Below are 57,671 nucleotides of genomic sequence, written 5' to 3' on the forward strand. Positions count from 1 at the left end.
CCCACTCCCGCCGGGTGCGGGGACGACGAAGGGCCCGCGACGGTCGTCGCGGGCCCTTCGTCGTGCGTACGTCGCCGGGATCAGCTGGCGGTGGCGGTGCCACCCTCCGTGCCGGCGTTGCCGCTGCCGGCCGTCGCCTCGAACGGCGTGTCCGGCAGCTCGGCCTTCGGCTCGCCCTTGAAGGTGAAGGTCGCGGTCGGACCCTCGCCCTCGACGTCGACCAGGACGATCTGACCCGGACGGACCTCACCGAAGAGGAGCTTCTCGGCGAGCGTGTCCTCGATCTCGCGCTGGACCGTACGACGCAGCGGTCGAGCACCGAGGACCGGGTCGAAACCACGCCTCGCGAGCAGCTCCTTGGCGGCAGGCGTGAGCTCGAGCGCCATGTCCTTGTCCTTGAGCCGCTTCTCGACGGAGTCGAGCATCATGTCGACCATGTCGATGATCTCGTTCTGGGTCAGCGGCGGGAAGACGACGATCTCGTCGACACGGTTGAGGAACTCGGGACGGAAGTGCTGCTTGAGCTCCTCCGACACCTTGGCCTTCATCTTGTCGTACGAGCCCTGGACGTCGCTGGCCTGGCTGAAGCCGAGGTTGACGCCCTTCGCGATGTCACGCGTGCCCAGGTTGGTCGTCATGATGATGACGGTGTTCTTGAAGTCGATCATCCGGCCCTGCGAGTCGGTCAGGCGACCTTCCTCGAGGATCTGCAGCAGCGAGTTGAAGATGTCCGGGTGGGCCTTCTCGACCTCGTCGAAGAGCACCACCGAGAACGGCTTGCGCCGCACCTTCTCGGTGAGCTGGCCACCCTCCTCGTAGCCGACGTAGCCCGGAGGCGAGCCGAACAGCCGCGAGACGGTGTGCTTCTCCGAGAACTCGCTCATGTCGAGCTGGATGAGCGCGTCGTCGTCGCCGAAGAGGAAGTTGGCGAGCGCCTTGGACAACCACGTCTTGCCGACACCCGAGGGTCCGGCGAAGATGAACGACCCACCGGGACGGCGCGGGTCCTTGAGGCCCGCACGCGTGCGCCGGATCGCCCGGGAGAGCGCCTTGATGGCCTCTTCCTGACCGATGACCCGCTTGTGGAGCTCGTCCTCCATGTTGAGCAGTCGGGTCGACTCCTCCTCGGAGAGCTTCACGATCGGGATGCCCGTCGCCAGGGCGAGCACCTCGGCGATGAGCTCCTCGTCGACCTCGGCGACCTCGTCCATGTCACCGGCACGCCACTGCTTCTCGCGCTCGGTCTTGGCCGTCAGGAGCTCCCGCTCCTCGTTGCGCAGCGACGCGGCGGACTCGAAGTCCTGGACGTCGATGGCGTTCTCCTTGCGACGGCGGACGTCGACGATCTTCTCGTCGAAGTCGCGCAGGTCCGGCGGAGCAGTCATCCGACGGATCCGCAGCCGGGAGCCGGCCTCGTCGACCAGGTCGATGGCCTTGTCGGGGAGGAACCGGTCGGAGACGTAGCGGTCGGCGAGCGTCGCCGCCGAGACGAGAGCCTCGTCGGTGATCGTCACGCGGTGGTGGGCCTCGTAGCGGTCACGCAGGCCCTTGAGCATCTCGATCGTGTGCGCGATCGACGGCTCCGCGACCTGGATCGGCTGGAAGCGCCGCTCGAGGGCGGCGTCCTTCTCGAAGTGCTTGCGGTACTCGTCGAGCGTCGTGGCACCGACCGTCTGCAGCTCGCCACGGGCCAGCATCGGCTTGAGGATGCTCGCCGCGTCGATCGCGCCCTCGGCCGCGCCTGCGCCGACGAGGGTGTGGATCTCGTCGATGAACAGGATGATGTCGCCGCGGGTGCGGATCTCCTTGAGAACCTTCTTGAGGCGCTCCTCGAAGTCACCGCGGTAGCGGGAGCCGGCGACGAGCGCGCCCAGGTCGAGCGTGTAGATCTGCTTGTCGCGCAGCGTCTCGGGGACGTCGCCGCGGACGATGTCCTGCGCCAGACCCTCGACGACGGTGGTCTTGCCGACGCCGGGCTCGCCGATGAGCACCGGATTGTTCTTGGTGCGGCGCGAGAGGACCTGCATCACGCGCTCGATCTCCTTCTCACGCCCGATGACCGGGTCGAGCTTGCCCTCGCGGGCAGCCTGCGTAAGGTTGCGGCCGAACTGGTCGAGGACCAGCGAGCTGCTCGGGGCAGACTCCCCCGCCGGTGCGCCGGACGCCGCCGTCTCCTTGCCCTGGTAGCCGCTCAGCAGCTGGATGACCTGCTGACGCACGCGGTTGAGGTCGGCGCCGAGCTTGACCAGGACCTGCGCGGCGACACCCTCGCCCTCGCGGATCAGGCCGAGCAGGATGTGCTCGGTGCCGATGTAGCTGTGCCCGAGCTGGAGCGCCTCGCGGAGGCTGAGCTCGAGGACCTTCTTGGCGCGCGGGGTGAAGGGGATGTGTCCGCTCGGGGCCTGCTGGCCCTGACCGATGATCTCCTCGACCTGCTCGCGCACGGCCTCGAGCGAGATGCCGAGGTTCTCGAGCGCCTTGGCGGCGACTCCCTCACCCTCGTGGATGAGACCAAGAAGGATGTGCTCGGTGCCGATGTAGTTGTGGCTGAGCATGCGCGCCTCTTCCTGGGCGAGCACGACAACACGACGGGCGCGGTCGGTGAACCTCTCGAACATGCAACTCCCCTTGATCCGAGACCTTGTGCAAAGTCGGGTCTCTGTCCACTCCATGCTAGTGGGAGAGGACAACGGCAGTGGACCGCCTGAAAGCGGCGGTGACGCCTGAATACAAGGGATTCGGGGCGTTCGGGCTTCCCGTGTTCACGCAGGGCGAACACCGGGACGGGCGAATGTTCACCCACAGCGAACGGGCGCGCGACGGCTCAGTGGGCGCGAAACACGAAACGGCGGTAGAGCACCCAGCGGGCGCCGGTCCCGAGCACGAGCCCGACCACGTTCGCGGCGACGTTGTCGGCGAGCAGCGACGACAGCCCGAGTGCGTACCTGCTGACTCCGAGACACACCGCGGGAATCGCGAGGGCAACGGCATTGGCGACGACGAAGGCCGTGAGGTGCCGCCACATCCAGGCACGTGCGGGCGTGACGCATCCCGGAGGGTGCTGAAGGGAAGGTCGTGACAGGTCGACCCGACCCGACTCACACCCACTCCGGGGCAGCGGGCATCCGGACGACCACCACGTCCTTCCAGCGGACCACCGTCCGCTGCCCGTGCGATCCTTCGCAGTGCGTGCTTCATTGGGGCGCGGCGGCACGGTGAGGCAGCGATGAAACCGACCGAAGGCCGCGGTTCTGCGGTCTCGGCGTCGGCGACGCGGAGGCGAATCCGTGAAGACAGCGCCGAGACTCGGACCGGCCGGCCGTGGCGCTCCTGCGCTGCCGGACGCCGTGAACGCCCGATCTACGCGAGCCTCCGCGCACCTGCAGTCGATCTCTCCTCCGAGGGCAGGAAGCAAGTAAGCCGAGCGAGTAGTCGAAGCCTCGACCTGCCGTTCACGGGCAGCTGCCGTCAGCGGCGAGGGGTATGGAAGGGTCTGCCTCCGCACCCACACCGACCCTCGATCAGTGCGCGGCGTCGTACGCCGACCGGACCTCCTCGCTCACGCGGCCCCGCTCGGACACCTCGTAGCCGTTCTCACGCGCCCAGGTACGGATCTCGGATGCACTTCCCGCTCCACCGCTGCGACGGCGGCCCGAGCCGCTCGCCGCCGACCTGCGGCGACCGGCTCGTGCCTTGCGCGCCTCGGCCACGTAGGGCGCGAATGCGTCGCGGAGCTTCTGTGCATTCTTTGCGGAGAGGTCGATCTCGTACATCACGCCGTCGAGACCGAACGAAACGGTCTCGTCCGCGTCACCACCGTCAATGTCGTCCACCAGGATTACTTGAATTTTCTGAGCCATGCCTGGCAATATACGCGCTCGCGAAAATTGCCGATAATCCGCGATCGCCGCACCCGAAAGGGCAAATCAGGACTCGCGCGAGGCCGGGAACAGAATTGCCTCCCGAATTCCGACGCCCATCAAGAGCATCACGAGCCGGTCGACACCGAGCCCCATTCCGCCCGCCGGCGGCATCCCGAACTCGAGCGCGCGCAAGAAGTCCTCGTCGACGTCCATCGCCTCCGGGTCCCCAGCGGCTGCCAACGCCGCCTGCTCGGTGAGCAGCTCGCGTTGCAGCACCGGGTCGTTCAGCTCCGAGTAGGCGGGCGCGAGCTCGACACCGTTGATGATGAGGTCGAAGGCCTCGGCCAGACCGGGCTTGCTCCGGTGGGGCTTGGCGAGCGGCCGTACGGACTGCGGGTAGTCGGCGACGAACGTCGGCTGGACGAGGGTGTGCTCCACGAGCTTCTCGAACAGCTCCAGGACGATCTCGCCGGCCCCCCAGCCGTCCCGGAGCGCCACGTCGTGCTCCGCAGCGAGCTTGCGCAAGGTGTCGGCGTCGGTCTCGAGCGTGACGTCGGTCCCGACGGCCTCCGCGACGAGCTCATGGATGCTGGCCCACCGCCACTCCGCCTCGAGATCGATCTCGGTCCCGTCCCGGCCGGCGACGACCGTGCGACCGAGCGCGCGGGCGGCATCGCGGACGAGGTCACGAAGGAGATCGGCCATGGTGTGGTAATCGCCGTAGGCCTGATAGGCCTCCAGCATCGCGAACTCGACGTTGTGGGTGTTGTCGACGCCTTCGTTGCGGAAAGTCTTGGCGATCTCGTAAACGCGGTCGACGCCACCGACCAGTGCTCGCTTGAGGTGAAGCTCCAGAGCGATTCGGAGAAGCATCTCCTGGTCGAACGCATTCATGTGGGTCTTGAAAGGACGTGCGGCAGCACCACCGTTGGTGAACTGCAGGACCGGCGTGTCAACCTCGATGAAGCCACGTGTGTCGAGGGTGCGGCGCAGCGACTGGAGGACCGTCGCCTTTGCGCGCACCACCTCGCGGGCCTGCGGACGGACGACGAGATCGACGTAGCGCTGGGTCGCCCGGAGCTCCTCCGACAAGGGGTTGTGCTCGTTGGGCAGCGGGCGGAGCGTCTTGGCGGCGATCTGCCACGACCTGACCTGGATCGAGAGCTCACCGCGCCGGCTGGTGATGACCTCGCCCTCGACGGCGAGATGGTCGCCGATGTCGACGAGCGACTTGAACTCGGCCAACGACTCCTCGCCGACCTCGGCAAGGGAGAGCATGCCCTGGATCTCGCTGCCGTCCCCCTCGCGGAGCCGGACGAAGCACAGCTTTCCGGTGTTGCGGAGAAAGATCACGCGACCGGCGGTCGCGACGTCGTCACCGGTGCGCGCGTCCGGACCGAGCGCCTCGGCGTCGTACGCAGCCACGATGTCGTGGATCGTCCGCGTGTAGGGGACGGTGAGCGGGTACGGCGAGATCCCCGCGTCGAGCATCCGCTGACGCTTCTCGCGCCGGACGCGCATCTGCTCCGGGAGGTCGTCGGCGGGCACGGTGGGGACGGGCTCGGTCATGCGACCCAGGGTAGTCGCGATGGTCGACGGCTCAGGCGTTGCGTCCGGCGACGATGCGCAGCCCGATGAGCGTGAGGTCCGGCTCGTGCGCGGTCACCCTCGCGCACTCGCCGAGGACGACGTCGGCGTGGGTGCCCGTCGCCACCACGGCCACGTCGTCAGTCCCCAGCGCGCGCACCATCCGCGTCACGATCCCGTCGACGAGACCGGCGAAGCCGAAGACCATGCCCGACTGGATGGCCTCGACGGTGTTCTTGGCGACGACACCGCGCGGGCGGACGAGCTCGACCGAGCGCAGCTGCGCTCCGCGCCGGGCGAGCGCCTCGAGAGAGATGCCGATGCCGGCGGAGATCGCGCCCCCGACGTAGCGACCCTGGGCGTCCACCACGTCGAACGTCGTCGCGGTGCCGAGGTCGACGACGATGCTGGGCCGGTCGGGATAGAGAACGCCTGCCGCGGCGGCGTTGACGATGCGGTCCGCTCCCACCTCGCGGGGGTTGTCCATGAGGATGGCGACTCCCGTGCGGGTGCCGGGCTCGATGATGGAGACGGCACAGTCGGCGTAGTCGCGCTCCAGGAGAAGGCGCAGCTCGTGCAGGACGGCGGGCACGGTGCAGGCCAGAGCAACAGCGTCCACCCGCCCGAGATCACGCTGGGCGAGCATGCCCCGCAGGAGCAGCTGCCACTCGTCGGCCGTCCGCGTGTCCAGCGTCGCCACGCGCCAGCGCGCCGTCAACCGGTCCCCATCGAAGACTCCGATGACCGTCTGGCTGTTGCGCACGTCGAGACACAGCAGGCTCACGGCACCATCATGGCGCAGCCGTCCCTCAGCCCGTGGGTGCGACGAGGTCGCCGCGGACCGTGTCCGACCCCGGGACCGGCTCGGCGGGATCCGACCCCGTGCCGAGGACCCGGTTGTCGGTGTCGACGAACACGACGCGAGGAGCCAGCTCACGCGCCTCGGCATCGGTGACCTGCGCGTACGCGATGAGGATGACGAGGTCGCCGGGGTGGACGAGGCGGGCGGCCGCTCCGTTGATGCCGATCACGCCCGAGCCGCGCTCCCCCGCGATCGTGTACGTCTCCAGGCGCGCACCGTTGTCGATGTCGACGATGTGGACCAGCTCGCCGGGCAGGATGTCTGACGCCTCGAGAAGGTCGGCGTCGACGGTCACCGACCCGACGTAGTGCAGGTCGGCCTGGGTCACCGTCGCGCGGTGGATCTTGGACTTCATCATCGTCCGCAGCATCAGGAGTCCTCCTCCGCGCCGAGCGAGACGGCGACGTTGTCGATCAGACGGGTGGACCCGACTCGGGCGGCGACAAGCAGCCGCGCCTCCTGGCCGGGAACGGGTTCGCCCAGGTCGGGCGAGCGCAGGGTGAGGTAGTCGACATCCACGCCGTCGACCTCGCCCAAGGTCTTGCGCGCGGACTCGAGCACGGCGACCGCGCCGGACGGCCCTGCGTCCACTCCGGCCTGGAGCGCGCGCGAGAGCATGACCGCGCGCTCTCGCTGGACGGCGTCGAGGTAGCGATTGCGTGACGAGAGGGCGAGCCCGTCGTCCTCTCGGACGGTCGGGCAGCCCACCACCCGGACCGGGAGGCACAGCGTACGTGCGGCCTGGCGGATCAGGACGAGCTGCTGGAAGTCCTTCTCGCCGAACAGCGCGACGTCTGGGCGGGTGAGGCCGAAGAGCTTGGTGACCACGGTGAGGACACCACGGAAGTGGGTCGGGCGTACGGCGCCCTCCAGCTCGCTGCCGAGGGGCCCCGGGTCGACCGTGACACCGTCGGAGTCGGGGCCGGCGGGATACATCTCGGCGACGGCAGGGTGAAAGACGACGTCGACGCCGACGTCCGACAGCCGCGCGAGGTCGGCCTCCCAGGTGCGGGGGTAACGGTCGAGGTCCTCCCCCGCGCCGAACTGGGTCGGGTTCACGAAGACCGAGACCACCACGACGTCGGCAAGCTCGCGTGCGCGGGAGACGAGCGCCAGGTGACCGTCGTGGAGGGCGCCCATCGTCGGGACGAGGGCCACGGAGCGGCCCTCCGAGCGGGCGGGCGCGAGCGCGGCGTCGAGGGCGCCACGCGTCGTGGCGACCAGAGGTGTGCTCATGCGTCGGTCCGCGAGCCCTCGTCGGTGACGAGCGTGGCGAGGACGTCCCACTCGGACTCGCGCAGGACCTGGCGGATGGCGAGAGCGCCACGCCGGTCGAGGCGCCCGTCGGCGACGGCGTGCACCGATGTCGCACGCGCCATCGCGACGTACGTGTCGAGGACCGGGATGGGCTGGTCGTGGAGCGCCGCCACGTGGGAGCGCACGGTCTCGACGTCGCCCCGCACGACGGGCCCGGTGAGCGCCGCGTCCTCGTAGAGGAGTGCGTTCTCGAGGGCGGCGGTCAGGAGCGGCCGCAGCACGCTCGCCGGGTCGTCGACCCCGGTCCGACGGAGGATCTGCATGGCTTGCGAGACGATCGTGACCAGGTGGTTGGACCCGTGGGCCAGTGCCGCGTGGTAGGTCGTACGGTCCTCGTCCCGGATCCAGATCGCCCGGCCGCCGAGATCGGCGACGAGGGCCTCGGCGACCTCCCGCTCGCCCGGACCGGCGGTGAGCCCGAAGACGGAGCCGTCCAGCCGCTCGAGGTCGATGTCGGTGCCGGTGAAGGTCATCGCCGGGTGCATGGCGACGGGGCGCGCGCCGACGTGCGCGGCAGCCGCCAGCACTCCGAGACCGTGACGACCGCTGGTGTGCACGACGACCTGTCCTGGACGGAGGTGTCCGTCCAGCGCGAGCTCGGCGACCAGCGCGGAGAGCGAGTCGTCGGGGACCGCGAGCAGGAGGACGTCAACGCGCGCGGCCACCTCCGCGGGCGTCAGCACGTCCACACCAGGAAGGAGGGTGTCGATGCGGGTGCGGGAAGCGGCGGACCGTCCGCTGACTGCGACGATCTCGTGGCCGGCCTCGCGCAGCCGGGCGGCAAGAACCGCTCCGACGCGACCTGCACCGACCACGCCTACGGCGTGGAGCGACGTCATCGACGTGCCTTTCGTTCCAGTCCCCTCGGGGTACCAGACAAACGGACTCGTTCAGTCTACGTGCGCGAAACCTCGCCGTAACCCGCTTGTGGCGCGCCTCACACCCGCGTCCGTCAGCGGCGTCGGTCGAGAAGACCCGCCTTCACCAACGCCTTCCGGTAGTACGGCGCCATGGTGCGGGCGTAGGTCATCGTGATGTGGTTGCTGTCCCGGTAGACGTTCGCGCCCCCGATCACGACGGGACAGGTGTCCTCGTCGCAGAACCAACGGGTCATGTCGAGGTGCACCGCACGCTTCTTCTTGCCGATCTTCTTCACGGCCTCCCCGTACGGGTCGAAGTTGTCGGTGACCGCCTCCTTGCGGGAGAGCGCGCACGACTCCGCTCCTGCGGCGCCGACCTCGCCCAGGCAGATGTTCGGGTTGTCCTCGGGCAGCCGACCGCCCTCGGGGTTGTCGCGCACCGCGACGATCGGCACCCGTGCGGCCCGCGCCGGTCGCCACACGTCGAGGAGGCCCTGGACCCGCTCCTCCTGCGAGGCGCGCTGGCTGGAGGCCCGGTTCGTGGTGACGATGAAGTCGAAGCGGTCGGCGTCCTTCGCGAGAAGGTCGGCGAGGTTCGCCTTGAGAGCGGCGCAGGCTTTCTTGCGCCCCTGCGTGTTGCCCGCGGCCGGCGGGACGGTCGACCAGGCGCAGCCGGGCGAGGAGAACATCTCCGCGGTGAGCACGCCCTGCTCGATGAGGATCTCGAACATCGGCATCATCGCCCGGGCGTGGGAGTCGCCGATGACCGCGATGTGCGGCACCCCTCGGCGGGGGGTCCCGAACGGACATCCCTCGAACGTCGCGCCGCGCAGGTGCTTGGCGCAGCGCTCGTAGGTCGCGTGCTCGGTCTTCACCTCGGAGGGGTCCGGGATGATGGCGTCCTCGAGAGAGGGGTCGGGGCACACCTCGGACTTCGCAGGATCGCGCGACGCGGCCCCGAAGCACCCGCCGTGCTGGGTGAGCAGCGCGTCGGCTGCGGCGGCACGAGCCTCGTTGTCGCGCTCCACCACCGACCAGCCGGCGAAGCAACCGACCACCAACGCCCCCGCCGTCGCCGCGGTCAGACCGAACGTCACCGAGGACCGGCGCAGGCCGAACTTCCGACCGGTGCGCACCGGGTCCTCGACCCAGACCTTCGTCGCCCAGGCGAGCAGGAGGGTCGCCAGGGCGATCGCCAGCTTGTCGAGCATGCCGAGGTCGGAGCCGGTGGCGTACGGAAGGATGACGATCAGCGGCCAGTGCCACAGGTAGATGGAGTACGACACGTCGCCGACGAACTGGGCCGGGCGCCACGCGAGGGCGCGCGTGGGCGACCAGCCGACCTCCGGATGGCCAGCCCACAGCAAGGCGCAGGTGCCGAGGACGACCCAGACCGCGGCCGTACCCGGCATCGGAGTCTCCTCCGTCATCCGTAGGGCGCACACCACCAGGAGGAGCAGACCCGCCCATGAGATCGCGGCACGGATGTGACGGCGTCCGGCCAGGACGGGGACGAACGCGAGCATCGCTCCCGCGCCGAACTCCCAGGCACGCGTGGTCGTGACGAAGTAGGAGCGGGCCGGGTCCGCGGCGGTGAGGTAGAGCGAGTAGGCGAAGGACGCGAGCGTGACGGCGCCGAGGACGCCTCCTACGGCGAGCCTCTGTCGCCGTACGCCCAGGCTCGGCGCCAGCACCGGCGCCAGCCAGAGGCCGGCAAGGACGAGCAGCGGCCAGACGAGGTAGAACTGCTCCTCCGCCGACAGCGTCCAGTAGTGCTGCGCCGGCGAGGCGACGTTGTCGGCGGCGAGGTAGTCGACGGCGTCGTGGGCGAGCGCCCAGTTCTCGACGTAGAGCGCGGCGGCACCGATCTCCCGGGCGAACTGCTGCCACAGCATCCGCGGCACCCAGACGACGACGGCGACGAGGGATGCCGCGAGGACGAGGTAGGCCGCGGGGAGCAGCCTCCGCGCACGGCGGGCCCAGAAAGCTCCCAGCGCGATGGTGCCGGTCCGGTCGGACTCACGCAGGATGTGCGCCGTGATCAGGTATCCCGAGATCACGAAGAAGACGTCGACGCCCAGGTAGCCACCCGGGAGCCGGTTGGGCCACAGGTGGAACACGACCACCAGACCGACCGCGATCGCGCGGAGACCTTGGATCTCGGGCCTGACCGGGGTGGCCTGGGGCACAGATGCCCCGACCGCGGGGCGAGCACGGCGGCTCTCGACGGTCGACGACATCGCCGACGATGCTAGCCGTTTCGGTGCGGCCTCGGACAACCGCCGTCGGAGAGCTCCGCCCTCGCGTCGGCGAACACGGCTTACGGTCGCCGCGCGCGAAACGCGCGGGTACGACGGAGACGGGACGCTGCACGCCGCCAGGGGGTGCGCTCGAGCCGGGCCACACGTGAACGCAGCTGAGCGACCTCCTCCTTGCGGGACATGAGGCGTTCCTTGAGCGCGGCGCGCTCCTCCTCGCAGGCGGCAAGCCGGAGGGTGGGGGTCTCCCCCGCCGCCAGCTCGATGTCGGCGACCATCTGAGGAGTCGGGGTGGCGCCGTCACCGATCACGATCTTGTGCAGCTCGGCGAGGAACCGGTGGTAGTAGTCCATGCGGTAGTGGACGTAGAACGGCCCCCACGGGTGGTCGTCGAAGGTCGGGAAGTCTTCGCCCGTCAGGTCGATCGCCGCCGCCCCGAAGGCCTCGACCGCATAGGCGTCCATCCGTCGCCACTGATCGTTGGCCGCCTCCACGTCGATCCGGGCGATGCTGCGGTGCTTCTGCAGTCTCCCCGGTCGAGGACGGTCCGGAAGCATCAACAGGTTGGTGTGATGCCCGCAGTGCACCACCACCCGGGTCTCGGGCAGGGTCAGGCGCACGTGCTCGGCGAAACGGTCCACCGCCTCGGACCACAGCGCAAAGTAGGCGTCAGGGTCACTGGTCGGATGAAGGCGGGTCAGCCGGCCTTCGTCGCGCAGCCGCTGATAGAAGTCGGTCGCATGCACCTTCCAGCGGTTGTCGGTGATGATCCTGCCGTCGTCGAGCTGCAGCACACCGAAGTGCGCGTCCCCGAAGAAGTCCAGCAGCAGGTAGTCAGGCCTCGGACTCGACCCGGCAAGCTCGCCGAGAAAGGCCTTGTCGAACTCCGTGCGAATGTTCCACACGTCGTAGTCCGACATCGCCTTGGTCGGCTCCCAGCGCTCCGTGATGGGCTCCGACATGAGACTCAGGACCGACATCTGGTTCTGGGCGACGTCACACCGGTACGTCGCCTTGTAGTGAGGATTGAAGCGTGAGTTGAAGTTGTCGCGTGTCATGCAGCTGCCGAACAGCGCGATCGATCGCACCTCACTCATGCCGGTTGAACGGCTGTCTGCACGGGTTCGGCCGCCTCTGCGACGGTGAGCCTCCGGGTTGAGGCCTCGATCGCCGCCGTCACGCGCTCGCGGCACCGCCCGTCACGCGCGGGAAAGGTGGCCGCGTTGCGCGCGGCGTACTCGGGACGAGGATCGCGTCCGTGCGTCAGCGACGTGATCGTCTCCTTGACAGCCGCCTCGGCGTCATACGTGACGGGCCCGAAGCCGTCGCGCTCGTAGGTGAAGTAGCCCTTGCGCCCGACGTGTCCGCCGTTGAGCACCCGCTCCTGGTCGAACTGGAAGTAGACGACCGGGCGGTCGATATAGGCCGCGTTGAAGGCGATCGACGAATAGTCGGTCACGAGGACCGCTGCTCGGGCGAAGATCTCCTGAACGTCCTGGCCGTGGTACGAGAGCGGCACCACGTGGGGCGACAGCTGCATCTGCTCGAGAGCGGGCTGGAGGTTCGGGTGGGGCAGGAACCCGATCTTGAGACCTTGCGCGGCGCACGCCTGCGCGAGCTCCTCCGACTCGAGGACCGCCCGCCAGCTCGTCATGAACTCCGACGCGAAGAGCTCCGGGTGCACCGAACGACGCTGCGAGCCCTCCTCGAGCGGCGGCTGGAGCCAGTTGCGCCACGTCGGGACGACGAGGACCAGGTCGCGGTCGTCGGGCGCGACCCGCTGACCGATCTCGCGCAACCGGTCGAAGCGCGGAAGACCGGTGAGCACGGCCTCCTTGGTGGTGAACCTGTACGGGGTGTGGTCACCGGCGATCGAGGCGTGCTCGCCCGGCGTGCTGGTCACGAAGACGTCGATCGACTTCGGGTTCAGCCACCCGGACAGGTCGTCCTTGATGACGCCGTGCTGCAGGAACGTGAACCGCCACCGCTGACCGGTCAGGCGCATGATCGCCGACGGGCGCACGACCGGGTGGTCGGCGTGCGAGGAGATCAGGTGACGGCAGTTGAGCATGAGCAGCTTCCAGTCGCGTGACCCGTGCGCCACCAACCGGTCGCCGTAGCCGTCGGAGTCGAGCCGCTTCCAATCCGCGGTCCCCTTCTCCAGGACGAACCACGCGTTGATGTCGGGCCGCTCGTCGCGCAGGTATCGGAACAGGTGCTCGGCTGAGTCGTCTGCATCGTGGATCCGGTCCATGAGGACCCATGCCTTGGCGTACTTGCGGAACAGCCGCGACCGGGCGATCCGGACCAGCGCCCGGTCGCCCGCCGACACACCGCTGGCCTTCGAGGGGACGTCCATCGGGTGGGTGGTCTCACGGGCCGCGACCTCAGACCGGACACGACCGGGCTTGAGCCAGGTGATGGCCGACGACGGCTGGTCGAAACGGAACGGGAGCCGGCGACCGTCGAGGACGATCCGCACGTTCGCCCGCGAAGTCACCCACAGCACACGCTCACGCATGACGACCCGCCCGTGGTAAGCGATGTCACGCACCTTCGCGTGGCGCGGCGACATCTCGACCCCGTTCACGAGGACGCGCTCGGCAGGTGCGTCACCCGTGTAGTGGTAGACGAGCCGCGTCAAGCCCTGGTCGGCGTCCGTCCGGTCCACCCGGACGTAGGGCGTGCACCACGGCGCGTCCGCGTACGAGTGCAGGAGGATGTCCTTCCAGATCCGCTTCATGGGCCGCACGGTGAAGGCCTCGATCACGTCGTCCTCGAGGAGGCGCCGGATATGTCCGAGGAGCCGGTGATACTCGTCGGCCACCCCGGCAGTCTCGGCACTGCCGCGTGACGACGCGCCGTCCTGGCTGCTGAAGAACCATGAGAGCTCGTACAGGATGTGGTTCTGCAGCCACTCCGGAGGGACGCCTCGCTCGTCGACCGCCTCCTGCAAGACGGCCAGGTAGCCGTCGCGGAGGACATCGGTGTAGCGGCCCGGGTGGGCGAGGCTGGTCTGAAGGGTCGACGTGGCGTCGTTGCGCCGTCGGTAGTGGTAGTGCGCCGACCCGACGAAGCCGACCCGTGGCCGGCCCGGCGACCCGAGAAGATAGCGCACGCACAACGCCCCGTCCTCGAAGTTCGGACGGAGCTCGGCGTCGAAGCGAAGCCCGAGGTCGTCGAGGCGCTGTCGACGGAAGAAGGCGACCGGCGCGCTCCCGTAGAAGTGCTGCGGGTTCTCCTCGAGGTCGCGGAGGCGGTCACCGCCGGCGAAGTGGTGCCGCAGCGGGTGGGTGTCGGTCAGGCGGCCGCTGGCGTCGTCGAGGACCCACCGTGCGCAGCCGACGAGGTCCACATCGGGCTCGGCCGCGATGAACCGGGCTACCCGCTCGAGGTAGTCCGGCGCAAGCACATCGTCGGGGTCCGGGAACGACACCCATCGTCCCCGCGCCTGCTCGATCCCGAGATTGCGGGCGGAGGCCTGACCGCCGTTCTCCTTCGTCAGCACCGTCACCAGGTCGGGACGACGCACCTCCCAAGCCTTCAGCATCTGGGAGGTCTCGTCCGTCGAGCCGTCGTCGACCATGATCACCTCGACAGCCGAGAGATCGAAGGTCTGTGCCTCGACGGAGGTGATGAAGTCGTCGAGGTACCTCGCGACGTTGTAGACCGCTGAGACGAGCGAGAACTCGATCCGTCGTGGTCCGGCGTTCACGTCAAGCATGGTGGAGGGAGTTCCTGACCTCGTGGCTGGTGGAGGGGGCGAACGGCGTTCACGTCCCCGGGCGATGGTACAAGGGGCCGATACCACCGGCGCCGAGAAGGCGTGCCACACCGCCGACTACTCTGGGACGCCGGACCTGAACGGAAGGACGCCATGGGCTCGCACGTGCCGTCGCTGCACGCCATCATTCCCGCCGGGGGCGCGGGCACCCGCCTCTGGCCGGTCTCGCGCGCCGGACGACCGAAGTTCCTGCTCGACCTCACCGGCAGCGGGCGCAGCCTCCTGCAGCAGACCTACGACCGTCTCCTCCCGCTCGTCGGTGCGGACGGCGTGAACGTCATCACGGGCGTCCGCCATCGCGACGCGGTCGTCGCCCAGCTCCCCGAGCTCGCCGCCGACCACGTCGTCGCCGAGCCGTCCCCCCGGGACTCGATGCCGGCGATCGGCCTCATGGCGGCCCTCATCCTGCAGCGCGACCCTGAGGCGCTGGTCGCTTCGTTCGCCGCCGACCACCTGATCCGCGACGTAGACGCCTTCCACGAGGCGGTTCGGCAAGCCGCCGCCGTCGCACGCGAGGGGTTCGTGACGACGATCGGGCTTCGTCCTACCTCGCCCTCCACGGCGTACGGCTACGTCGAGACCGGTGACTCGCTGGAGGTCCACGACGCTCCCGACGCCGTCTCGGTGCTGCGGTTCGTGGAGAAGCCGGAGCTCGAGGTCGCGCGAGAGTACGTACAGGCCGGCACGTTCCGGTGGAACGCCGGGATGTTCGTCGCCCGAGCCGACGTCCTGCTGGACCACCTGCGCCGCGAGCAGCCTCGCCTCCACGCCGGGATCGACGAGATCGTGGCCGCGTGGGACAGCGAAGAGCGGGACACAGTCATGCAGCGAACCTGGCCGACCTTGACCAAGATCGCGATCGACCACGCTCTCGCCGAGCCCGTGGCCGCCACAGGCGGCGTCGCGATGGTGCGCGCCGACTTCGGCTGGAGCGACATCGGCGACTTCGCCGCGGTGTCCGAGGCGATCCTCGCCGGAGACGGCGACCTGGGGGTCGTCGGTGAGCCGGAGCTCGTCACCGCCGTCGACAGCAGCGGGGTCGTCGTGACGTCGGGACGGACGGTCTCGGTCCTCGGGATCGACGACGTCGTCGTCGTTGACACCCCCGACGCCGTCCTCGTCACGACCCGGGCCCGCGCTCAGCAGGTCAAGACCCTCGTCGAGATGTGGCGTGAGGCCGGTCGCGAGGACCTGCTCTGAGCACCTTGACCTCCCGCGCCGAGACCTCCGCGCGCCGCGCTTTTGGCGCGGCTCGGCGGCGGTGGGACCAGTCTTCCCTCCGGAGGCCGCTGCTGAGCGTGGTCGTGCCGGTCTACAACGTCGCGCCGTACCTCGAGGAGTGCCTGGAGAGCGTCCTCTCGCAAGCGCTGCAGCGGATCGAGGTGATCGCGGTCGACGACGGCTCGACCGATGGTTCTGGTGACATCCTGGCGCGCTTCGCTCAGCGTGACCGACGTGTGACCGTCGTCCGTCAGACCAACGCGGGCCAGGGCGCCGCGCGCAACCTGGGCGTCTCCCGCGCGAGAGGCACGTTCCTCACATTTCTCGACGCCGACGACACGCTGCCCCCGACTGCCTACCAGCAGATGGTGGAGACCCTGCGACGCACCGGGTCGGACTTCGTCGTCGGCGAGGTGCAGCGTGTCCGCAATGACGTGCGGTCGGCGCCGCCGTGGGCGCACACCGTCCACGAGCGCGACCGTCTCGGCATCACGATCGACGACTTCCCAGACGCGCTGCAGGACGTCATCGCCTGCAACCGCGTCTTCCGTCGTCAGTTCTGGGTCTCCGAGGTCGGAGGCTTCGAGAACGGCCGCGGCGCGTACGAGGACCACGTGCCGATGGTGAAGGCGTACGTCCGAGCCCGGCGGTTCGACGTGCTGAAGCGGGTCACCTACTACTGGCGGATCCGGGAGAACCGGACCTCGACGGGTCAGCAGAAGCACCGGCTGGACAACCTGCGGGACAGGGTCGCAGTCAAGGCCGAGGCGCAGGAGCTCCTCGAGCGCGAAGCCTCGACGACGGTCTTCTCCACGTGGCTCGGCAGGGTGCTCGACCTCGACCTACCCCCGTACGTCAAGCATGCGCTGGCCGCCGACGACGACTACCGCGCCGTGCTGGCCGACGCCTACCGCCGCCACATCGCGATGGCGACGCCCCAGGCGTGGCGAACCGTCCGGGTGCTGCACAAGCTCCGTGGGTGGCACGCAGCGATGGGGAGGTGGGACGTCGTCGAGGCCGTCCAGCAGCACGTGCGCGACTACGGGCAGCCGCCCCGGACTCTCGTGCGGGACGGCCGGGTGTGGGTCGACCCGACCTTCGTCGGGCTGATCGACCCCGACACGCCCCACGAGCTCTTCGAGCTCGCGGACAGCGAGACCGCCCTGGACGCGCGGTTGCTGCGTGCGCGCTGGGACGACCGTGGGCGACTCCACCTGCACGGGTGGGCCGTGGTGCGCGCCGTCGAACCCGGGACCGAAGACCACCGGCTCACGCTCTCGCTGTGCCACGACGAGTCCGGTGCCCGGGTCGTCCTCGGGCCGGTCCTCGCGCAAGAGCCACGAGCGGACGCGATCATCGGTGATCCCGAGACCAGCTATGCCGGCGGCGGCTTCGACGTCGTGGTCGACCCCCGGCGACTGCTCGCGGAGTCCGACGCCGCCGGACGTTGGCGGCTGGAGGCGGAGGTCTCGACCCGCGGGGTCACCCGGCTCGGTGGCTTCTCCGGAGCTGTGGGTGGCGGCTCTGCCGCCGCCCAGTCGCTGACCTCCGTCGACGTCAACGGTCACCGCGCGACGCCGGCGTGGGACAGTCGTGCGGGCTTCGTGCTCGATGTGGTGCGGTCGACGGCGGTCGAGCCCGCCGACTCCGCGTCGAGCCCGTCGGGGCCTGTCGTCGTCACTGCCGTGGTGGACGACACAGTCGCCGATGGCCCCGCCCTGGTCGTCACCGTGTCGGGCATGCCGGCAGAGCCGCTCGCCGAGGGTCTCCGGCTCGTCGGCGACAGACTCACCGTCGACACACGACCTCCCACCGAGATCGAGGACGGGCACCAGGTCGTGGTCCCGCTCGTCGCCTCCTCGTTCGGTGGACCGCGACGCCCGCTCCCGGGTGGGTCCTACCGCCTCGCCCTCCCCGACGGGACGACGTTGGGCGCCGGCGAGCACTTCCGCACGTTGCTGCCGTTGGAGCAGACGAGCGGCGACCTGAATGTGCGTTGGACCTACGCCCGCAACGGGCAGGCCCGGCTCACGGTGATGTCTGGTCTGGCCCCGGTCGAGCGCAGCCGCTGGGCACGACGCCGCGTTGTCGACGGGTACGCCGGCAGCGACGCACCGGCCGTCGACCAGATCTTCTTCCATAGCCGAGAGGGTCAGGCCGCGTGCGGCGCGCCCGCGGCGATCTCCCGCGAGGTGGCCGCGCTGCGGCCGGAGATGCCTGTCGTGTGGTCCACGGTCGACCGTTCAGTCGTCGTGCCCGAGGGTGCCCGTCAGGTGGTGGTCGGCAGCGCGGAGTGGGCGCACGAGCTCCACCGATCGCGGTTCGTCGTCGCCGACGGTCCTGTCGAGGGCCTGCTCTCTCCGCCGGGACGGCGGTGGACGTACGTTCCGTCCGGGCACCAGCTCTCGTCGACCGGGCACGACCGGTGGGTCGCCGCCGGATGGTCGCAGGAGCAGATCCGTGAGGAGATGAAGCGTTTCGGCCGGTGGGACCTTGTCGTCGCAGCAGGACCACAGAGCGCCTCCGCGATCGCCACCGACCTCCGGTACGACGGGGAGGTGGCCATCGTCGGGGACCCCGCCACCGATCTCGTCGTGTCCGGCGACGACACCGTCCGCAAGCAGGTGCTCGATCGGCTCTCCATCAACCCCAGCTCCTTGGTCGTCCTCTACGCTCCCGCCGACCGTCTGGCGGAGGCGACCAGCGCTCGTACCGGGCGGCTGAGCAGGCTCCTGGACCTCCGCCGGCTCCAGGCGTCGCTCGGGCCGGCGGTGACGGTCCTGGTCCGCGGAGGTCCTGCCGTCGCGCGTGGGAGCGACCGTGTCCACGGCCTGCCCGGCGTGATCGACGTCACCGACTACCCGGAGGAGTCCGAGCTTGTGCTGGCAGCCGACGCGGCGGTGCTCGACTACACGGCACTGAGGTTCACGTGGGCCCTGACAGGCAAGCCCGTGGTCTTCCACCAGCCCGACCTCGAGGTGTACGCCGCTGCGCACCCCGCCCTCCTCCCGTGGGACGAGAGCACTATCGGGCCCGTCGTCACGACCACCGGCGAAGTGGCCGACGCCCTCAAGGATCCCTCGAGGCTCGTGGCCGACCATGCCGCAGCCGTAGAGCGGGTCAACGCGACCTTCAACGCGCTCGCCGACGGGCGTGCGGCCGCGCGGGCTGCAGCCGCCCTGCTCCGCGAGCACTAGACCGCGGCGCCCGCCGCGGCGCCAGGTCTACGCCGGAAGCGGAACCGAGGTCTGGGCGATCGTCGGGGACACGACCGGGGTCACCACCGTCTGAGCGCCCTCGACAGCGGGCGTTCGAGCGCAGGTGCGAGGGTCCGCGCGTAGGTCGCGGTAAGGTGCGACCCGTCGAAGTAGACGACCACGCCCCCGACCACGGCGTCGCACACGTCCGGACGACAGATCAGGTCGTTCAGGTCGGCCAGGACGATACCGCGGTCGTCGAGACTGCGGACGGCATCGACGACCGGCTCGTCGGGCTCCCACCTGCTGCGAGGTCCCGAGCACCGGGTGAGGTCCGCCTCGTTGTCGGCCACGCAGTCAGGGACGATCGTGCCGGGGGCCGGGGTGTCTCGGATGACCGCGACCGGGACCCGCGCTTCACGGATGGTCGAGAGCACACTCTCGTAGCCGCGTCGGTAGTCGCCGTGGCTTCCGGCGACGTCCTTGCCGACCGCCGGCACCGAGATGCGGTTGGTGTAGACGACGAGATCGAAGTCGCCGGAGACCAGCTCTCGCGTCACTCGACGCCCCCACGCCGCACAGCGGTCGGTCTTGTCGGCCGCGTCGAACTCCTGGTCCGCCGTCGCGAGCGCGCAGCGGGAGGCCAGGTAGGTCGTGATTCGCCAGCCGCGGGTCTCCGCGATCTCCTCGAGCGCCGGGAGCCACTGGCCGGCGTGCGAGTTGCCGGCGAGCGCGACCGACGTCTCGCTGTCCGGATCACCGAACTCGCACACGGTCACCGGGAACCGCGGCGCGTTCGACCAGCAGTCCTTGCCCCCGGAGACGTCTGCGTAGGCGTCGGACTTGTCGTTCAGCGCCTGCGCCGGGGCGGGCACGACCGGCCCCGAGGTGGTCCGAGCACAGCCGGCCCCGGGGACCAGCGCTGCAGCCCCGAAGCACGGGTCGTCAGCGGCGATCGCAGCGGCGAGGTCATCGCGTGCACCCGCCTCCAGCCGGTCGACCTCCGCCAGCTGCGCCGCAGCGAGGGCCACCACGACGGCCATGCCCGCCAGACCGAGTAGGTACGGCTTCCTGAGCGGGCGGCCCCACTCGGGCGCCCGGAAGCGGTCCTCGACGTACCGCTTTGTCAGCGCTGCGAGCAGGAGGGACGCCGCGAGGACAGCGAGCTTGTCGAGCAGGCCGAGGCTCGAGCCGGTCGCGTACGGCAGCAGGACGATCAGGGGCCAGTGCCAGAGGTACACGGAGTAGGAGACGTCACCGAGCCACTGGACCGGCCGCGCTGCCATGAGCTGAGCGGGCGATGCGGGTGCCGTAGGAGCGTTCGCCGCGATCACCGCCGCTGTGCCGAGCACCGGCACCGCAGCCTGCCAGCCCGGGAACGGTGTGGCGCCGTCGTAGACGAGGCCGGTCCACACGATCGCGCCCAGCCCGACCCACGCCAGGGCGACGCGCGCCATGGGCGGCCACGCGACCGCTTCGACGTCACGGCCGCGGCCGAAGCCGTGCTTGCCCACGAGCACCGCGAGGAGGGCGCCGACCCCGAGCTCCCACACGCGGGTCGGCGTCACGAAGTAGGCCCGCGCGGGCTCGGTGACGGTCTCGTGGACCGAGTAGGCGAACGATGCGGCCACCACCGCGCCCAGGCCGACCCCGACCACGACGGCGGGGGACCGACGGAGGCTCGTCGCGACCGCGACCAGGACGAGGATGAGCAGCGGCCACACGAGGTAGAACTGCTCTTCGACCGACAGCGACCAGAAGTGCTGCACGGGTGACGGCAAGTTCTCTGCCGCGAGATAGTCCACGGCGTCGGCGGCCAGCAGCCAGTTGACGACGTAGAGAGCGGCGGCTCCGCTCTGCTTGGCCGTGGCCTCCCACTGCGTCTCCGGCGCGAACAGGCGCGAGCCGACCAGGGTGACGGCGAGGACGAGGAGGGACGCGGGCAGCAGCCGCCGGATCCGCCGCGACCAGAACTGCGCGAGGTCGCGCCCGCCCCTCGGCGGCTTGCCGAGCAGGTGGGAGGTGATGAGGAAGCCGGAGATGACGAAGAAGACGTCCACGCCGGTGAAGCCGCCGGTCAGACGGTTCGGCCAGAGGTGGTAGACGAGGACGAGGGTCACCGCGACGGCGCGCAGCGCCTGGATGTCGGTCCGCGTCCCCGGCACGGCACGCTCGTCGTGCGATCGACTCGAGGACTCGACCAGCGACCGGCTGCTCACGTCGTTCGTTCCTCGGAGTCTCGTCGGGGGGCTCGGCGGGCTCGCCCATGATAGGGGGAGGTCATCCTCCGCCGTACAAGGCGTCGACGACACGGGCGGCCGCGTGCCCGTCGTCGAGAGGATTGTACGTGGCGACCCAGTCCGCGTAGCGACGCGCGTAGCGGTCACGGTGACCATCGAGCTCTCGGAGGGCGTCGACGACCGCGGCCGTCTCACGGAGGACCGGTCCGGGCGCGGTCTCCTCGAGGTCGAAGTAGAGACCACGCCGCCGGCCCCGGTAGTCGTCGAGGTCGGGGACGAAGAACACGAGCGGCTTCCGCGTGACCGAGTAGTCGAACATGATCGACGAGTAGTCGGTGATCGCCACGTCGGCCACGCGATAGAGGTCGTTGATCTCCGGGTAGGTCGTCACGTCCCGGACGGCGGGGCCGGCGACGGCCGACTCCCACCCCCTGATGTTCATGTGCCCGCGCACGAGGAGGGTGAAGCCGTCTCCCATCCCCCGGACGACCGCCTCCAGGTCGAGGAGCCGCGGCATGACCCGGTCCCCGTCGCGCCACGTCGGCGCGTAGAGGGCGACCATGTGGTCGTCGGGGATACGCAGGCGACGTCGGACGTCCGTGGCCCGATCGTCGTCGACGCCGGCGAGCGCATCGTTGCGCGGGTAGCCGAGCTGGACGATGTCGCCCTTGTAGCCCCACGCCCGCGGGAAGATCTCCGCGCTGTACGGGTTGGGAGCCAGCAGGGCGTCCCAGCGCCCCACTGATCGGCGCGTCCAGTCGTCCCAGCCCGGCGCGCCCTCACGGACCGCCGCTCTGTCGGCCCCGAGCAGCTTCAACGGCGTGCCGTGCCACGTCTGCACGATCACCTGGCCAGGGCGGCGGACGACCGCGGGAGGAAGCCCGGCGTTGAAAGTCAGGTACGACGCCCGGGCGAGGACGTCCCACCACTCCCGCGACCCCATGACGACCCCGCGCCCACCCGGAGCGACCGGGACGGACCGGTCTGCCACTCCCCAGACGAGGTCGAGGTCGCTCTCTCGCCGGACCAGCTCGTCGAAGATTGCGCGACCGCTGTCGGTGGTGCTCGCGCCGTAGTAGCACTCGAAGTAGGCAGCGCGGCGCGGCGATGCCGACGAGGCCAGGTAGTGCTGCGTGAGGAGCCGCTGCCGGAAAGGGCCGCGCTCGTCCGTGCGGAGGTCCGGCTCGCTCTCCACCACGATCCGGCCCGAGGCCGAGACCGTCGCACGGAGGCGGGCCCCCGGCGCGACCACGCACAACGGGAGCATGCGTTCGCCCTCGGGGGCCAGTCGGACGAGGACCGAGCGACCACGTGGGCGCTCCGTCACCCGCACGTCGAAACGGTCCGCGGGCCACGGTCTCGGACCGGACCACTCGGCGGTCTCGTACGGCAGCAGAGCCTCGAACCGTCCGCCCTTGACCGTCACCTCGCCCGGGAGCGTCCTGGTCGCGCTGCCCAGCTCCAGCCCAAGCTCGGGGCCGACACTGACCGCGTCTCCCTCGAGCAGGATGCCTCGATCACCGGCCACGACGCTGTCGACCACGAGAGCCGGCGCCGTCGAGATCGCGACGCGGCCGGATGGTCGGACTATCAGCTCCGGCGGCAGCGGCCCGGCGCCCAGTGCGGCGCTCCACGCGACCGCGAGGCGACGACCACCGCGACCCGCGGCGACCAGGTCTCCGTCGCCCACCGGACCACCGCGCTCGACCTCGGCGACGAGCACGTGCCGCGAGACCCGCTCGGCAGCGAGCAGACGGTCGGCGCCGCCGTTGCGCTCGACGAGAGCGAGCCCGGTGAGACCTTTCCCGTGCACCGACAGCCGGACCCCGGCGCTCATCCCTGTCGCCTCTTCGAGGCGCGCCTCAGCACGCTCGACCTTCAGCCGCAACCCTCGCTCGTCGGACCAGACCGCTCGAACGAGGCTGTCTCCGAGCGCTCCCGATGCACGTGGTCGCCGTGCCCACGACCGGGCGCGGCGACCGGTCCAGCGGAAGGGGCGCTCGGCGTCGTCCACGACGACGCAGACATCGGCCCGGAATCCCTCGGGGTGATCCAGGAGACCGCTCACGTCGACCTCGGCCGTAAACCCGGTGTCAGCACGGGTCCCGGCCTCGTCACCCGGGCTGACGTCCGCATCGGGGTCGGCCAGCGGCAGAGCCGACCCTCGTGCCAGGCGCCGACCTCGCGGGTCGAGCACCTCGACGGCGCTCACCGTGAGGGAGTCGCCTCCGGGCATGTAGGCCCACCCTGCGAGGCGGACGGTCGCAGGCCGCACCCACCGGAGGTCGGACAGGATCACCACCGCGTCCTGGTCGGTCGGAGCAGCAAACCCGCTCGGACGCCCCAGGACCCGCACCCCCCAGGCGAGCACGCGCCCGACGGCGCTCAGGGAGTGTCCCCGTGCAGCCACGCGAGGTCCCGCAGGTGCGGGACGTCGGCCTCGAAGTCGGACCCGATGGTCGGCGACGTCTCGACGCCCCTGCCTTGGAGACCTCGGTAGCGACCGCCCTTCAGGCCGACGAGGTCGTAGAGATAGTCGTGGTTCATCGTCTCGGTGGCCAGGGAGAGTGCCGAGTCCGACGGAGGACGAGGGGTCGATCTCACGCGCTGATAGTAGGCGACGACCACCCGGGAGAAGGGATCAGGACTCCAGCAGTCCCAGCAGGTAGGCGCCGTAGCCGCTCTTGACCAGCGGCTCGGCCCGCTCTCGCAGCTCATCGCCGTCGAGGAACCCCATCCGCCAGGCGACCTCCTCGGGGCAGCCGACCTTGAGGCCCTGGCGGCTCTCGATCGTGCGGACGTAGTTGCTGGCGTCGTTGAGCGAGTCGAAGGTGCCCGTGTCGAGCCAGGCGGTGCCGCGCGGCAGGACCTCCACCTGCAGACGTCCCTGCTCGAGGTAGATGCGGTTGAGGTCGGTGATCTCCAGCTCCCCCCGGTCGGAGGGTCGCAGACTCGCGGCGTACTCGACCACGTCGTTGTCGTAGAAGTAGAGCCCGGGGACGGCGTAGTTGCTCTTGGGCGTCGCCGGCTTCTCCTCCAGCGAGACCGCGCGTCCGTCCGCGTCGAACTCGACCACGCCGTAGGCACTCGGGTCGCTCACCTGGTAACCGAAGACGGCAGCACCGTCGAGGTCGTGGAACCGTCCCAGCTGGGTCCCGAGACCGGCGCCGTAGAAAATGTTGTCACCGAGCACGAGGCCGACCCGATCGTCACCGACGTGGTCGGCCCCCAAGACGAACGCCTGCGCGAGCCCTTCCGGCCGCGGCTGCACCGCGTACGACAGCGCCACACCGAAGCGTGAGCCGTCGCCCAGCAAGCGGTGGAACTGCGGCGCCTCGTCCGGTGTCGTGATCACGAGGATGTCCCGGATCCCCGCGAGGATGAGGGTCGACAGCGGATAGAAGATCATCGGCTTGTCGTAGACGGGGACGAGCTGCTTGCTCGTGCCCAGGGTGATCGGATGGAGTCGCGATCCGGTTCCCCCGGCCAGGATGATGCCTCGCATGCGGACATCGTAGGGCGCGTCGTCGCTCAAGCACCCCGTCATCGCCGACATTTTCGGGCACGATGACCCCATGACCGGCGACGCGCTCGACGAGATCGGCCGGCGGCGGGGGGCGCGCCAGTCGTCGGACGGCCACGACTACCTGACCGCGTACGAGGCGGCGCTCACTCGGGCGGGGACTCCCTCGGTGATCGTGCTCGTGCTCGCTGACGGCGCCCTCACCACCGCCTGCACGTTCGGCGAGCGTTGGCCGGAGGCGGAGGTGCACGTGCTCCACCCACGCAGCGCAGGCGAGGTCGTCGGCGTCGCGACAGGTCAGGATCGGCCGGCGAACGTCCACGTCCATGCGTTCACCGGCCCCCGCGAACGGCGCGACCTTCAGGCTGTGCTCCCGCGACCCGACCTGCTCGTCGAGGCGTTCGTCTCGGAGACCGCTTCCAAGATCGCCGCACTGCGTCAGATGCACGGCTACGTGCGGGCCGGTGGCATCTACGCGGTGGAGGGTATCGACCGGGCCCCCGGGGACCGGTCCGAGTCCGACGCGGGCCCGTCGGTCCGTGCGGTGATCGAGGACGTGGTCGCACGCGTCGAGCGACGGCTGCCCAAACGTGGGTGGGCGACCTGGCAAGACACCGTCGCGCGGACGCTCGCCGCGGTCACGTACCACCGGGACCTGGCGTTGCTGACCAAGAGCGAGCCCTTGCTCCGGATGCTCCGGACGGCCGAGACCGAGCCGCTGCTGACGGCGCGCTACGGCGACGACAGTCCGGTGGAGACCCTCCTCACCCACGACCGGTACACGTTCACCTCGCGGGCGAGCATCACCTCCGTGGGCGAGGGGCCTGCGGTGCTCGAGGGCGAGCTGACGGTCCCCACGCGTCAGCTGCGCGCGTACGCCGACGTCGTGACCTACCCTCGTCAGCTCGTCTCGTACGGGGACTTCTGGCTGCCCGACACCTTCCGGCACCAGCAGGCGGCCCACCTCGGTCACCACGGGCTGATCCGGTCCGGAGACCGTCTGACGTACATGCGCCCGCGCTGGCGACCCGCCCTGCGGCGACGCTGGGACGGCGGACCGCTGTTCTACCTCGACAGCGAGTTCGCGGGGCACTTCGGCCACGTGACCACCGAGGTGGTCTCCCGGTTGTGGGCCTGGGACGAGGCCCGCGCCAGGCACCCCGAGCTCCGTCCGCTGATGAGCCTGCGGCCCGGCCAGACCGACGTCCCGGCGTTCGCCCGCGAGATCCTGGCGGGGTTCGGGATCGACCCCGACTCCCTCGTCGTCCAGTCCGGCGACGAGGCCCTCGAGGTGCCTCTGCTGCTCGCCGCCGATCCGCAGTTCGAGAACCCGCGCTACGCCGACCTCGCCCTCGGGGACACCTGGCGGCGCATCGCCGACGGTCTCGGGGAGGTCGTCTCCCCGGTCGCGGCGGAGAAGGTGTTCATCTCCCGAGGCGGCCGGCGCGCGTGCCTGCAGGGCCCGCGGGTCGAACGGTTCTTCCGGCGGCGCGGCTTCGCGGTCGTCCGCCCGGAGCACTACTCGTACGGGGAGCAGGTGCGGCTGTTCCAACAGGCGCGGATCATCGCCGGGTACGGCGGAAGTGGACTCTTCACGATGATGCACGCGCCGCAGGCGCGTGTCGTGATCATCTCCGGGGACGGCTACGTCGCTCAGAACGAGGCCCTGATCGCCGCCGTGAACGGCAACGACCTGCACTACTTCTGGGGTCGGACCGAGAGGAGACCCCCGGACCCGCGCAAGCGCAAGACGGTGTTCGCCGACGACTTCTCCTTCGACCTGCGCCGTCATGCCCGGGCCCTCCGGCAGCTGGCGCACTGAGCGTCCGCAGCGCGTCGTCAGCCGCGGAGAGCCCCCGGTAGCCTGACCCTCGTGCGCGCCAACCCCCTGAGCCTGCCCGACGGCACGTACGTCTCCGTCGCGAGCGCCGTCCGCCCCGACAAGGGCGGACGCACCGCCGTCCTGCTCATGCGTGCCAGTGCGCTGGCCGACGCCGGTGCCCGCAGCGTCATCGCCACCATCGCCGACGTCCCGGAGCAGGACGACTTCCGGGACCAGCTCGTCGCCCGCGGTTCGCTCTCGCCGGCGGTCGAGGTCGTCAACATCTTCACCGACCTCCGTGACCGCGACCCGGCGACGTTCGGGTCCGGCAGCGGCAGCCCGACGGCACCGCCGAAGGGCCTGGTGATGACCGAGGAGACCCGTGCCGACGGCACGCCGTACCAGCAGGTCTGGCGCCGGCCGGACGACCCGGCGACCGCTGAGCCGGCTGTGGTGGACCACCTTCGCTCCGACGGTTCGCTCTTCCTTCGCTGGTCCTCCTACGCCGGCACCACGATCGAGCTCGTGGACCACGACGGTCGTGCCGTCCGCCGCTTCTCCTACCGGGGTCCGTTCGTGCGGTGGTGGCTGAGGAGACTCGTCGGCGACGGGGACGGCTTCGTCATCACCGACTCACGGCGCCTGCTCCCCATGCTTTTCGGTCTTCCCTCGCCACGGATGCACCTGGTCGCGGCGTTCCACAACCCGCACGTCGAGCGGGAGGGCCGCTGGGACGGATCGCTGAAGGGCCCGTACGCCCCGGCGCTGGAGCGCCTGGCCGACCTGGACGGCCTCGTCCTCCTCACCGAGCGGCAACGAGACGAGATCGCCTTGCGCTGCGGGCGCACCGACAACCTCTTCGTCGTCCCCAACCCGGTCGCTCCCCCGACGCTGCCCGACCCGCTGCCCCCGAGAGACCCCAAGCGCCTCGTCGTCGTCGGTCGTCTGGAGGCGCAGAAGCGCGTGGGGCACGCTCTCAAGGCCGTCTCGCTCGCGCTGCGGACCGATCCCGACCTGAGGCTCGACGTCTACGGCGACGGCGCCGGCCGTCACCGGCTGGAGAAGCAGGCCCATGACCTCGGCATCGCCCACGCCGTCACCTTCCACGGGTACGACCCGGGCGCGCGTGACCGCACGCTGACGGCCGGGGCGTTCTTGGTGACCAGCCGGCACGAGGGTTATCCCCTCGCCACCCTCGAGGCGATGAGCCGGGGGTGTCCGGTGATCAGCTACGACATCAAGTTCGGACCCCGTGAGCAGATCGACGACGGGGTGGACGGCTTCCTCGTCGCCGACAGTGACGTCGCGGCGTTCGCCGACCGGATCCTCGCGCTCACGTCCGACCGCGACCGCTCCTCGGCGATGAGCCGAGCGGCGTTCGCCAAGGCCGCCGAGCACACACCGCAGAGGTTCGCCGAGGACTGGGCCGGGGTCTTCCGGACGGTCAAGGCGCAGGACGCACGTCGCGTGCACCTGACGGCGGCGGCTCTGCACCGTACGGGGCTGCGCGACGGCTCCTTCTCCGGCCACCTGCTGCTGCGGGCGGGCCGGCGCAGGCTCGATCCGCACGAGCTCACGGTCTCGCTCGACGTGATCGGCGAGGAGACCGGCGACGTGATCTCGTTCCCCGTCTCCGTGCGACCGGTGGCGCTCGGGTCCTGGCGCGGACGCGCACGACTGGCGGCCCGCGTGGACGACGCCCGCGTCGCGTCCACGCTCGGGGACCAGCCGGTGCGTTCGCGGGTGATGGTCGTCTGGCGCAACGCGGCCTGGCAGTCGCCGATCGAGGTCGTCAGCCCTGTCCGGGACGGACGACTTCGACTCGGTCGCAGCGACGACCGGCCTGACTAGACTGCTCGGGTGTCCACGATCCTCGTCACCGGCGGCGCCGGGTTCATCGGGTCCAACTTCGTCCACCACCTGGTAGAAAACACCGACCACTCGGTGACCGTCCTCGACGCACTGACGTACGCCGCGAGCCGCGAGTCGATCGACATGCTGCCTGCGGACCGGGTCTCACTCGTGGTCGGTGACATCGCGGACGCCGACACGGTCGACCCGCTCGTCGCCGGCCACGACGCGGTCGTCCACTTCGCTGCCGAGTCCCACAACGACAACTCGCTGGACGACCCGAGCCCGTTCGTGCGCACGAACCTCGTCGGCACCTTCACGCTCCTCGAGGCGGTCCGTCGCCACAGCACGCGGTTCCACCACGTCTCCACCGACGAGGTCTACGGCGACCTCGAGCTCGACGATCCGGCCCGCTTCACGGAGACGACGCCGTACAACCCGTCGAGCCCCTACTCGTCGACCAAGGCCGGCTCCGACCTCCTGGTGCGCGCCTGGGTCCGCTCGTTCGGCGTCGAGGCGACGATCAGCAACTGCTCCAACAACTACGGACCGTTCCAGCACATCGAGAAGTTCATCCCGCGCCAGATCACGAACGTCCTCGACGGCCGGCGGCCTCGGCTCTACGGTCAGGGCGCCAACGTCCGCGACTGGATCCACGCCGCCGACCACTCGAGCGCGGTCCGGACGATCCTCGAGCGCGGCCGGATCGGCGAGACCTACCTGATCGGCGCCGACGGCGAGAAGAACAACCGCGAGGTCGTCGAGACCATCCTGGACATCATGGGGCTCCCGACCGACGCGTACGACCTCGTCACGGACCGTCCGGGTCACGACATGCGCTATGCGATCGACTCGACCAAGCTGCGCACCGAGCTGGGGTGGGCGCCGCAGTTCACCGACTTTCGGTCAGGGCTGGCGGCGACGATCGACTGGTACCGCGACAACGAGACCTGGTGGCGTCCCAAGAAGGAGGCCGTCGAGGCACAGTACGCGGAGGCGGGTCAGTGACGACCGACCTCACGGTCCGAGCAACCGCCATCGACGGTCTCCTCGTCCTCGACCTTCCTCTGCACGGCGACAGCCGCGGGTGGTTCAAGGAGAGCTGGCAGCGCGAAAGGATGCTCGCCATCGGGCTGCCTGACTTCGGCCCCGTACAGCAGAACGTCTCGTTCAACGCCCATGCCGGTGCCACGCGTGGCATCCACGCCGAACCATGGGACAAGCTGGTCTCGTTGGCGACCGGGCGCGCGTTCGGCGCGTGGGTGGACCTGCGTCCCGGGCCCGGCTTCGGGACCAGCATCACCCTCGACCTCGACCCGACCCTCGCGATCTACGTTCCCCGTGGCGTCGGCAACTCATACCAAGCGCTCGAGGATGGCACGTCGTACGCCTACCTCGTCAACGAGCACTGGCGACCTGACGTCGTTTACACAGCAGTGGCCCTCGACGACCCCGCACTGGACATCGACTGGCCCATCCCGATCATCGACGCGGAGGTCTCCGAAAAGGACCGTGCCAACCCGCTCTTGGACGACGTCACGCCGATGGAGCCGCGTCGCGCGCTGATCCTCGGCGGGTACGGCCAGCTGGGTCGCGCGCTGCGAGCGGCGCTTCCCGACGCGGACGCCGTCGACCTTGACACGTTCGACACGACCGATCCCGCCGCGTACACGGCAGTCGACTGGGCGCGGTACGACACGGTCGTCAACGCCGCGGCCTACACCGCGGTCGACGCCGCCGAGAGCGGCGATGGTCGCAGGGCCGCATGGGCCGCCAACGTGACCGCGTTGACCCACCTCGCGCGAGTTGCGCGGCGCCACCGGCTCACGGTGGTCCACATCTCCAGCGACTACGTCTTCGACGGCACCCAGGAGAGCCACGACGAGGAGGAGCCCTTCTCCCCGCTGGGCGTCTACGGACAGACCAAGGCGGCGGGCGACGCGGTGGTCGCCACCGTCGACCGCCACTATGTCGTCCGTACCAGCTGGGTGATCGGCGACGGCGGCAACTTCGTCCGTACGATGGCGCGCCTGGCCAAGGACGGAGTCAGCCCGTCCGTCGTCGACGACCAGGTCGGCCGACTCACCTTCACCGACGACCTCGCCCGCGGCATCGTCCACCTGCTGCGCACGCGCCCGACGTATGGGACCTACAACCTGAGCGGCAGCGGCGCTCCGATGTCCTGGTACGACGTCGCCCGCGAGGTCTTCGCGCGTTGCGGACGCGACCCCGGCGACGTCACGCCGACCTCCACGGGAGCGTACGGCGCGGACAAGGACCTCGCTCCCCGTCCGAAGCACTCGGTGCTCGACCTCGCCAAGATCGAGGGCGCGGGGTTCGTGCCCATGCCGGTGACGGCCTCACTCGACTCCTACGTCGTATGACCGCGACGTCGCCGATCTCGGCCCCTTCAGTCCCGACCGGGTCCGTGCGGCGACGTCGCACCCTCCGCGCGGCTGCCAAGGCCGGTACGGTCGTGGTCGCCTGGCTCGTCCCTCTCTCGTACGCCGTGCTCGTCCTCGTGGACGGCGGCACCAGGCTCAGCGACGTCCTCGCGTACGGCGCGACGTGGGTCGCCACCACTGCCTTCCCGGGCGCGCTCGCATGGCGCATCTTGGTCCCCCGAAGCTCGCTCGGCGAATCAGTCGGCTTCGGGGGGATCCTCGGCATCGCCCTTCTGCTGCCGTGGTGGGCGCTGGGCGTCGTGACCGGAGTGTCGTGGATTTGGGCGTGGCCGATGCTCCTTCTCGCCGTGGTCACTCTGCTGCCTGCCGCCCGTGCACGCCTGCGCGCCCGGGCTCTGCGGCTTCCGAGAACACGACTCGCGTGGAACGTCGCGATGGCCGCCGTCGCCACCCTTGGCGTCGCCGCCATCAACCAGACGGTCCTCCGCGCGACGCCTCTCCCACCGCGCGCCGACGCTACCTACGTCGACCTTTGGTACCACCTCGCCCTCGTCGGCGCGGTTGAGCGAGGGCTCCCTCCGGAGGACCCCTTCGCGGTGGGTGAGCCACTGCGCTACCACTGGTTCACCCACGCCGACATCGCCGCGACCGCCAGCGCCAGCGGGGTCTCCCCGGTCGACGTCCTCTTCCACCTTTGGCTGGTCGCGACCCTGTTCGCGTTCCTGCTGGCGCTCGGCGCGACCGCCAACACGCTCGCGCGAGTCGGTCACCGACCCGCGCCTTGGTGGCTCGGGCCTCTCGTCGCGCTCGTGGGCGGCGTGCTGGCGCTGACTGGTCTCGGCGGGTTGGGGCTGGGCCGCACCGGTGGCGGCACCGGGAACGGGTTCGTCGCGATCAGCCCGACCACCGCGCTCTCGATCATCGTGGTCATGGCGATCATCGGGGCGCTCGACAGGCTGCTCCGCGGCGAGTCGACGCCCGGGGTCTGGCTGGTCGTCACGGCGCTCCTTGCCCTCGGCTCGGGAACCAAGCCGACCGTCCTGCCCGTCGTCGCGTGCGGCGCCCTGCTCGTCACGGCGGTTTGGATGCTCGCGCGCCGACGGCTCCATCGTCTAGCGCTCGGCGTCGCTGTGCTCTGTGCCGCGATCTTTGTCTTGAGTGCCACGCAGGTCGTCGGCAGCACGGGCGGCAGCCGACTGCAGCCCCTGACGACAGCCGTGTGGTCGCCGGCGTTCGCGGGTCTCGCCCAGGGAGTCAGCGACGGGACCGGCGTTCTGTCCGCCCGCGTCACCGAGAGCAGCGGCACCCTCTGGCTCGCCGCCGTGCTGGTGGCCGCCTCCCTCGTCACGGCGTCGGCCAAGGTGGTCGGTGTGCTCGCAGTCCTCACCCGTGCCCTGCGCCGCGACCCGCTCTGGTGGTGCGCCGCGGGGATCGTGGTTGCTGGATGGTGCGCCTCTTGGACGCTCTCCCACCCCAGCCTCGCCCAGGGCTACTTCTTCCTCGCCGTCGCCCCGCTCGGGTTCGCTCTCACCTTCGCCGCCGCAACTCGACTCCTCACCGACGTTCCCACCCGGGCACGAGCCGTTCTCTTCGCGGTTTCGACTGTCGTCGGTGTCGCCACCGGTCTGGTCGTCCACGCCCTCACTCCATCCTCGTACTCCGGCGGTGCACTAGACCGTGCCCTCAAGGCGAGCGAGATGTCCCTCGTTCTCGTGACAGCCCTGCTGGTGAGCCTGCTGGTACTGCGCCTGGTCGTGGGCCTCCGCGGCGGAACGCTGGTCGGCGCCGCCGTGGTCCTCGTCGTCTGCGCCAGCGTCACGGCGAACGCACACCCGATCGCGGACGGACTCGCCTCGCCGTCTACGACGCGCGTGGTTCACCCCTCGCTCAGCGTCCTCCCGCCCGAGCAGCGAGCCGCGCTCTGGGTCCGAGACCACACGCCGGAGTCGGCGCTGCTCGTCACCAACGTCTTCTGCCTCAGCGCGTCCTACCGTGAAGGATGTCGCGCCCAAGGATTCTGGGTCGGTGGCCTTACCGGCCGGCAGCTGTTACTGGGCGCCTGGGCCTACACCTCCGAGAACATGGCCGCAGACGACCCGACGTCCTACCAGCTCCGGCAGCCACCGTGGCCGGACCGTCTGCACGTGAGCCTGGCCGTCGTCGAGCGCCCGACCGCCAGGGTGGTCACGACTCTGCGAGATCTCGGCGTCACCCACGTGTTCGCCGACCGCCGCGCCACGCCCGTCTCGCCAGACCTGGCAACGCTCGCACGGCTGGTCCATCGCGACGGCCCGGTGTCGATTTACGCGCTGAGTGACACCTCGATCCACTAGCCTGAACCCGTTCACCGGCCTCCTGATCGCGCCTTGGTGCGAGACCGACCTCCTATCGCGGCATCGCGGCCGCCCGGCGGGGGCGGATGAGCCCCCGCACCCCGACCCACCCTCAGGAGCCGACAGTAGGATTGCCGGGTCCGACCGACTTGATCCCCGAGGTGCCGTGCATCACCACAACCACTACTACGGGCAGACGCACGTCCTCGCGCGTTACTGCGGGCTCAACGACACGCAGCCACCGCGACTTCGTGGCTACCTGCAGCACGGATGGAACATCTCCTGCGGCTGGAATCCGGTGCACGAGTTCTTCGACGGCGCTTGGCGCTACGTGTGGTCGGACGCACCACGGCGCCGTGGCCACTCGCTCGGACGCCGCAACTACCACGTCATCGGCGCCCCCTGGCTCTACCTGCTCGAGAACGAGCCGGAGCCCGTCCCGCCGCCCGCCCGCGAAGGGACGCTCTGGTTCTTGTTCCATGGCTGGGAGGGCGGCAAGATCACCGGTGACCACCAGCGTCTGATCGACGAGATCCGGGAGACCGAGCCCGGTCCCGTGACGTTCAGCCTGTACTACACCGAGTACGAACGACCCGAGGTCCGCAGGACGTACGAGGACGCCGGCTTCGACGTGGTCTCCTTCGGGAAGCGCGGCTGGAACTACCAGGGGACCGATCGTCGATTCCTGCACAAGCAGCTTCATGCACTGCGCCGTCACGAGCGGGTCGCCTCGAACCGCTTGTCCACGGCGATCTTCTACGGCATCTCCGCGGGATGCCAGCCGGCAGTCTACGGCGACCCCATGGAGCTGGCCGGTGAGAACCCGCTCTTCGGCGGAACCGCGCGCATCGCACGCCTGTGGGGCGACCTCCTCGGTAAAGACGTCGACATGACGACCGCACGCGAGATCACCGACCTCGAGCTCGGCAGGCCCTGGCTGATGCCACCCGAAGAGCTCCGACTGATTCTGGACTGGGAGAACCATGACTGACCCGCACGTGGTCATCAATGTCGTCCGCGGTGAGATGCAGCCGTGGTCCGACCTTGAGAGTGCCTCGGCGCCTGCTCACGGCCCGCTGCTCATCGATCTCGTCGTCCGCGCCTCCTCCGGCCGCACGCGTGCGCTGGTCGTCGGCCCGCACGGTGATGACGTGCTGAGCGCAGTCGCTGAGTCCGTCGAGCACGCCACCGTGCTGCTTAGGTCGGTCACCGACGCTGAGCACGTCGCCTCGCTTGCCCTCCCCGGGACGCGCGTCGTCGCAGGTGCGCTCGATGGCCTGGACGAGGACGGCTTCGACCTGGTGGTCGCGGCCGACGGGCTCGAACGGGTTCTCGGCGCTGACTCGCCCGCCCTGTCGTGGCCCGAACGTCTCGCCCTCCTCACGCGCACCGCGACATCCGATGCAGCGCTGCTGGTGAGCGTACGCAATGAGTTCGGCCTGCCCTCTCTTTTCCACACCGCCGTCCCGCGCGATCGCGACGGCGACGACGAGTGGGTCCCGCTCTACTCCGACTCGGACCGTCCCCGCTCGACCACGGAAGTCCGAGCCGCCCTGGCGCCGCGCCAGGCGAATGTCTTCTCGATCGTCTCCTCCGGCGGGGCGATGGTTGCCTCGGTCGAATCGGGACTCGCGAGCTCGCGGCACGGGCTCGGGACCCGCGTCCTCGTCGATGCGGTCCGTTCGGCGGCGGTCGGTCACGCGGTCCTCGCCCCGCTGGGAGAGATCGCTGAACGCGCGCGCGACGCCGGGACTCTCGAGATCGTCGTCCCCGCCTGGCTCGCCGTCGTCGGTGTTCCCCTCCCGGCTTGCGCTTGGATGGCAGGCGACAACCTCCTCGTCGCTGCAGCAGACGAGGGCGGCTGGATCGCCGAGGCGAGCAATGGGCATCGCACCTCCCCACTCCCCGAGGCGCCGACAGCAGAGGCGCTCCTCTTCGGCCATGCCGAATCCGAGGATGTGCCCGGGTTCCGCGCGGTCGCCGCCCGGCTCGGCGAGCTCGTGCGGGACGAAGGAGCGCTCGTCTCTCCGGTGATCTGGGATGCAGTCCTGGTCGGCGGCGTGCCGGTGCGCGCTGAGCCCTCGGTCGGAGGCGACCTGCCAGCCGACGTCGCCCTGGCGGCCGCCTGGTTCCGCTTCCTTGACCGGCTGCTGTCTCAGGACCGCCGTCACCCATGGCCTCCGTGGACGCTCGGCGACGGCCTGGTCCGCATCTGGCTCTCCATGTCCGGCGTCGCGGACGCGCGGGACGACGTCCTCGTACGAGGCCGCGAGACTGCGGACGCCCTGCGCACTGCGCGGGGTGAGCCGGATCCGGCGGTGGTGACCGACCTGCGGACCGCCGCTGCGCGCGTGGCCGATCTCGAGCGCGAGCTGACGGAGATGCACGGTCACGTCCTCGGCCTCGAACGGACGCTCACGATGCGCGACGGTCAGCTGCGCGCCGAGACTGCCCGAGCGCGGAAGCTGAAGGCGAAGCTGGCTACCGAGCAGACGCGCCGTCGACGCGCGGAGTCCTCTCGCGCCTACCGCCTCGCCCGGCGTCTCAAGAACCTCCGCCCACGACGGACGGCCCCCGCCGCGAGCCGGCGCGGCGACACCCTTCCACCGAACGACTCGCGGTAACCCGCGCGCCGCAGGTGTGAGCCTGAGCCGACCCACCAGGTCACGTCGGCCTCGTGACCACCTGAGGCCACGGGATGGACGAGCACGGGCTCGGGAGTCTGCGGGATCAATACCCGCAGCCCCCGCTTCTGGCGAACGACCTCGACGTCCACCACATCCCCGTCGAGAGTGCACGCCTCGACCGTGGCGGCGGCGAGCAGGGCGGCTGCGCGCGCTCGTTGGATGGGGCCGTGGGCAAGTGGCGCCCGGCCGAAGCCCACCGTGAGGATCACCTCCTCCTTGCGCGGCGCGACCGGGTGCGGATTGACCACCGCGAAGCCCGCCCTCAGCTCGCTCCACCCGTCTTCCCGGAGATCGGTCCCTCCGGAGAACGTCATCCGCGGACGGCTCGGTAAGGGTCTGAGCTCGAGACGTCGAACCTGGACGCCGACGAGCGGCGTCTCGAGCAGCCTGTCGTGCACCCACGCCGGGAGGTCCGGGCTCGGCGGGTCCAGTGTCACCATCAGCGGCGCAGCGGCGTCGTACCAAGAGGGTCCGACTACCATGCCGACGCGCATCCGTGGCGGGCGTTTCGCCTCAACGTCATTGGGGCGTACCGCCAGGAGCACCGCCGTCCGCCGTCCTTCGCAGGACACGATCACGAGGCGGTGCCTGTCGAGGTCGATCCGCGCATGGTCCTCGTCGTCCGCGTCCGTGACGTCGTTCCACTTCGCCCACTTCGTGTAGGTCGTCCGATCGGCGCGCAGCACGGCCTCGAGCGCAAAGGGAGTCGGCCCGAGCTCGGTTCTGATCCCGATCGTCCCCGCGTCACGCGCCAGGCGCAGCGGCACCGTCCCGCCGAGGGAGTCCAGGAGCAGCGCACGCGCGTCCACCGAGGTCACCGGATCGCTCAGCTGCCCGACACGGACGATCGGGAGGTCGAACGCACTGGACAGGGCGAAGCCGTCCACCGGCGGGGTGTTGCGCGGAGCGGTCGACGCCTGATCGACGACGGCATCCCCCTGGCTCCAGTCGCCGCGGGTGATCATCGGCTCTCTCCGCTTCCACATCCGCTGCACGGCGATCTCTGCGGGATCGCCGTCAGGCTCGACGTCCTCCAGCATCCGCGTAGCGATCATCTGCATCCACGTGCCCTCGCCGAACGCGAAATGCGGCGTGAAGTAGCTCGGCACGTCGGTGGCCGACCGATAGAACCACGTCCACAGACGCGCTCGGCGGATCTCCTCGTCGGTGATCATCCGATCGCCCGCGGACAGTCCCGCAACGTGCTCGTCGAGAAGCGTGAAGTAGTCGTCGACCGTGTCAGCACGACGGGTCATGCCACAGTGGCTGTACTCGGACCACCCGCACTGGATCACGGGGACGCCCATCATCGGGAGCTCGGTGCCGATGCTTCCTCGTACCGTGAGGCCGAGGTCGACGACACTCGCAAGGGCGGCTCGACTGAGATCCAGACTGCGAACGAACGACATGTGCGGCAGGTGCGCGTACTCTTCCGCAAGCCCTTCGAAGAAGCCAGTGCCGTCGTACAGGCCCTGCTGCGGGTGCTCCAGCATCAGCCACTGCACCTCAGGGGTGTCGGCGGCATAGGCGACGGTGCGCTCGAACCACTCGGCGAGGGTGGAGAACGCCTCTCGGTTCGTCGACATCGCGTCCGAGACCGCGTGGTTGTAGACGCCGACCACCGGTCGTCCGGGCGACAGACCGAGGCGATGAGCCGTGACCCGGCGCAGCGCGCGGCGCTCGTTCTCGTCCGCGATGCCGATCGTCGCGACGGCGCCGACGGCACGCCACCACGACGGTCTGCTCAATGCACCTTTGTAACGGGCGTAGGCCCGCTCGGCCACGCCCTGCAGGGCCTCGTGCCGCGACCACACGTGCTTGTCGAAGTACTCCGCGACCTCAAGCGTCAGCCCAGACCGCAGGGTCCCGTCACCGAGCTGCCGGCCCGGATACAGGCCGTACGCCTTCATTCCGCCGGTCGACTGGGTAAAAACCACGGGAACATCGTGGTCGAGTGCCCGTTCCACGGCGAGGCCGAAGCTGCTGTAGTCCACATGGCTGGAGACCAGCGCCACCACGTCGAGAGAGCTCAAGAGGAGGTCGAACAGACTGAGGAACCCTGTGCTGCGGCGGCGGACGACGTCCAGGAACGCGCGGTCCTCGTCACTCGTCCCGAGTCCGGGAACACGCTTCATCCGGCACGCAGTGGCGTAGACGATGTTCTCGAAGACCTCCCCTTTCAGGTGCTCGACCGGGTGCGCGGCGCTCACGTCCACCCCTGCGACAGTCCTTCCGACAGCCTCACCGCGCTCGCGCGCGTCGACCATGTCGTGGACGTCGAAAACTTCCGAGGCACCGTAGCCCCTCGCTACCTCGCTGATCCGCTCCATGTCGAACCAGGTCCAGACTGCGGCCTTCCACAGGTCGTCCGAGCCCGAGTAGACGATCATCCGCGCGGGCTCCAGCTTGCGTATCGCGTTGGCCGCGAGCACGTTGCGCATCGTGACGCGCAGGTCCTGGCTCATCGCTTCGACGAGGATCACCCGGCTGCCGGACGCAGGGACGGTCAGCCGGACCATCGAGGACGCCGCCTCGGTCAGCCGTCGCCGGACCCCTTCGTTCTCGAGCTCCACGTCTCGCTCCTCCCCCGTCGGCCGCCTGGCACGGCCCACGCGAGAACCATGCTGCCACGGGAGGTCGACAAACGACGGTGGTGAACGAGCACGCTCTCGACGCGTCCGTCCAGGCCATGCCGCAAGAGCCAGCGCCCCACGGGGACGTCGGCGAGCTTCGCCGCGCACTCCATGGCCGTCCAGCGTTCCCAGAAGCGCTCATGGCCGTAGCGCGCCGCCAGGGCGGAAGGAACGGGACGGTCCACCAGCTCTGCGTCGATCACCACGTCACCGTCGCCGTACCACCCCACGCACGACCCGTCGGACAGGTACGTCCGAGTGCGCGCACCAGCCATCTCGTCGGGTGTGCCGACGAGAAGGCCCTCAGATAGAGCCTGCACCGTCGATGACGAGGCTCTGGCCGTTGATGTTCGTGGTCTCAAGGAGGAGCATGCGAACCACCGGGAACACCTCCTCGGCCGTGGTCAGACGACCGGACGGAGTCCGGCGGAGGATCTGATCGAGCTCGGTCTGCCCGAGGACGGCAGACATCTCGGAGGCAAAGAAACCCGGTGCGACCGCGTTCGCGAGCACCCGACCACTGAACTCCCGCGCCAGCGAGCGAGTCGCGGCGTCCATCCCGCCCTTCGTCGCCGAGTACGCGACCAAGCCGGGATACCCCCGCCGCCCGCAGATCGAGGTGACGTTGACGAGGCGTCCGCGCTTTCCCTTGGCCAGCAACCGCCGCAGCACAAGCCGCGTCAGGATGAGGGGGGCGGTGAGGTTCGTCTCGATGATCTGCTCGATGCGCTCCGGGGAGGTGTGAACGTGAAGCGAGTCCTGACCGATCGCGGCATTGTTCACCAGTCCGTCGATCACGCCGAGGTGGGCCTCCACCGCCTTGACGAACGCCTTGCACGCGACCTGGTCGGTGATGTCGACCGAATCGACGTGGACGACGTCAGGGTGCTTCTCCGCGAGAGCCTCCAGCTCTGGGGTGACCGTGCGAGCGAAGGCGGCGACCTTCACGCCCTCGGCCAGCAGTCCCTCGACCATGGCGAGGCCGAGCCCTCGGGAGGCGCCGGAGACGAGGACCACCGAGCTCGGCGGGAAGACGGGGGGAGTTCCTGGGTCAGGCATCGCTTTTCAGAGTCTCCTTGGTCGGGATGGTGTCGAGGACCTTGAGGCGCCGCGGCACCGCATACTCGGGCAGACGCTCCGATGCCCACCCGGTCAGCTCGGCGGTCGGGGTGTCGTCGCGGAGGACGACGTCGGCGACCACGACCGAGCCCACCAACGGCGCTCGCCGCCCGCGCACCGAGGCCCACACGACCGACGGATGGCTCTGCAGGGTGTCGCGGACGTGTCCGGCCGAAACCTTGGAGCCGCCGACGTTGATCTCGTCTCGGTCGAGCCGGCCCGTGATGTAGACGCGGCCGTCCTCGACGCGCACACGATCGCCCGTACGCACGGGACCGTCGAGACCACGTCCGTGGTGCGGCGAGGTGATCACGAGCTCGTCACCGTCAACCTCGATCAGCGGTCGGTCGACACTCGCGCGTCCGAGCCATGCCTGAGGGAACCCCGCAAGACCATCGTGGACGACGATCGACGCCCCGACCTCCGACGACGCGTAGATCCACGAGATCCGGGCCTCGGGAAACAGCTCCCGAAGCTGGTCGATGACGGCCTGGTCGACGGGTTCACCGCCCAGCGAGATTTGCTGGAGCGGCACCCGTGCGAGCGTTTCGGGGTCCCGCAGGACGCTCTGGCGCCAGAACGTGGGAGTGCCCGATGCCGCGGTCACCTCGTGATCGAGGGCGAGCGGCACCCAGTGCTCGAGATCGGAAGGGTCGACGACCACGAGGTCGTGCCCGGGTTGGGTCAAACCGAGCGTCACCACCTGCCACCACGCGTAGGTACCGGGCGAGTACGGGCAGAGCCAGCGCCGCGGGGTCGCCTGCGCACCCTTGACCGTCGTCAACGAGGCCAGGGTGTGGGCGACCCGCTTCGGTCGACCCGTCGAACCGGACGTGAGAAGCCAGATCCGACCGTCCTCGGCCGCGCGCGTTCCCGAGTCCGGCGCCCCGTCCAGGGCGCCGACGAGCCTGAAGCCGTCAGACAGCAGTTCCGTCCGCAGCGCGTCGTCCACCCGACGTTCGGCGACGACCAGCAGCTCGCCACCCGACCGCGCGACAGCAGCCACGTAAGGGAGGGCATCAACGCTGCTGGCCACAGCGGCCACAGTCGGGCGCTCCAGAGTGACGGCGGGCAGCGTCTCCCACGCGGTGGTCGAGCCGTCGCGCACGTCGATGACGTGGTTCGACCACGGCTGGGAGTCTGCGAGCACGGCTCAGGCGTCCTGAAGCTCGAGCATCAGATCCAGGACGTGTGCCACGGTCTCGATCCGGCGAAGCTCGGCCGCCTCAAAATTGAGCTCCTCGTCGATCGCGTCCTCCACGCGCAGGGCGAGCTCCGAGAAGTCGAGCGAGCGGAACCCGATGTCGCGCAGAGGGACAGCCTCGTTCGCAGGGAGTTCCTTGCCCTGCTCCGTCAGGACGTCTGCCATGAGGGAACGCACCGCGGACCGGTCGAGTCGAGTCATGTCGGCAAGCATAACGAGCCCAGCGCCCCCGGTCGCTGACGCTGAGCCCCCGTAGGCTGAGTCTGACCACCCACCCCTTCCCTGCGGAGGATCCGCCATGCTGCGTGCCCCGACCGCCGCCGACCGGGACACCGTCCGCGCCTGGCGCAACCAGGCGATCAACCGGGAGGTAAGCGTCACCGACCACATGATCTCGGAGGCGGAGCACCGACGCTGGTGGGATGCGGTGGCCGAGGATCCCTCCCGCCGCATGCTCGTCTTCGTGCACGACGACCTCCCCTGTGGGGCGGTCAACTTCTTCGACATCGACCTCGACGCGCGGACGGGGTCGTGGGGATTCTTCCTCGACAACGAGACGCTCTCGGCCGAAGGCACGCTGCTTTCCGCGTGGATGGCTATCATGCGTCAGGCTACGGACTACGCTTTCGACACCCTCGGGCTCGACAGGCTCCACGGCGAGGTGCTGGAGGACAATGCCCCCGTGCGCCAGATGAACCGACGATTCGGACTGGTCGAGCGAACGGACGACGTGCGCGAGATAGACGGCCGCCGGTTCGTCCCGATCACGCTGACGAGGGAAGAGCGGGGCCGCCGCACACGACGCAGGAAGAAGGACGCATGAGCGACCTGCCCACGATCATGTTCGGCTCGCGTCCTGTCGGCCCCAACCATCCTCCGTTCGTCATCGCCGAGATGTCGGGCAATCACGGCGGCGATCTGGGCCGCGCCCTCGACATCGTCCGCGCGGCGGCGGACGCGGGCGCCAGCGCGCTGAAGATTCAAACGTTCACCGCCGACACGATCACGATCGACGTCGACAGCCCTCGCTTTCGCCTGAGCGAGGACCACCCGTTGTGGCCCGGCCGCCGGCTGTACGAGCTCTACCAAGAGGCCTCCACCCCTTGGGAGTGGCACGAGCCGATCTTTTCCCTCGCCCGCGAGCTCGGGATGGTGCCGTTCTCGGCTGCCTTCGATCCCACCGCCGTTGACTTCCTGGTCGGCCTCGGCGTCCCCGTCCTCAAGTCGGCCTCCAGCGAGATCACCGACCTGCCGCTGATCCGGCGGATCGCCGAGACCGGTCTCCCGATGATCATCTCGACCGGGACCGCGACGCTGGGCGAGATCGACGCCGCCGTCCGCGCAGCACGCGAGACCGGCAACGAACAGATCGTCGTCCTCTCGTGCACAGTGTCGTACCCAGCACCTCCTGAGGCGTCCAACTTGCGGGGCATCCCCGTGCTGCGCGACGCACTGAACTGTCAGGTGGGCCTGTCAGACCACACGCTCGGCCTCGGTGCGTCCGTCGCCGCGATCGCACTCGGCGCGACCGTCATCGAGAAGCACCTGACATTGGGGCGCGACGACGGCACGGTCGACTCCGACTTCTCGCTCACCCCGGGCGAGATGCGAGCGCTGGTCACCGAGACCACGGTCGCCTGGCAGGCGCTCGGCGAGCCCACGATCGGACCACGCGCCATCGAGGCAGAGGGCCTGCGGTTCCGTCGCTCGCTCTTCGTTGTCGAGGACGTGAACGCAGGCGACCCGGTGACCTCGCAGAACGTCCGTTCGATCCGGCCTGCCGACGGGCTCGCACCCGACGAGTTCTCGCGCATCGAGGACCGCACGTTCCGCGTCGACGCGAAGAAGGGCACGCCCATGAGCTGGGAGCTCCTCTGATGCACGCCAGCAACCACTACTACGGGCAAGCGCACGTGTTCGCCCGCTTCTGTGGTCTGGACCGTGAGGCGCCGCCGAAGATCGACGGTCTGCTCCAGCATGGCTGGAACCCGCTTCACGGTCAGGGGTTCCAGAAGCAGCCGATCCCGCTCGGCTACCCGCAGCTCGTGTGGTCCGACGCGGCACGTCGGCGCGGTCAGGCGTATGGCTGGCGCAACTACTACGTGGTCGGTGCGGCGTGGTCGTACCTCGTCGCCATGGAGCCGGCCGACCCAGCGGTCGAGCGAGAGGGCACGATCTTCTACCCGTTCCACGGCTGGGAATCCGGAAGGGTCGACGGGAGCCACCAGGCGCTCGCCGACGAGATCCGTGCGACCGAGGACGGCCATGTGACGGTCTGCCTTTACTGGCTCGAGTTCGATGAGCCGGCGATCCGCGACGTGTACGAGCGTGCTGGCTTTCACGTCATCTCTCACGGTCGACGGGGACGTGACCGCGAAGGCACAGACCCGGAGTTCATGTACCGACAGCTTGTCGAGCTGCGCCGCCACCGCCGGGTCGCCAGCAACCGGGTGAGTACGGCAATCATGTACGGCGCCAGCGTCGATTGTGAGGTCGGCATCTACGGCGACCCGATGTCGTTCAACGCGGGCATGTCGGTCGCCGAGCGCAAGGATCACGTGCTGCGTCTGCTGCCCGAGATGCACGGTCTGGCTGTCGCCCCCGCGGTGTCGCGTGCGGTGAGCCGTTACGAGCTGTCGATGGACCGTCTGGCAAGCCCCGCGGAGCTCCGCGAGCTTTTCGGCTGGCGCGGCGCGTACGAGCGTCGGCAGGAGGCATCGTGAGTGGCCCTTGGGTGTCCTGGCGCGTCGAGGAGGCGCTGGCCGACGACGCTGCGCTTCCGGACAACCTGTCCCTCATCGGTGGGGAGATGGAGCTGTGGGCTGACGGCGTCCCCGAGGCCGACCCGGTGCGCGCCGCAGTGGTCGCGACCACCGTGCCCGCCGGCGCCGAGGTGCTCGTGGCCGGCCCGCACGCACTCGACGTGCTCGGCGCGGTGCAGTCGCTCGCGTCACGCACAACCATCGTCGTCAGAGGGCAGCGAGACGCCCTCACGATCGCCCGCGCGATGCCTGAGGTCACGGTCTGGTGCGGCGACCTGGAACGCATCGACCTCGAGCGTCTCCGCGGAGGCAAGCCGTTCTCCGCGGTCGTTGCACTCGGTGACGTCTCCGTTCTGGGGTCGTACGACCTCGAGCCTCGCTCGTGGCAGACGTACGCCGACCTCCTCCACCGCCTCGCTCCGGCGGGGACGCTCGCGGTCGGGGTCACGAATGCCCTGGCGGCGACGGAAGCCGCCTCGCTTACGCCGCGCGCGCTCGATGACAGCGACGCGGCGTGGTCACCCGCAGAGGCTCAGGACGCGTCCCGTCCTCGATCGCCTCGCCAGGCGCGCGAAGCGTTCTCCGCCGGTGACACGCCCGTCACGTTGTGGAGCGTCTTTCCGACGGCCGACCACCCGACGATTGCCTTCGCATCGACCGACGACACCGCGCCGACGTCGGGAACCCTCGCTTCGTCTCTGCTGTACCGGGAAACCGCCGAGGCACCCGGGCGCTATGCCAGCGACCCTGCGTGGCTGGTGCGCACCGCCGTCGCTGCACGGACCGTGACCATGAGCGCGGCAGCGTGGCTCGTCGTTCGAGCCCCCGCCGACCCGGCCACCGAGATGACGCTCGTCGTCGGCAACAACGGGGTCGCTGAACAGATTCCGCCCGCGACCGCGCGCGAGCCGGCTGCGACGCTCGAAGAGCTGATGTTGGAAGCATGCCTAGCTCAGGACGTCCCCGCGTTGCGGACGCTCGTCAGCCGTTACGCCGAGGAGGTCGCCGGCGGCGGGGACGATCAGCGTCCGTCGAACATCGCCGTGACGACGTCCGGATCGTTCCGGCCACTCACATACAGGCCCCGCCGTGAGACCGAGGGCGATCCGTTCCTCGACGGCCTGTACGACGTGGCGCGGCGGCTGTTCGTCCTCGGGTGGCGAAACCCGTTTCCCCTGGCCAACGGTCCAGCGGAGAATGCCGCGCTGATGGCCGGTTACGCCGGACGCGACCTTTCGACGGCGGAGGTCGACGTGCTTGCGGCACGCGCGCGAACAGAGCTGGAGCAGGCTGAGCCCACTCCTGCACTCGTGTCGCGCCTGCTCGCGCGTACAGAGGCGCTCGTCTCTCGCGACCACTGGCTGGAGTCCGCGGTCGGCGCGCGTGACCGGCAGCTTCTGCGCTACCGGCAGCAGCAGATGCGCCCCGACCCAGCGGCCGAGCGCCGCGCGGCCAAACGTGAGGCTCGCCTCCAGCAGCGCATCGCGTCGCTCGAGGCCGCGCTCGCCGCGCGTCCCACAGGCCGTCCGTTGCGCCGGTTGGTGAAGAGAGTCGGCCGCAGACTCAGGCGGTAACGCCTAGCGCTTCGACCGTGTCGCGCTCCCCGACGGGCGGCGCGACGACCGCGGTCGGCAGGAACGTGAGGGCGAGCGTGTCACCTCGTCCGATCGTGAGCACGGCCTCAAGACCTCCCAGCGGTCGGGGACCGGGCAGACCTGCGGTCTGCTCACGCACGACGTGGAGCTTTGACACGTCGTCGCCGCTGCGCAGGAGGACGTGCCACGAGGTTGCGACCGCCTGGTGGCTCGTCTCGCCCAGCCCGACACCAACCCGGCGGTCGACCTCGGCCAGGTGTGCCATGGGGATCCTTGTCGTGAACCGCCCCTCGGCGACCACAACAGGCACGTCGACTCTCTCGACCGCCTCGACTCCGCGGACCCGCCGCAGCTCGACCGAGACCTTGCCGGGACGGTCCAGGGTGTCCTGAAGGTCGCCGGCGAGCAGGAGGTCGTCGCCTTCCCACTCGGCTGCGTCGACGGCAACTGCGGCAGGTCCTTGCTGGAGCGTGAAATTGCCCTTCGGGCTGCGCGTAGCACGAAGCTGGGTCGACCCGATGGTTCGAGCCGCCCCGACGAACTGCGGGGACGTCGGCAGCGTCCGGCGGCGGCTCCCCGCACGGATGCGCACGACCCAGGCGACCGGTTCCTCCATGGGGTCGAACGTCACCTCACCGAGCCCGAGGGCGCCCACGTCAACCCGGAAGAGCGCTTCGCGGGTGCCGTCGGCACCCGCGGGCTGGTCGCGGTACTCGCCGACGAGCTCGTGGGTCACTCGAGAGTGCCGGGTGAGCTCGAGGATCGGCGCTCCGTCCCCCAGGTCGGCCACGTCGACCTTGATGCGCAGGAGGATCCCCTCGGGGACAGCGGTGGCGTGCGTGACGAAATGACGGACAGATCGCAGGGCGACTCCAACCTCGCCCGCCTCGATCTGCGGCTGGGCCCACACCCGGTCACCCAGCGGCTCCGGCGGCAGGTATGCCGCACGGGTCCGCAACCCTGAGGCGAGCGGACTCGTGACGTCGAGGTCTCCCTGGCGTATACGTACGCGCGCCGCCCAGGTCTTCAGTCTCCTCTGGGCCGCCTTGACAAGGAACGGGTTGAACCTGGCCACGAAGTGGATCGGCTGGACGCCGTCCGGGGTCGGGCCGTCAGAGCGCACCACTGTCGCGGCGACCCTGTTGCCCTGCGGGGACTCGAGCCATACCTCCAGGCTCGAACGCTCGTCGAGGATGACCTCCGGAACGCGTGCCACCCCTTCGATGACGAGGGCGCCCTCCGACCATTTCATGTCGTGGATGGCCGTCGCGACCACGGCGGCCGGAGCGCCGACGAGGTAGGCAGAGGCGGGCACACCAGCGGCGCGGTCCCCACGGAACGGCAGATCCTGGTAGGTGCGCTTGCGCAGGAGCCCACGAGTGACGACCGGGGCGTTGGTCCCGTGCTGGTCCTCGTACGTGAGGAGGCGCCGCAGGCGGGGAAGGTCCCCCGCCTCGAGCAGCCGCGCCTGGACGCGGTCGAACGGCGGGAGGTCCTCGTAGGGGAAAGGCTGGACGACGCCGAGCATCCGCCGGGAGAGGGCGAAGACGGTGTCGAGGTCCTCCTCGGGCGCGGAGTGCAGCGCTGCCACGACGGTCCGCAGGTCGACGACGGCAAAGTGGGCACGCACGCGCTCGAGCAGCTCTGGCGCCGCGGAGCGCAGGTACTCCACGACCATCTCGGCGGAGCGGACCCGGTCGGCGAGGTTCTCAAGTCGCCACAGGCTCTGGGTGATGGAAGGCTCACCGCCCTCACGCTCGCGCCAGTAGTAGACCGGGTCCTTCAGGACATCGACCTTGTGCGCCTCGACCTGGGCTCGGATCGTCACCGGGTAGTCCTCGTACAGCATCGCCGGGAACGACAGACCGACTTGTTCCCACAGCGAGCGGCGGTAGACCTTGTTCCACGCCATCCGATCGAGCGCCAGCTCCGGACGCTCCCGGACGTGAGTGGCCGTCGCCCCCTCCGCGAACGGGACCCGGTGGGTGTAGGAGTCACGGACCCAAAGTGACGTGAACCGGCGCGCGTCGCCGGCGGCCAGGTCAGAACCTGAGGCGAGCAGACTGTCCATCATCAACTCGTAAGCATGCACCGGCACGATGTCGTCGCTGTCGACAACCGCCAGGAAGTCTCCGGTCGCATGGGCAACACCGGTGTTCCGGGCGGGACCAAGGCCCTGGTTCTCCTGCGTGACCAGGGTGAATCGAGAGTCCTCTGCACACACCCCCTCGACGATCCCCCGACTGCCGTCCAGCGAACCATCGTCGACGACGATGATCTCCAGGTTGGCGTACGTCTGGGCGGACAGGGATGCGAGACAGCGGCGTACGTAGCGCTCGACGTTGTAGAACGGGACGATGACGCTGAGGAGCGGCTGCATGCGTGAGGCATCCTTGGCAGGCTGTGACGACGAGGGCTCCGAGTCTCGCACACGGACGAGCAGCACCCGTCTGACAAGTGTGGCCCCTGGTAGTGTCCACTCGGCGACGTCAGCGCAGGAGGGGGCTAACGTGTCGGTCTTGACCGGATCGGACATCCTTGTCACCGGTGGTACCGGGAGTTTCGGCAAGGCGTTCATCAGGTATGCGCTCGACAACCTCGATCCGAACCGTGTGATCATCTTCAGCCGAGACGAGCTGAAGCAGTGGGAGGTCCGCCAGCTTTTCGGTGACGATCCTCGCCTTCGCTGGTTCCTCGGGGACATCCGAGACCGTGACCGCCTCCACCGCGCGATGCACAACGTCGACTACGTGGTCCACGCCGCAGCACTCAAGCAGGTCGACACCGCTGAGTACAACCCGTGGGAGTTCGTCCGCACCAACGTCATCGGCTCCCAGAACGTCATCGAGGCCTCGATCGACGCCGGTGTCAAAAAGGTCGTCGCGCTGTCGACGGACAAGGCTTCCAGCCCGATCAACCTCTACGGCGCGACCAAGCTGACCGCAGACAAGCTCTTCATCACGGGCAACCACTATGCCGCCGCGTACCCGACTCGGTTCTCAGTCGTCCGCTACGGCAACGTCATGGGCAGCCGCGGGTCGATCATTCCGAAGTTCCGCGCGCTGCACGCCGAGGGCAAGTCTCTGCCGATCACCGATCTGCGGTGCACCCGGTTTCTCATCACGCTGCCCGAGGCGGTCCAGTTCGTCATCGACTCATTCGAGCAGATGCAGGGCGGCGAGCTCTACGTGCCCCGGATCCCGTCGATGAAGGTCACCGACCTCGCACAGGCGATCGCGCCGGGCGCCGCCCTGCATGACATCGGCCTGCGGCCAGGCGAGAAGCTCCACGAGGAGATGATCAGCCCCGAGGAGGGTCGACGAGCGCTGCGCGTCGGTGACCGCTACGCTCTCCAGCCCGATCTCGCGACATGGGGTTACGTCGCACCCGAGCATGGTGAATCCGTGGTTGACGGGTTCCACTACCGGTCCGACAACAACGACGAGTGGTACTCGATCGATCAGATCCGCAAGATCCTCGAGTCGGATGTCTGACCGGTGCTTCCGTACGGCCGCCAGAGCATCCACCCTGCCGACGTCGACGCGGTCTCCGCAGTCCTCCGTGGTGACTGGCTGACGACCGGTCCGACCGTGACGGCCTTCGAGGCAGCGGTGGGCGCCGTCGCGGGCGGTCATCCCGCGATCTCCTGCACATCGGGCACTGCGGCGCTCCACGTGGCCTACGTAGCCTTGGGCGTCGGTCCAGGCGACGAGGTCGTCACGACGCCGATGACCTTCGTCGCCACGGCGTCCAGCGCGGCCCTGCTCGGTGCCACGATCGTCTTCGCCGACGTGACGGAGGACACCGCGCTGCTCGACCCCACAGCCGTGGACGCCGTGGTGACCGACCGGACGAAGGTCATCGCTGCCGTCGACTACGCGGGCCACCCCTGTGACTTCGACGCGCTTCAGACGATCGCCGACCGTGTCGGCGCCCGCACCCTCGACGACGCCGCCCACTCGATCGGCGGTACCCGAGGCGGTCGGCCGGTCGGCGACCTCGCCGACGTGACGACCTTCTCGTTCTTCCCCACCAAGAACCTCACGACGGGCGAGGGCGGCGCCGTCGTGGCCAAAGAGACCGCCGTGGCAACGGCCGCGCGCGAGTTCCACAACATCGGGCTCATACGCGACCCCGAGCGGCTGCGCTATCCCGATGAGGGCCCGTGGCACCAGGAGGTGCACTCCTTCGGCCTGAATTACCGGCTCACCGACGTCGGCGCCGCGCTCGGGCTGTCGCAGCTCGAGCGCCTCGACGGTTTCGTCAAGCGCCGCGCCGAGATCACCGCCCGCTACAACAATGCGTTCGCTGGTGTCGATGGGCTTCGGACTCCGACTCAGTCGGCGGACGTCGCCCCTGCCTGGCACCTCTATCCCATCCGGATCCTCGACGGTCGGCGCCGCGAGGCGTTCGAGCGGATGCGCGAGGCGGGCATCGGCGTCCAGGTAAACTACATCCCGGCCTACTGGCATCCGGTGTTCGCCGACATGGGCTACCGCCGCGGCACGTGCCCGCGAGCCGAGGCGTTCTACGCCGAAGAGCTCTCACTCCCCCTGTACCCGTCGCTCACCGACGGCGACGTCGACCGTGTCATCGAGACACTCGTCGGGATCATCGCGTCGTGAAGCGCGTCGTGAAGCGCGTCGCCGTGCTCCAGGCACGCATCTCCTCCACGCGCTTGCCAGCAAAAGTCGCCCTCCCGGTCGCCGGGCTGCCTCTCGTCGTCCTCGCCGCACGGCGGGCGGCGCGCGCCGGGATGGACGTCGTCGTGGCGACCTCGACGGACCCAAGCGACGACCTGCTCGCCGACCTGCTCACCACGCACGGCGTCCGGCATCACCGCGGCAGCCTGTCCGACACCCTTGAGCGCTTCGTCGAGGCCGTCGCCACGTACGACGATCACGACGTCCTCGTGCGTCTGACCGCCGACAACGCCCTCCCCGACGGCGACCTCCTCGAGGAAGTCGTCGACGACTTCCTCGACCGAGAGCTGGGTTACCTCAGCTGTAACGGCACGCCCTCGGGCCTGCCCTACGGGCTGAGCGCCGAGGTCGTCCGCGTCGGTTCCCTCCGCAAAGCCCACGCGGACCCCGCGACGACCGACGCCGACCGCGAGCACGTCACCCCCGCGATCGTCAGACGTCATGGGTTCGCCTCGTTCACCCGCTATGCCGACAGTGGGCTCGGTGCCCTCCGCGCCACCGTCGACCAGCTCGACGACTACGTCCGGATCAGTCGCCTCTTCGACGGTATCGACGACCCGGTCGCTGCGTCGGCCCTCGACCTCGCCACGCGGCTGCGCAGTCTTCCCGGGGCGCCGGTCGTCGATCGGCCCGTCGACGACCTCGTTGTCGGGACCGCACAACTCGGCATGGACTACGGCATCGCCAACACGAGCGGTAGACCGACGACGGCGATGGCGACCGTCCTTGTCCGTACAGCACTGACCAACGGCGTGACGATCCTCGAGACCGCACGGGCGTACGGTGCGAGCGAGGAGACGATCGGGGTGGCTCTCGCCGAAGGATGGCAGTCGCGCGCCCAGGTCTTCACGAAGCTGTCGACGCTGGAAGACTGCCCCTCCGGAGCCCTTCCCGCCACCGTGCACGCGTTCGTCGACCAGTCGGTCCTCGCCTCGTGCCATGCACTGCGGCGCTCTCGACTCGACGTCCTCTCGCTGCATCGCGCCGCACACCTCGAGGCCTGGGACGGTGAGGCGCTCGCGCGCCTTCGCTGGTGGGTCGCCGAAGGCACGATCGGCACCCTTGGCGTTTCCGTGCAGACACCGGACGAGCTGCGGCGCGCCCTGGCCCTCGACGAGGTGACCGTCGTCCAGCTGCCCTTCAACCTCCTCGACCACCGGTGGGACGACGTCCTCGACGACCTCGCCCAGGTACGTGCGGCCCGCCCTCTGACCGTGCACGCTCGAAGTGCGCTGCTCCAGGGCCTGCTCATCGCCGACGCGGACGACGCCTGGCGCCGTGCCGGAGTCACCGAGGCCGTCACGGTGAGGTCGTGGCTCAGGGAGACCACCCACGAGCTCGGCCGCGCGGACGTCGTCGACCTCGCGCTGGCCTTCGTCCGTGCTCAGAACTGGATCGACGCCGTCGTCCTGGGGATGGAGTCTCTCGACCAGCTTTCCGTCAACCTGTCACTGTTCCAACGCCCACCGCTGACCCCCGCCGAGGTCTCGGAGGTTCTCCGCACGCGGCCATGGCTACCCGAGTCGACGCTGGACCCAGCCAGCTGGGAGGCACTATGAGCTCCGAAACTCCCCTGTCCCGCCACGTCCTGATCACCGGCGCGACCGGTTACCTCGGCCGTGCGATGGCGCACGGGTTCGCAGACGCGGGGTGGACTGTCCACGCTAATGCGCGTTCGCAGGGTCCGGTCGATGATCTTGTCGCGTCGTTGCGTGCGACCGACGGACGTGCGGAGGCCGCGGTCTTCGACGTCGCCGACGCCGCAGCCGTCGCCGCATACTTCTCTGGCTTCGAGGGTCCCCTCCACGCCCTGGTCAATAATGCCTACACCGGTGGAGCCGGCACTATCCAGACCGCCGAAACCGCCGAGTACAACGACGCTTTCGCCGTCGGTGTCACCGCCCCGCACACCCTTCTTCGCCACGCTCTCCCGGCAATGCGACAGGCCCGCGCCGCAGGTCAGGACGCGAGCGTCGTCAACCTGGCCTCGATGTACGGTCTCGTCGCTCCCGACCTCCGCGTGTACGCGTCCCCCGCCGTCGCCAACCCACCGTTCTACGGCGCGGCGAAGGCGGCGCTGGTGCAGTGGACACGCTACGCTGCGGTCGAGCTCGGGCCCGAGGGCATCCGCGTCAATGCCCTTACCCCCGGCCCGTTTCCCCAGGAACCGGTGCGTGCCACCAACCCCGAGCTAGTCTCTCGCCTCATCGATCGCGTCCCGCTCGGTCGGGTCGGCGAGGCGGCCGAGATCACGGCGCCGGTGCTCTTCCTGACCTCGCCCGGGGCAACCTTTGTGACCGGGACCAACCTGGTGGTCGACGGAGGCTGGACGGCGTGGTGACCCCGTCATGACCCATGTCGTGGTGGTGTGCGACATCGGGCCGACCCTGGGCTCGGGGCACGCGATGCGCTGCTTCGCTCTCGCCCAGGAGCTGCTCGGTCGAGGGTGGACGGTGGACTTCGCCGCCGACGTCGCCAGCATCGGCTGGGTCGAGCGGCGCCTGAAATCAGCGGGCATTGGGGTCGTCGCGCCGGTGCCGCACGACCGGGCGCGCAGCGAGCTCGGTGCCGATGCCATCGTCGTGGACTCCTACGTCATGAGCGCGGCCGACCACGCAGCGCTCCGGACGAACGGCGTCCCCGTGCTGGCGCTGGTTGACCACGATCTCGCGGGTGCACTCGCCGACGTCTACGTCGACCAGAATCTCGGAGCCGAGCTCGAGGAGATCGCGGTCCCGCCGGGCTCTCGCCGACTGGCCGGGGTGCGTTACGCCTTGATGCGAGACGACATCCTCGCGCAGCGGCCACGCGATCCGAGCCTGCCGGCCGCGGACGGCCCGCCGCGGGTCCTCGGCGTCTTCGGCGGCACCGACCCGGTGGGGGCGACCGTGGCCGCCGCGGAAGCGCTCGTCCGCACGGGGTCTCCCTTCGTCGCGACGATGGTCGCCGCGCGACCTGCCCTCGCTGACGCGCTCGCGCGTATAGAGACGCGTCCCGACCAGGAGATTGTCGTGGTTTCGCCGCTCAACGACCTGGCGCACGTTGCCCGTCAGCAGGACATTGTCCTCAGCGCCGCCGGATCATCGAGCTGGGAGCTCCTCTGCCTCGGAGTTCCGACCGCCCTCCTCGCCGTGGCGGACAACCAGCTCGAAGGCATGCGGCGTGCCGTTGCCGCGTCGGTCGTGGCAGGGCTTGGCGACGCACGACACGGTCTCGGTCCGACGGCGGTCGAGACGCTGGTGCACCTTCTACAGGACCACGCCTTCCGTGCGCGGCTCGCGCGTGCGGGCTGGGAGGCCGTCGACGGTGAGGGGAGGCGTCGGGTGGCCGACGCCTTTGCCGGGCTGGGTGAGATGCCGGGCTGACGCCTACCGAGGACTGCTCATCTTCAAGGCGAGCATGGCCGCGGGGACGCGGAGGGCGTCGGTGATGACATGGCTCTCGACCGAGCCGAAGTAGTCGTCGGCGAGGGCCTCGAACGCGACCTTCTTTCGGACGTGTTCGCCCCTGTCGCTCGCCGAGATCCACCTCGACTCTTCCCTGGCCGGACACGAAGCACGGGTCGATGCTCACGACCCGCCCACCGGGCGTCAGGTGCTTCGCGCACAGCGCCAGCAGCGCGTGGGCCTGCTTGTCGGAGAGATGGTGGAGCAGTCCCAGCAGCAGGACGACATCCAGCACCGGCAACGCCTCGGCCTGCTTCTCATCGAAGACCGCATGGTGAAAAGTGCCCCGGTCCCCGTACTTCTTTGTCGACCACCGGACGTACCGCTCGTCAGTGTCGTACCCGTGGTAGGTGATCGGCTGGCGGAGCCGGTCGAAGTAGTAGGCAGGTCCGCAGCCGACGTCGACGACTACCTCACCAGGTCGGATGGCCGCAGCGTCGATCGCGGCGTAGCGCAGACGGTCAGCCCCCAGCCCTTTCTGAAGACCGATGTACGCGGGGACGAACGAGAGGACGTCTTTGATCGACGACACGGGACTCCTTCAGCGTCGCGCCGGACCGAGTAGGTCCGGCAAAGAGTAGGGTGGCGCGCGTGACGAGCCCTGTCGAGCCGCAAACCTTCGTGCATCGGGTCTCCGTGGTGGTACCGGTGTATCAGGGCGAGCGCTACCTGTCCACCTTGGTCGGCGAGCTCGACGCGTACCGCGAAACCTTCTCCACTCCTTCCGGCCACACGACAGTCCTTCACGAAATCGTCCTGGTCTTCGACAACGGCCCTGACGACTCCGCTCGCGTGATCCGTGAGCTCGCGCGTAAGTACGACTACGTCCGTCCCGTGTGGCTCAGCCGCAACTTCGGTCAGCACGCCGCGACGCTCGCCGGCATTTCTTCCTCGGGTGGCGACTGGGTGGTGACGATGGATGAGGACGGGCAGCAGGACCCTGCCGACATCGGGGGAATGCTCGACCGCGCCCTTAGCGACGATGTCAACCTCGTCTACGGGAAGGCCGTCAACGAAGCGCCGCACGGCTCACTGCGCAACACCGCGTCCCGCCTCGCCAAATGGTTTGCGAACACCGTGGCGGGCACTCCCCAGGCCGCCCAGTTCAACAGCTTCCGACTGATGCTCGGCGAGGTCGCACGCAGCGTCGCAGCCTACGCCGGTGCCGGCGTGTACCTCGACGTCGCCCTGACCTGGGTCGCAGGCAAAGCATCGGTGCAGCCCGTAACCCTGCGTGAAGAGGCGGGCGAGTCGGGCTATCGGGCCCGGACTCTCGCCTCGCACTTCTGGAGGATGGTCGTGACGGGCGGGACGCGTCCGCTTCGACTCGTGAGCGCGCTCGGGGTCACCTTCGCGACCGCAGGCATCGTGCTCGCGCTCGTCTTCGTGATCGGCAGGCTCAGCGGATCCGACATCGAGCCAGGGTGGACCTCGATCATCACCGTGACCCTCATCTGCGCGGGCGCAATCCTCTTCTCGCTCGGGGTCATCGCCGAGTACATCGGTGTCGCGGTGAACATGGCGATGGGCAAACCTCTCTACGTCATCGTTTCCGACCGCGCTGTCGGACCTCACGGTCAGCAAACCCCGCGATCATGAACGCGCCGACGCTGGTGGTCGGGGCAGGAGGCATGCTCGGCCGCCACGTGCTCCGACGGTTGACCACCGGAGCCGGCGAGGTCATCCCGGCTCGTGTCCCGTGGAACGATCCCCTCCTTGCCGCCGAGGCCCTCCAGGCGCATCTCGACCACCTCATCGCGGCGGCGGGGAGCGGGCCTTGGCGCGTGTGCTGGGTCGCGGGCGCGGGCGTGGTCGGGACGACCCCGGACGTGCTCGCCGTCGAGATCGGTTGCTTCGCAAGCTTCGTCGACCGCCTCAGCGCACTCAGGGCACCGGTAGCCGCTCGCGGTGCGATGGTCCTTGCCTCGTCGGCCGGAGGCGTGTACGCCGGCAGCACCGGAGCACCCTTCACCGAAGACACCGTGCCACACCCCCTCGCCGCGTACGGTCATCACAAGCTGCACATGGAGCAGATAGTCGTCGACCTCACCCGCGCCTCGGGCATGACCGCGATGCTCGCCCGGATCTCGAACCTGTACGGACCAGGCCAGGACCTGAAGAAGCCCCAAGGGCTCGTCTCTCAGATCGCTCGCGCGTCGCTCACCCGCCAGCCGATCTCCATCTACGTCCCGATCGACACGATGCGCGACTACCTGTACGTCGACGACGGTGCGGCGATGATCGCCGAAGCGCTCATCCTGCTGACGTCAGAAGAGCTCCGTGGGGGGTGTCACCTCAAGATCCTCGCCGCCGGCCGAACGACCACGGTCGGAGCGCTGATCAGGGTTATCGAGCGGATCTTCAAGCGCCGGCCGCCCGTGATCTTCGCCCAGTCCCCGAACTCCCGGCTCCAGGTGCGCGACCTGCGCCTGCGCTCCGTACGCATGGTCGCGCTAGACGGGCTCGCCGGGACCGCGCTTCCGGCTGGCGTCTTCGCGACCACGCAGGCCGTGGCGCGCCAGCTTCACGTCGGTGCATGAAGAGCCCTGACTAGCTAGTGTGTTCTGCACGCGCCCACAGAACGAGGCACACGTGAGCGAGTTTGCGAAGTCCTTTGCCGTCAGACGGATCAAGCCCATGGTCGGCGAACGCGCGTGGTCGTGGTTGCGCGACCCGCTGAACCTCCGCGCGCCCGTCGCCCCCCTGCCTCGCCACTCGCGCCCGCAGCGCCTGTCCGAGATGGACCTCACACAGCTGGCCCAGCACTTCCGTACGGACAAGTGGGGGACCCACCGCTACACGCCGCACTACGAGCGCCACTTCGCGCCGTTCCGACACCGCAGGATCAACGTGCTCGAGGTCGGGATCGGCGGCTACGCCCGTGAGGGCCGCGGCGGTCAGTCGCTACGGATGTGGAAGCACTTCTTCCGCGACGCTCAGATCGTCGGGCTCGACATCGAGGACAAGTCGTTCGTCGACCGCCCCCGCATCACGACCTACCGTGGCAGCCAGACCGACCCGGGGGTGCTTCAGCGCATCCTCGACGAGGTGGGCGAGCTGACGATCGTGATCGACGACGGCAGCCACCGGCCCGAGCACGTCCGCGCCACCTTCGCCTACCTGTTCCCGCGGTTGGCCGACGGCGGCCTCTACGCCATCGAAGACACGCAGACGTCCTACTGGCCCGAGCGTGGCGGGAGCGACGACCTCGACGACCCGACCACGACGATGGCGCTGGTGAAGTCGCTCGTCGACGGCCTCAACCACGAGGAGTTCGTGGACGAGACGTACGAGCCCAGCTACACCGATCTCCACGTGGTGGCGGTGCACTGCTACCACAACCTCGTGATCATCGAGAAGGGCGACAACCGCGAAGGCACCCGTCGTCGCTCGATCCTCAGGTCGAGGTACGCCGACCTCCCGGCTGCGGATCGTCCACCGATCGACAACGCATCGTCCCAAGGGGTGTCCGACGGCGAGCAGGTCCCGTAGCGTACGAGCAGTCCATCCCACAGCACGCGGAAGCCGAGCGACGATGAAACAGAGCGAGATCGCCAAGCTCGCATCGATCGAGGACAAGCACTGGTGGTTCCGCGAGCGGCGCGCACTCATCGCGTCGTTCATCGCGGACATCCCGGCCGGGCGGGCCCTCGACATCGGTGCCGCCGCAGGCGGTAACACCCGCACCCTGCAGCAGGAGGGGTGGGAGTCGGTCGCGCTCGAGTACGACGACTCAGCGGTCGAGCTCGCCCGCGCACGCGGGCTGGATGTCGTGCAAGGCGACGCCCGTGACCTTCCGTTCGAGGCCGATGAGTTCGACGCCGTCGTCGCCTACGACGTGCTCGAGCACATCGTGGAGCACGACGTCGTGGTCGCAGAGATCGCACGGGTGGTACGCCCGGGCGGCAAGGTGTTCATTGCCGTCCCGGCCGATCCGGCGCTGTGGAGCGCCCACGACGAGGCGGTCGGCCACGTCCGTCGCTACACGAGGGAATCCCTCATGGCTCTCTTCCACAGGCCAGAGTTCACGCTCGACCTCGTCAAGTCGTGGAACGTCCTGCTCCGACCGGCGATCCGGCTGGCCCGGCGCGACAGCGAGGGAAGCGACATCGAGCCCATGGCCGCGCCCGTCAACGCGGCGCTCGGGGCTGTCATCAGGCTCGAGCGACACCTCCCCCTCGGCAGAAGAAGGGGTGTCTCCCTCCTTCTGAACGCGACCGTCTGTCGGCCGTCCGTCACGGCGCCCGGCGACACCGTCGATCAACGGCCGTAGCTGAGCGCGGCCCCCTCGACCGGGCGGAGGAGCCGGGAGTCGACGGCCCACTCGGCGGGAACGACGCCGCGGTCGGGTCCCGCCTGCAGGTGCAGCGCCTCCCGCAGCTCGAGCCGGTAGGCACCC

The 57,671-nt window shown here is 69.5% G+C and carries 43 protein-coding genes and 1 pseudogene (1 of these 44 cut by a window edge); 22 read left to right on the plus strand and 22 right to left on the minus strand.

Going from position 1 to position 57,671, the window contains the following annotated elements; all coding sequences use genetic code 11:
* Nucleotides 1-80: 80 nt before the first annotated feature.
* The 11 genes from KV100_RS07425 to KV100_RS07475 all read right to left on the minus strand — a co-directional run bounded on the left by KV100_RS07425 (nucleotide 81) and on the right by KV100_RS07475 (nucleotide 14,462).
* A complete protein-coding gene (locus tag KV100_RS07425; RefSeq protein ID WP_220342202.1) occupies nucleotides 81-2,618 on the minus strand; it encodes an ATP-dependent Clp protease ATP-binding subunit in 2,538 nt (845 codons plus the stop codon).
* 206 nt (nucleotides 2,619-2,824) lie between these two features.
* Nucleotides 2,825-3,025 carry a GtrA family protein gene (locus KV100_RS07430; protein WP_220342203.1) on the minus strand — a complete coding sequence of 67 codons (201 nt, stop codon included), beginning with the start codon at nucleotides 3,023-3,025 and terminating at the stop codon, nucleotides 2,825-2,827.
* Nucleotides 3,026-3,521: 496 nt separating this feature from the next.
* Nucleotides 3,522-3,860 (minus strand): Lsr2 family protein, encoded by a 339-nt coding sequence (locus KV100_RS07435; protein ID WP_220342204.1) that lies wholly within the window; start codon nucleotides 3,858-3,860, stop codon nucleotides 3,522-3,524.
* 66 nt (nucleotides 3,861-3,926) lie between these two features.
* Nucleotides 3,927-5,432 carry a lysine--tRNA ligase gene (gene lysS, locus KV100_RS07440; protein WP_220342205.1) on the minus strand — a complete coding sequence of 502 codons (1,506 nt, stop codon included), beginning with the start codon at nucleotides 5,430-5,432 and terminating at the stop codon, nucleotides 3,927-3,929.
* A gap of 31 nt (nucleotides 5,433-5,463) precedes the next feature.
* Nucleotides 5,464-6,234 (minus strand): type III pantothenate kinase, encoded by a 771-nt coding sequence (locus tag KV100_RS07445; protein ID WP_220342206.1) that lies wholly within the window; start codon nucleotides 6,232-6,234, stop codon nucleotides 5,464-5,466.
* 25 nt (nucleotides 6,235-6,259) lie between these two features.
* Nucleotides 6,260-6,682: an aspartate 1-decarboxylase gene (gene panD, locus KV100_RS07450; RefSeq protein WP_220342207.1), complete on the minus strand. Its 423-nt coding sequence runs from the start codon at nucleotides 6,680-6,682 to the stop codon at nucleotides 6,260-6,262.
* Nucleotides 6,682-7,548 carry a pantoate--beta-alanine ligase gene (panC, locus tag KV100_RS07455; protein WP_220342208.1) on the minus strand — a complete coding sequence of 289 codons (867 nt, stop codon included), beginning with the start codon at nucleotides 7,546-7,548 and terminating at the stop codon, nucleotides 6,682-6,684. The genes panD and panC overlap by 1 nt, the downstream gene beginning before the upstream one ends.
* The gene (locus KV100_RS07460; RefSeq protein WP_220342209.1) at nucleotides 7,545-8,468 is read right to left on the minus strand and encodes a Rossmann-like and DUF2520 domain-containing protein; all 924 of its coding nucleotides are present in this window, start codon (nucleotides 8,466-8,468) and stop codon (nucleotides 7,545-7,547) included. Before KV100_RS07460 ends, panC begins: the two co-directional genes overlap by 4 nt.
* Nucleotides 8,469-8,581: 113 nt before the next feature.
* Nucleotides 8,582-10,729: an acyltransferase family protein gene (locus KV100_RS07465; RefSeq protein WP_220342210.1), complete on the minus strand. Its 2,148-nt coding sequence runs from the start codon at nucleotides 10,727-10,729 to the stop codon at nucleotides 8,582-8,584.
* Between the two features lie 80 nt (nucleotides 10,730-10,809).
* Nucleotides 10,810-11,844 (minus strand): DUF6270 domain-containing protein, encoded by a 1,035-nt coding sequence (locus KV100_RS07470; RefSeq protein ID WP_220342211.1) that lies wholly within the window; start codon nucleotides 11,842-11,844, stop codon nucleotides 10,810-10,812.
* The gene (locus tag KV100_RS07475) at nucleotides 11,841-14,462 is read right to left on the minus strand and encodes a CDP-glycerol glycerophosphotransferase family protein (RefSeq protein ID WP_220342212.1); all 2,622 of its coding nucleotides are present in this window, start codon (nucleotides 14,460-14,462) and stop codon (nucleotides 11,841-11,843) included. Before KV100_RS07475 ends, KV100_RS07470 begins: the two co-directional genes overlap by 4 nt.
* A 162-nt stretch (nucleotides 14,463-14,624) precedes the next feature.
* Between KV100_RS07475 and KV100_RS07480 the strand changes: the two genes are divergently transcribed.
* The gene (locus tag KV100_RS07480; RefSeq protein WP_220342213.1) at nucleotides 14,625-15,731 is read left to right on the plus strand and encodes a mannose-1-phosphate guanylyltransferase; all 1,107 of its coding nucleotides are present in this window, start codon (nucleotides 14,625-14,627) and stop codon (nucleotides 15,729-15,731) included.
* A 104-nt stretch (nucleotides 15,732-15,835) separates the two neighbouring features.
* Nucleotides 15,836-18,949 (plus strand): CDP-glycerol glycerophosphotransferase family protein, encoded by a 3,114-nt coding sequence (locus tag KV100_RS07485; RefSeq protein WP_220342214.1) that lies wholly within the window; start codon nucleotides 15,836-15,838, stop codon nucleotides 18,947-18,949.
* 80 nt (nucleotides 18,950-19,029) lie between these two features.
* On the opposite strand, the gene KV100_RS07490 is transcribed toward KV100_RS07485, so the two are convergent.
* The 4 genes from KV100_RS07490 to rfbA all read right to left on the minus strand — a co-directional run bounded on the left by KV100_RS07490 (nucleotide 19,030) and on the right by rfbA (nucleotide 24,694).
* Complete coding sequence (locus KV100_RS07490; RefSeq protein WP_220342215.1) at nucleotides 19,030-21,168, minus strand: acyltransferase family protein; 2,139 nt, start codon at nucleotides 21,166-21,168, stop codon at nucleotides 19,030-19,032.
* 61 nt (nucleotides 21,169-21,229) lie between these two features.
* Complete coding sequence (locus KV100_RS20105) at nucleotides 21,230-23,599, minus strand: CDP-glycerol glycerophosphotransferase family protein (RefSeq protein ID WP_220342216.1); 2,370 nt, start codon at nucleotides 23,597-23,599, stop codon at nucleotides 21,230-21,232.
* Nucleotides 23,575-23,793, minus strand: coding sequence for a hypothetical protein (locus KV100_RS07500; protein ID WP_220342217.1), 219 nt, complete (start codon nucleotides 23,791-23,793; stop codon nucleotides 23,575-23,577). The genes KV100_RS20105 and KV100_RS07500 overlap by 25 nt, the downstream gene beginning before the upstream one ends.
* Before the next feature lie 37 nt (nucleotides 23,794-23,830).
* Entirely contained in the window at nucleotides 23,831-24,694 is an 864-nt protein-coding gene (gene rfbA, locus KV100_RS07505) for a glucose-1-phosphate thymidylyltransferase RfbA (protein WP_220342218.1), read from the minus strand.
* A gap of 70 nt (nucleotides 24,695-24,764) precedes the next feature.
* Here rfbA and KV100_RS07510 point away from each other — a divergent pair, with 70 nt between their 5' ends.
* The 7 genes from KV100_RS07510 (at nucleotide 24,765) to KV100_RS07540 (ending at nucleotide 35,747) form a co-directional block, all read left to right on the plus strand.
* Nucleotides 24,765-26,534 (plus strand): DUF563 domain-containing protein, encoded by a 1,770-nt coding sequence (locus KV100_RS07510; protein ID WP_220342219.1) that lies wholly within the window; start codon nucleotides 24,765-24,767, stop codon nucleotides 26,532-26,534.
* 51 nt (nucleotides 26,535-26,585) lie between these two features.
* Nucleotides 26,586-28,385 carry a glycosyltransferase gene (locus KV100_RS07515; RefSeq protein ID WP_220342220.1) on the plus strand — a complete coding sequence of 600 codons (1,800 nt, stop codon included), beginning with the start codon at nucleotides 26,586-26,588 and terminating at the stop codon, nucleotides 28,383-28,385.
* Between the two features lie 9 nt (nucleotides 28,386-28,394).
* Nucleotides 28,395-29,393 carry a dTDP-glucose 4,6-dehydratase gene (gene rfbB / locus KV100_RS07520; protein ID WP_220342221.1) on the plus strand — a complete coding sequence of 333 codons (999 nt, stop codon included), beginning with the start codon at nucleotides 28,395-28,397 and terminating at the stop codon, nucleotides 29,391-29,393.
* A complete protein-coding gene (locus KV100_RS07525; protein ID WP_220342222.1) occupies nucleotides 29,390-30,769 on the plus strand; it encodes a bifunctional dTDP-4-dehydrorhamnose 3,5-epimerase family protein/NAD(P)-dependent oxidoreductase in 1,380 nt (459 codons plus the stop codon). The genes rfbB and KV100_RS07525 overlap by 4 nt, the downstream gene beginning before the upstream one ends.
* A gap of 44 nt (nucleotides 30,770-30,813) precedes the next feature.
* Nucleotides 30,814-33,123, plus strand: a complete 2,310-nt coding sequence (locus tag KV100_RS07530; protein WP_220342223.1) for a hypothetical protein — start codon at nucleotides 30,814-30,816, stop codon at nucleotides 33,121-33,123.
* A 166-nt stretch (nucleotides 33,124-33,289) separates the two neighbouring features.
* Complete coding sequence (locus KV100_RS07535; protein ID WP_220342224.1) at nucleotides 33,290-34,114, plus strand: hypothetical protein; 825 nt, start codon at nucleotides 33,290-33,292, stop codon at nucleotides 34,112-34,114.
* On the plus strand, nucleotides 34,107-35,747 hold the full coding sequence (locus KV100_RS07540; RefSeq protein ID WP_220342225.1) for a hypothetical protein: 1,641 nt from the start codon (nucleotides 34,107-34,109) through the stop codon (nucleotides 35,745-35,747). Before KV100_RS07535 ends, KV100_RS07540 begins: the two co-directional genes overlap by 8 nt.
* Here the strand turns inward: KV100_RS07540 and KV100_RS07545 are convergent.
* The 4 genes from KV100_RS07545 to KV100_RS07560 form a co-directional block, all read right to left on the minus strand.
* Nucleotides 35,648-38,383: a hypothetical protein gene (locus KV100_RS07545; protein WP_220342226.1), complete on the minus strand. Its 2,736-nt coding sequence runs from the start codon at nucleotides 38,381-38,383 to the stop codon at nucleotides 35,648-35,650. The two genes, KV100_RS07540 and KV100_RS07545, sit on opposite strands and share 100 nt — an antisense overlap.
* Before the next feature lie 363 nt (nucleotides 38,384-38,746).
* Nucleotides 38,747-39,502 carry an SDR family NAD(P)-dependent oxidoreductase gene (locus KV100_RS07550; protein ID WP_220342227.1) on the minus strand — a complete coding sequence of 252 codons (756 nt, stop codon included), beginning with the start codon at nucleotides 39,500-39,502 and terminating at the stop codon, nucleotides 38,747-38,749.
* A complete protein-coding gene (locus KV100_RS07555; protein ID WP_308291381.1) occupies nucleotides 39,495-40,712 on the minus strand; it encodes a class I adenylate-forming enzyme family protein in 1,218 nt (405 codons plus the stop codon). The genes KV100_RS07550 and KV100_RS07555 overlap by 8 nt, the downstream gene beginning before the upstream one ends.
* Before the next feature lie 3 nt (nucleotides 40,713-40,715).
* Entirely contained in the window at nucleotides 40,716-40,967 is a 252-nt protein-coding gene (locus KV100_RS07560; protein WP_220342228.1) for a phosphopantetheine-binding protein, read from the minus strand.
* A 97-nt stretch (nucleotides 40,968-41,064) separates the two neighbouring features.
* Here KV100_RS07560 and KV100_RS07565 point away from each other — a divergent pair, with 97 nt between their 5' ends.
* From KV100_RS07565 to KV100_RS07580, 4 genes are read left to right on the plus strand one after another with little or no spacing between them, the layout of a single operon-like run.
* Entirely contained in the window at nucleotides 41,065-41,589 is a 525-nt protein-coding gene (locus KV100_RS07565) for a GNAT family N-acetyltransferase (RefSeq protein ID WP_220342229.1), read from the plus strand.
* Entirely contained in the window at nucleotides 41,586-42,644 is a 1,059-nt protein-coding gene (pseI, locus tag KV100_RS07570; RefSeq protein ID WP_220342230.1) for a pseudaminic acid synthase, read from the plus strand. Before KV100_RS07565 ends, pseI begins: the two co-directional genes overlap by 4 nt.
* A complete protein-coding gene (locus KV100_RS07575; RefSeq protein ID WP_220342231.1) occupies nucleotides 42,644-43,489 on the plus strand; it encodes a hypothetical protein in 846 nt (281 codons plus the stop codon). Before pseI ends, KV100_RS07575 begins: the two co-directional genes overlap by 1 nt.
* Nucleotides 43,486-45,102: a hypothetical protein gene (locus KV100_RS07580; protein WP_220342232.1), complete on the plus strand. Its 1,617-nt coding sequence runs from the start codon at nucleotides 43,486-43,488 to the stop codon at nucleotides 45,100-45,102. Before KV100_RS07575 ends, KV100_RS07580 begins: the two co-directional genes overlap by 4 nt.
* On the opposite strand, the gene KV100_RS07585 is transcribed toward KV100_RS07580, so the two are convergent.
* Nucleotides 45,092-47,503 carry a glycosyltransferase family 2 protein gene (locus KV100_RS07585; RefSeq protein ID WP_220342233.1) on the minus strand — a complete coding sequence of 804 codons (2,412 nt, stop codon included), beginning with the start codon at nucleotides 47,501-47,503 and terminating at the stop codon, nucleotides 45,092-45,094. The two genes, KV100_RS07580 and KV100_RS07585, sit on opposite strands and share 11 nt — an antisense overlap.
* Nucleotides 47,504-47,633: 130 nt before the next feature.
* Here KV100_RS07585 and pseB point away from each other — a divergent pair, with 130 nt between their 5' ends.
* Genes pseB through KV100_RS19475 form a run of 5 tightly spaced genes read left to right on the plus strand, consistent with a single transcriptional unit; the run spans nucleotide 47,634 to nucleotide 53,191 of the window.
* Complete coding sequence (gene pseB, locus KV100_RS07590) at nucleotides 47,634-48,617, plus strand: UDP-N-acetylglucosamine 4,6-dehydratase (inverting) (protein ID WP_220342234.1); 984 nt, start codon at nucleotides 47,634-47,636, stop codon at nucleotides 48,615-48,617.
* A 3-nt stretch (nucleotides 48,618-48,620) separates the two neighbouring features.
* A complete protein-coding gene (locus KV100_RS07595; protein ID WP_220342235.1) occupies nucleotides 48,621-49,748 on the plus strand; it encodes a DegT/DnrJ/EryC1/StrS aminotransferase family protein in 1,128 nt (375 codons plus the stop codon).
* Nucleotides 49,745-51,385, plus strand: a complete 1,641-nt coding sequence (locus KV100_RS20110) for an aldo/keto reductase (protein ID WP_220342236.1) — start codon at nucleotides 49,745-49,747, stop codon at nucleotides 51,383-51,385. Before KV100_RS07595 ends, KV100_RS20110 begins: the two co-directional genes overlap by 4 nt.
* Nucleotides 51,382-52,167 carry an SDR family NAD(P)-dependent oxidoreductase gene (locus KV100_RS07605; protein ID WP_220342237.1) on the plus strand — a complete coding sequence of 262 codons (786 nt, stop codon included), beginning with the start codon at nucleotides 51,382-51,384 and terminating at the stop codon, nucleotides 52,165-52,167. The genes KV100_RS20110 and KV100_RS07605 overlap by 4 nt, the downstream gene beginning before the upstream one ends.
* A gap of 7 nt (nucleotides 52,168-52,174) precedes the next feature.
* On the plus strand, nucleotides 52,175-53,191 hold the full coding sequence (locus tag KV100_RS19475; RefSeq protein ID WP_255565921.1) for a PseG/SpsG family protein: 1,017 nt from the start codon (nucleotides 52,175-52,177) through the stop codon (nucleotides 53,189-53,191).
* A gap of 202 nt (nucleotides 53,192-53,393) precedes the next feature.
* Here the strand turns inward: KV100_RS19475 and KV100_RS20360 are convergent.
* Nucleotides 53,394-53,804 (minus strand): annotated as a pseudogene (locus KV100_RS20360) (methyltransferase); the annotation flags it as partial.
* Between the two features lie 50 nt (nucleotides 53,805-53,854).
* Here KV100_RS20360 and KV100_RS07615 point away from each other — a divergent pair.
* The 4 genes from KV100_RS07615 to KV100_RS07630 are packed head-to-tail and all read left to right on the plus strand — an operon-like array spanning nucleotide 53,855 to nucleotide 57,545.
* The gene (locus tag KV100_RS07615) at nucleotides 53,855-54,871 is read left to right on the plus strand and encodes a glycosyltransferase (RefSeq protein WP_308291382.1); all 1,017 of its coding nucleotides are present in this window, start codon (nucleotides 53,855-53,857) and stop codon (nucleotides 54,869-54,871) included.
* Complete coding sequence (locus KV100_RS07620; protein WP_220342238.1) at nucleotides 54,868-55,812, plus strand: NAD(P)-dependent oxidoreductase; 945 nt, start codon at nucleotides 54,868-54,870, stop codon at nucleotides 55,810-55,812. The genes KV100_RS07615 and KV100_RS07620 overlap by 4 nt, the downstream gene beginning before the upstream one ends.
* A gap of 52 nt (nucleotides 55,813-55,864) precedes the next feature.
* The gene (locus tag KV100_RS07625; RefSeq protein WP_220342239.1) at nucleotides 55,865-56,764 is read left to right on the plus strand and encodes a hypothetical protein; all 900 of its coding nucleotides are present in this window, start codon (nucleotides 55,865-55,867) and stop codon (nucleotides 56,762-56,764) included.
* Between the two features lie 43 nt (nucleotides 56,765-56,807).
* Nucleotides 56,808-57,545 carry a bifunctional 2-polyprenyl-6-hydroxyphenol methylase/3-demethylubiquinol 3-O-methyltransferase UbiG gene (locus tag KV100_RS07630; RefSeq protein ID WP_220342240.1) on the plus strand — a complete coding sequence of 246 codons (738 nt, stop codon included), beginning with the start codon at nucleotides 56,808-56,810 and terminating at the stop codon, nucleotides 57,543-57,545.
* Here the strand turns inward: KV100_RS07630 and KV100_RS07635 are convergent.
* Nucleotides 57,533-57,671 carry the final stretch of a hypothetical protein gene (locus tag KV100_RS07635; RefSeq protein WP_220342241.1) on the minus strand. Its footprint extends 2,180 nt past the window's final position, so 139 of the gene's 2,319 nt are visible here — the last part of the coding sequence; the start codon falls outside the window, past its right edge; its stop codon occupies nucleotides 57,533-57,535. The two genes, KV100_RS07630 and KV100_RS07635, sit on opposite strands and share 13 nt — an antisense overlap.

Origin of the sequence: Mumia sp. zg.B21 (assembly GCF_019550855.1) — a bacterium.
Classification (GTDB): Bacteria; Actinomycetota; Actinomycetes; order Propionibacteriales; family Nocardioidaceae; genus Mumia.

Excerpts from the sequence above, each read along its gene's own strand:
- KV100_RS07425 (WP_220342202.1), bottom strand. The coding sequence starts at position 2,618 with ATGTTCGAGAGGTTCACCGACCGCGCCCGTCGTGTTGTCGTGCTCGCC.
- KV100_RS07430 (WP_220342203.1), bottom strand. The coding sequence starts at position 3,025 with ATGTGGCGGCACCTCACGGCCTTCGTCGTCGCCAATGCCGTTGCCCTC.
- KV100_RS07435 (WP_220342204.1), bottom strand. The coding sequence starts at position 3,860 with ATGGCTCAGAAAATTCAAGTAATCCTGGTGGACGACATTGACGGTGGT.
- lysS (WP_220342205.1), bottom strand. The coding sequence starts at position 5,432 with ATGACCGAGCCCGTCCCCACCGTGCCCGCCGACGACCTCCCGGAGCAG.
- panD (WP_220342207.1), bottom strand. The coding sequence starts at position 6,682 with ATGCTGCGGACGATGATGAAGTCCAAGATCCACCGCGCGACGGTGACC.
- panC (WP_220342208.1), bottom strand. The coding sequence starts at position 7,548 with ATGAGCACACCTCTGGTCGCCACGACGCGTGGCGCCCTCGACGCCGCG.
- KV100_RS07460 (WP_220342209.1), bottom strand. The coding sequence starts at position 8,468 with ATGACGTCGCTCCACGCCGTAGGCGTGGTCGGTGCAGGTCGCGTCGGA.
- KV100_RS07465 (WP_220342210.1), bottom strand. The coding sequence starts at position 10,729 with ATGTCGTCGACCGTCGAGAGCCGCCGTGCTCGCCCCGCGGTCGGGGCA.
- KV100_RS07470 (WP_220342211.1), bottom strand. The coding sequence starts at position 11,844 with ATGAGTGAGGTGCGATCGATCGCGCTGTTCGGCAGCTGCATGACACGC.
- KV100_RS07480 (WP_220342213.1), top strand. The coding sequence starts at position 14,625 with ATGGGCTCGCACGTGCCGTCGCTGCACGCCATCATTCCCGCCGGGGGC.
- rfbA (WP_220342218.1), bottom strand. The coding sequence starts at position 24,694 with ATGCGAGGCATCATCCTGGCCGGGGGAACCGGATCGCGACTCCATCCG.
- KV100_RS07510 (WP_220342219.1), top strand. The coding sequence starts at position 24,765 with ATGACCGGCGACGCGCTCGACGAGATCGGCCGGCGGCGGGGGGCGCGC.
- KV100_RS07540 (WP_220342225.1), top strand. The coding sequence starts at position 34,107 with ATGACTGACCCGCACGTGGTCATCAATGTCGTCCGCGGTGAGATGCAG.
- KV100_RS07550 (WP_220342227.1), bottom strand. The coding sequence starts at position 39,502 with ATGCCTGACCCAGGAACTCCCCCCGTCTTCCCGCCGAGCTCGGTGGTC.
- KV100_RS07560 (WP_220342228.1), bottom strand. The coding sequence starts at position 40,967 with ATGACTCGACTCGACCGGTCCGCGGTGCGTTCCCTCATGGCAGACGTC.
- KV100_RS07565 (WP_220342229.1), top strand. The coding sequence starts at position 41,065 with ATGCTGCGTGCCCCGACCGCCGCCGACCGGGACACCGTCCGCGCCTGG.
- pseI (WP_220342230.1), top strand. The coding sequence starts at position 41,586 with ATGAGCGACCTGCCCACGATCATGTTCGGCTCGCGTCCTGTCGGCCCC.
- KV100_RS07575 (WP_220342231.1), top strand. The coding sequence starts at position 42,644 with ATGCACGCCAGCAACCACTACTACGGGCAAGCGCACGTGTTCGCCCGC.
- KV100_RS07585 (WP_220342233.1), bottom strand. The coding sequence starts at position 47,503 with ATGCAGCCGCTCCTCAGCGTCATCGTCCCGTTCTACAACGTCGAGCGC.
- KV100_RS07605 (WP_220342237.1), top strand. The coding sequence starts at position 51,382 with ATGAGCTCCGAAACTCCCCTGTCCCGCCACGTCCTGATCACCGGCGCG.
- KV100_RS19475 (WP_255565921.1), top strand. The coding sequence starts at position 52,175 with ATGACCCATGTCGTGGTGGTGTGCGACATCGGGCCGACCCTGGGCTCG.
- KV100_RS07620 (WP_220342238.1), top strand. The coding sequence starts at position 54,868 with ATGAACGCGCCGACGCTGGTGGTCGGGGCAGGAGGCATGCTCGGCCGC.
- KV100_RS07630 (WP_220342240.1), top strand. The coding sequence starts at position 56,808 with ATGAAACAGAGCGAGATCGCCAAGCTCGCATCGATCGAGGACAAGCAC.